This is a genomic window from Agrobacterium sp. (genome assembly GCF_059499945.1).
This window is the reverse complement of the sequence record NZ_JCABZP010000010.1, coordinates 112724-170394: the sequence shown is the minus strand read 5'-3', so window position 1 is coordinate 170394 and position 57671 is coordinate 112724. Positions and strand designations below refer to the sequence as shown.

The window sequence follows — 57671 nt, the reverse complement described above, 5'->3', positions numbered from 1 at the left end:
TGACGAGCGCACGCGCCCTGCGACGCTTGAGGCCGTCTGGCGCGCATTCGGCGGCAATTTCTCGATCTCGGATTTCGAGCCGGAGTATCGTCTGCCGAAGGAACTGCTGCGCACCAGCCAGTACATGACGCATCCGATCTTCCACATGAACCGTGCCGAAAGCGAGATGACCCGTTACATCCGCCGTCTTTCGGACCGTGATCTGGCGCTCGACCGCTCGATGATCCCGCTCGGTTCCTGCACCATGAAGCTGAACGCAACTGCGGAGATGCTGCCGATCACCTGGCCGGAATTTTCCGACATCCATCCCTTCGTGCCGGCCAATCAGGCGCTCGGCTACAAGGAGATGATCGATGACCTCTCGGAAAAGCTGTGCTCGGTCACCGGTTACGACGCCTTCTCCATGCAGCCGAATTCCGGCGCGCAAGGGGAATATGCGGGGCTCCTGACCATCCGCAACTACCACATCGCCAATGGCGGCGCACATCGCGACGTTTGCCTCATTCCAACCTCGGCGCATGGCACCAATCCAGCCTCCGCGCAGATGGTCGGCATGAAAGTGGTGCCGGTGAAAGTGCGGGAAAATGGCGATATTGATATCGACGATTTCCGAGCAAAAGCAGAGCAGTATGCGGAAAACCTCTCGTGCTGCATGATCACCTATCCGTCCACCCATGGCGTGTTTGAGGAGACGGTTCGCGAGATTTGCGAGATCACCCATAAACACGGTGGTCAGGTCTATCTCGACGGCGCCAACATGAACGCCATGGTCGGTCTTGCCCGTCCCGGCGATATCGGTTCCGACGTCAGCCACCTCAACCTGCACAAGACCTTCTGCATCCCGCATGGCGGCGGCGGTCCGGGCATGGGGCCGATCGGCGTCAAGGCGCATCTTGCTCCCTATCTTCCCGGCCATCCGACGACGGACGGTCGTGAAGGTGCGGTTTCGGCTGCCCCCTTCGGCTCGCCGTCGATCCTGCCGATTTCCTGGAGCTACTGCCTGATGATGGGCGGCGAAGGGCTGACGCAGGCGACCAAGGTTGCGATCCTCAACGCCAACTACATCGCCGAACGGCTGAAGGGCGCTTACGACGTGCTCTACAAGTCCGAAACGGGACGTGTGGCGCATGAGTGCATCATCGACACCCGCCCGCTGGCAGACAGCTGCGGCGTGACGGTGGACGACGTTGCAAAGCGTCTCGTCGACTGCGGTTTCCATGCGCCGACCATGAGCTGGCCGGTTGCCGGCACGCTGATGATCGAGCCGACGGAATCCGAGACCAAGGCGGAAATCGACCGTTTCTGCGATGCCATGCTGGCGATCCGCGAGGAAGCCCGCGACATCGAGGAAGGCCGTGCGGACAAGACCAACAATCCGCTGAAGAACGCGCCGCACACGGTGGAAGATCTCGTCGGCGAGTGGGATCGTCCCTACAGCCGCGAACAGGGTTGCTTCCCGCCCGGCGCCTTCCGCATCGACAAATACTGGTCGCCGGTCAACCGCATTGACAATGTCTATGGCGACCGCAACCTCATCTGCACCTGCCCGCCGATGGAGGCTTATGCCGAGGCCGCCGAATAAAGGCATCGGTACGAACGAACTTATGAAGGCCCGGAGCGATCCGGGCCTTTTTCGTTCCGGACACAAGCCCCAAGACTGCGCTACCACGTCACATGCGATTGATCGTAACCCGTTCCATGCTAAACCGGATGCTGCAATTTAAGCGGTGATGGAGTTTGAATGCGTTTGATTTGCCTGAATGGTTGGGGCGGAAAGCTCCATGACGAGCTTGTTCCCTATATCTCCGCGTCCGATCCCGACATTCTATGTTTGCAGGAAGTGGTGCATACACCGGCAGCCGAAGAGGACTGGCTGAGCTATCGCGATGACGGTAGGGACCTGCCACAAAGGGCGAACTTCCTTCGCGATGTCGAAGAAGCCCTACCCGATCATCTTGCAATCTTTTGCCCGGCGGCACAGGGTGACCTCTGGCACGGGGAGACACGATATCCCTCACAATGGGGGCTGGCGACTTTCGTGCGTAAATCCATCGCGATTGTTGCGCAGGCTCAAGGTTTTGTGCACGGCTGCTTTTCTGCGAATGGATACGGAGATCACCCGCGTTCGCGCACGGGCCATGCTGTCAGGGTTTTCGACTTCACGACCGGCCAGCCAGCCGTCATCGCCCATATGCATGGGCTGCGTGACCCCAACGGTAAACAGGATATTCCCGCCCGTCTGATGCAGGCAAAACGCCTCGTGAAACTCGTCAAAGACATCGCGGAGGATGGTGACCGGATCATCGTCTGCGGCGATTTTAATGTTCTGCCTGAGAGCGACACCTTCACGGTATTGAAGGAACTGGATCTCATCGAACTCGTCACAACACGTGGTTTCACAGACACGCGCACCTCGCACTATGCCAAACAAAACCGTTTTGCAGATTACATGCTGGTCAATCCGGTTGTGCAGGTCGATCACTTTGATGTGGTGAGACAGCCAGAAGTCTCGGATCATTGCCCCTTGCTGCTCGAATTCAGCTAGAGGCTTAAGCCGCCTTATCGGTCGTTGCCTCACGTCGCGGCTGGGTCAGCGCACCAGCCGGATATCGCTCGTCACCACCGTCTTGCCGCTCCTGCCGTCCTTGTCGGTCGTGCGAAGCCGCAGGCCGTTTTGCCCGACTTTTTCGATTGTCATGGCTGCGACGCGGTCACCGTTGATGTCGCGGTGCCAGCGAACCGTCAGATTGATTGCATTTCCCTGTCGCGTACCGGAAAGGGCAGACGGTCGGCCGGAGGGTCCGGTGTAAGCGCCGCTGTAACGTCCACCTTTCTCCGACAGGTCGGCCGCAATTGCGCGCCTGACCACCAGAAGGCCACGGCATGTGCCGGACATATTGAGCGACGAGGTCCCCGCTTTGGAATTCAGCGTACAATTGACGTTGATTGGCGGCGTGCCAATCCGGGTGATCACGGTTCCCTTCCCCGCCCATGTGCCTTTCAGCGACGAGAGGAATTCGCGTTCGTCCGCTAATGCCGGCTGCACACCGAGCAGCCCTGCAAAAAATAAACTCGTGATAGCCTTCGTTTTCATGGCGCGTATCCAATTTTTCACGAAGACTAACTCGCTTGCGCCGTCAAACGTTCCTCCGGTTTATTTAGCAACTGTCAAAAAATTCGAGAGGCTCATGTTTCTGTCGTGCCGATGCAACCAAATGCAGGCATAGATGTTTCTCGCCAGCGTCGATCAATTTCTGATCACCTACCGCATATTTTTCGGAGCATATTTCATGACGACGATCGGCGTTTTGGCACCGCGCGGCAGCCTCCCCTCCGGCGGTCTGCCTCGCAGCGGTGGTATGTCAGACCGCACGCTTTTTGCCCTTGCGGCGCTTAATTTCTTTCTGGCCGATGCCCGCGACGGGCTAGGTCCGTTCCTGGACGCATTTTTGGCGACACAGGGCTGGTCATCGCTTTCGCTGGGGATGATCGCCACGGTCGGCGGCCTCGTCGGTCTGCTTGCCACACCGCTCTGCGGCGCGTTGGTGGACGGCACGACGTGGAAAAGAACGTTGATTGCCATCCCCGTCGTTCTCGTGACCGTCGGAGCGCTGATTACGCTGATTTTTCCCGATGCGTGGATCGTCTGGACCGGCCAGATCATGACTGCGGTTGTCGGCGCCGTCGTGGGACCGGCTCTGGCCGGACTGACGCTTGGTCTGGTCGGTGAACGCCTGTTCTCCCGTCAGATATCGCAAAACGAATTCTGGAACCATGGCGGCAATTTCGCATCGCTCTTCGCCACTTACGTTGCCGTTTCCTTCTTCGGCCTGCATGGCGTCATCGGACTGATGCTTCTGACGGCTGCCGGCGCACTTGTTGCCGCCGCCGCCATCGACCCCGACAGGATCGACCACAAGGTGGCGCGAGGCCTTGGCGAAGACAAGGGCGAACCGGGGCCCTCAGGCATCAACGTGCTGCTTCACGAACGCGGTCTGATATTCCTCGCGATCATTCTTCTCATCTTCCACTTCGGCAACGCGCCGATGGGGCGGCTTATCGCGCAGAATTTTGCCATCGAACTGCAGACACCATTCCGCACGACAGCGATCATTACTGGCGTCGCGCAATTTGCCATGATCTTCGTTGCGGCCCTGGCGCCGTGGCTTATCCGTCGCTTCGGTCTTGCGACGGTGTTCCTGATCGCGCTTGCGGCCCTGCCGATCCGCGGTCTGCTGGCTTCCGCCTTCACCGATTTCTGGGTAATCTTTCCGGTACAGTTGCTTGATGGTATCGGTGCCGGCCTTCTGGGCATCGTGACGCCTGTGGCCGCCGAACGCATTCTCAAGGGAACCGGCCGGTTCAATGTCGGCCTTGCAAGCGTCATGATGGTGCAAGGCATTGGTGCGTCCCTCAGCAACGTCGTTGCCGGCTGGCTGGTCACCAAAGGCGGTTACGCCCTTTCGCACTTGGTCGGCGGCGGCATATCGGCCATCGCTATCGCCCTCTTCTTCATCTACCGAAACGAGATCGCCCCGAAGCAGGCCGACGAAGCACTGCCTCAGTAAAACCGTACAAATAAAAAAGGAGGCCTCACGGCCTCCTTAATCCAACCCGTGCAAATTTCGGTTTTACCCGACGAAAGCGCGCTCGATGACGAACTCGGCAGGCTTGTTATTCGCACCTTCGTTAAGGCCGGCCTTTTCAAGAAGCTCCTTCGTGTCCTTCAGCATGGCCGAAGAACCGCAGATCATGCCGCGATCGATCGCGGGATCGAGTGCGGGAACACCCAGATCCGCAAACAGCTTGCCGTTCTCAATCAGCGAGGTGATGCGGCCCTTGAAGGGATAATCCTCGCGCGTGACAGTCGCATAGTGCTTGAGCTTGTCGCCGACGATCTCGTTCAGGAATTCATGGTTCCTGATTTCCTCGACCAGGTCGAAACCGTATTTCAATTCGGCCACATCGCGGCAGGTATGGGTGAGGATGACCTCTTCAAACTTTTCATAGGTCTCCGGATCGCGGATCAGGCTTGCGAAAGGTGCGATGCCGGTGCCGGTCGAGAACATATAGAGCCGTCTGCCTGGTGTCAGCGCATCCAGAACCAGAGTGCCTGTCGGCTTCTTGCGCATAAGCACGGTGTCGCCGGGCTTGATCGCCTGAAGATGCGAGGTCAACGGGCCATCCGGAACCTTGATCGAGAAGAATTCAAGTTCCTCGTCCCAGGCAGGGCTGGCGATGGAATAGGCGCGGTAGATCGGCTTTTCGCCGACCATCAGGCCGATCATGGCGAATTCGCCGGAGCGGAAGCGGAAGCCGGCCGGACGCGTCATGCGGAAGCGGAACAGGTGATCCGTATAGTGTTCCACCGACAAAACTGTCTCGGCGTAAACACCATCGGGTATCTTGATCGCGAAATCTTCCGTCTTGGCTGGCGCGTTCATTTCAGGTTCCGTCCATTCATTCGATAAGCGACATTCTTCGACCGGGCAATTATACCATTTTTGCCGCGGTTTGAAGGCATGAGAATATCAATACTGCCATGCGCGCAGAAAATATGCATCTAAAACTCATATTTCCGCGCAACGCGTCATTGGGCCGCACGGCGGCGCCAGCTATAGGCCTCTCCACCGTTGGCCGGAAGGGCCGCCGGCTGGTAATAGACCGGGATTTCCGGCAGGCGATTTTCGGACAGGCGGCGGATCGCCGTCTCGTTCGTGACCGCAAAGCTGGTGAAGCCGGTGCGCAGCATCAGCGGCACCTGGTCGATCAAAACATCGCCAACCGCCCTCACCTCGCCGGCAAAATCAAGACGGCTGCGCAGCAACGAGGCATGGCTGAAACCCCGCCCGTCATTGAAGGCCGGGAAGCTGACGGCGACAAGGTCGATGCGGTCGAGATAGGGCTCGAGCCGGGTGACATCGTCGGCAGGCGCAATCAGAACGCCGAGGCCGACATCATTGCTTTCGGCCGCCCGGACAAGGAAATCAGCGAGCGGCAGCACCGGTTTCTGCTCGGCAGTTGCGTTCACTTCTTCCGTTTCGATCACCCAGGGATCGTTTTCCACGAAGCCGTCGCGGTTCCAGATTTTCGTCATGGCAATCTCCTCAGGCGGCTTCAGCGGCGGAACCGTAGAGCGCATCCTTGAACGGCTGCGGTCCGACGCGGCGATAGGCTTCGAGGAAGGTTTCTTCCTTCGAAAGACGCAAGCCCAGATAGGTGTCGACGATGGTTTCCACCGCGTCGGTGACTTTTTCCGGCTCGAAACCGCGGCCAATAATCTCACCAATCGAGGTGTTTTCATCACCCGATCCGCCAAGCGTGATCTGGTAGAGTTCCGCACCCTTCTTCTCAACACCCAGAAGGCCGATATGGCCGACATGGTGGTGGCCGCAGGCATTGATGCAGCCGGAAATCTTGATCTTAAGCTCGCCGATTTCCGCCTGACGTTCCGGCGCGCCAAAACGGGTAGAGATTTCCTGCGCCACCGGAATGGAGCGCGCATTGGCAAGCGCGCAATAGTCCAGCCCAGGACAGGCAATGATATCGGTGATCAGCCCGGCATTGGCAGTCGCCAGTCCGGCTCCTACAAGTGCGCGATAGACCGGCTCGAGATCGGCCAGCGCCACATGCGGCAGGATGATGTTCTGCTCGTGGCTGATGCGGATTTCGTCAAACGCGTATTCGGCGGCGATATCGGCGACGAGTTCCATCTGCTCGTCGGTCGCATCGCCGGGAATGCCGCCAATCGGCTTCAGGGAAATCGTCACCATGCCGTAGTCCGGATGCTTATGCGGCTGGACGTTCTGCTCGACAAAACGGGCAAAACCTTCATCCGCCCGCTTCCAGCGCGCCAGGCTCTCCCAGCCTTCAGGGCGGTCCTTCAGTGCTGGCGGTGCAAAATAGGCGGTGATGGCTGCAATATCGGCATCCGGCAGCTTCAATTCCGTGTTTTTCAGCTCCGCGAATTCAACCTCAACCTGGCGGGCCAGTTCTTCTGCGCCGGTTTCATGCACGAGGATCTTGATACGCGCCTTGTATTTGTTGTCGCGGCGGCCGTGCAGGTTGTAAACGCGCATGACGGCCGTGGTATAGGACAGCAGGTCTTCTTCCGGCAGGAAGTCGCGGATCTTCTTGGCGATCATCGGCGTACGGCCCTGCCCGCCGCCGACATAGACGGCAAAACCAATCTCGCCCTTGTCGTTCTTTTTCAGATGCAGGCCGATATCGTGAACCTGAATCGCGGCGCGGTCGCGCTCGGCGCCCGTTACAGCGATTTTGAACTTGCGCGGCAGGAACGAGAACTCCGGATGCACGGAAGACCATTGACGCAGGATTTCCGCATAAGGACGCGGATCGGCGACCTCGTCTGCGGCGGCGCCCGCGAAATGGTCGGCGGTCACGTTGCGAATGCAGTTACCCGAGGTCTGCAGCGCATGCATTTCCACGCTTGCCAGTTCGGAGAGGATATCGGGCGTGTCGGACAGGCGCGGCCAGTTGTACTGAATGTTCTGGCGGGTGGTGAAGTGGCCGTAACCCCGGTCATATTTGCGGGCGATATGGGCCAGCATCCGCATCTGCTGCGAATTCAGCGTGCCGTAGGGAATGGCGACGCGCAGCATATAGGCATGGAGCTGGAGATAGACACCGTTCATAAGGCGCAGCGGCTTGAACGCGTCCTCGGCAAGCTCGCCGGACAACCGGCGCTCGACCTGATCGCGAAACTGTGCCACGCGGCCTTCAACAAATGCGTGATCGAACTCGTCGTAACGGTACATATTCTTCCTCAGACTGCGATGAATGCTGCATCGGCCGGCTTGAAGCCGTTGGCATAGTGCATGGTCGGGCCAGCGGCGCGAATACGCTCACGAAGCCGCGTCGGCCAAAGCTTGCCATTCTCCTCCACCACGTCGATGACATTCACGTCAACGACCTTGTTGGCGGAAAAATCCCGCTTGCCGATTTCCTCGAACGAAGCGACGGCCTCTGCGTGGCGGGCGACGATTGCGTCCTGCAGGTTCTCCGTCCATTCGCCATTGGCATCGAGCCATACAGCGATCCCATCGCCCAGGCGGTTGGCGGTCAAAACCTTGTCAGCCATTTGCATACTCCCTTTTAAGGTTCGCTGGCCGCGCAACAAGCGCGAGCGCCTCGGACCTGTCAAAATTGGCGCCCGCCACCGCATCGCCGATGATGACCATGACCGGACCGGTCAGTTCGTCGCGATGTTCGAGGTCGGGCAGATCGTTCAAAGTGCCATGCAGCAGGCGGCGATCCGCGCGGCTGGCATTTTCGATGACGGCCACCGTCGTTTCCACGCCGAGACCTGCCTCGATCAGCCTTGTCGCGACCGAAGCGGCAACGCTGCGGCCCATATAGACGGCAATCGTCGCACCAGAGACGGCAAGACGCGCCCAATCGGGCAGGACATCGCCGGTCAGATCGTGGCCGGTGGTGAAAATCAGCGACGAGGCGACACCGCGCAGCGTCAGCGGCAATTCGAAATCCGCAGCGGCGGCAAAGGCCGAAGTGATGCCGGGCACGATCTCGTAACCGATGCCAGCGTCACGCAACGCCGCCATCTCCTCGCCCGCCCGGCCATAAACCAGCGGATCACCGGATTTGAGGCGAACGACGCGCTTGCCATCCTTGCCGAGACGCACCAGCAGGTGGTTGATCTCATCCTGCGACTTCGTATGGCAGCCCTTGCGCTTGCCGACAGACAGTCTTTCGGCATCGCGGCGACCCATATCGACGATCGCCTGCGGTACCAGCGCATCATAAACGATGACGTCGGCCTCCATCAACACGCGCTGCGCGCGCAGCGTCAACAGGTCTTCCGCACCGGGGCCAGCGCCGACAAGCCAGACGCGGCCTTCACTGCGTTCGGGCGATTGCAACAGACGGTTGGCGGCATCGCGGGCGGAAAGCGTATCGCCGAGAGCGACGGCATCTGCGACAGCACCGGAAAAGAACCGCCGCCAGAAATTGCGTCTCAATGCTCCCTTGGGCACGTTTTTTTCCGCCGCATCACGATACTGCACCGCAAGGCGGGCAAGCTTGCCAAGCGACGGTGACAGCATCTGGTCGATACGCACGCGGATCATCTGGGCGAGAACCGGCCCTGCCCCTTCGGTGCCAATGGCGATGGCGACGGGCGCGCGGGCGACAAGCGCCGGGGTGAAGAAATCGCAAAATTCCGGCTGGTCCACCGCATTGGCGGGGATTTTCTTAGCGCGCGCAGCCGTAACTATCTCGCGGTCCAGCGCCTCGTCCCCGGTGGCGGCAAAAACCAGCGTCGCGCCTTCGATCAACTGGCTGGAGAAACCCAAAGCCCGATGATCAATGCCGTTCTCGCGGAGATAGCGCACAAAATCCGCTTCCGGCTTGTTGGCATAGGCAATGATATGCGCATTGGTATTGGCGAGAAGCCTCACCTTCGCGAACGCTTCATCACCATTACCGAACACAGCGACCTGCCGTCCCTCAACCCGGAAGAAGGCGGGGAAGGTAGAAAGGCGGTCGCCAGCAGCGGAAAAATCATGTTCGTTGTGCATTGGACATATATCTCGCATTGCGGTGCAAGATTGAAGAAACAGAAATTCAAGCCTTTCCGACACCTGGATTTTTATTTCTCGAAGACCCCGGTTTTGGAGGAAAACAAACCGGTAGCCCTTTTTCGCGCCTGCGCGAGGCCTGAGAATCCACTCAGAATCCCTTGACAAAGCGGGTACCCGCGCCGAACAAGGAGCAACGATTACCAGTCGATTTCTCCATGCGAAGACCGCTTTTCCTTGAGGCGGCACGAAGGATCAGACCCTTGACCAGCCACACCCTCGCCAACCGCCTTCTTGATGTCATCGAACACGATATTCTGCCCTTGACGGCGCGCGGCGTCAGCCTCGGCAACAAGGTCTTCGGTGCGGCTATCCTGCGCAAATCCGATCTGTCGCTGGTGATAGCGGAGACCAACAACGAGCTGGAAAATCCGCTCTGGCATGGCGAGGTGCACACGCTGAAGCGGTTTTACGAACTCGGCGAAAAACCGAACACCAAGGACCTGATTTTTCTTTCCACCCATGAACCCTGCACCATGTGCATGTCCGCCATCACCTGGGCCGGTTTCGACAATTTCTATTCCTTTTTCAGCCATGAGGATTCCCGCGACGCTTTCGCGATCCCGCACGATCTGAAAATCCTGAAGGAAATTTTTGGGCTGGAGCCGGGCGGATATCGCCGCAGTAACGCCTTCTGGAACTCTTTCTTCATCGCCGATCTGGTGGAGGGCGAAGATGATCCGCTCAAAACCACGCTGAAGGCGCAGACGGCCCGTATCAAGGCCGCTTATGACGATCTTTCCACCAGCTATCAGTCGTCAAAAAGCGGTAACGACATTCCGTTGAATTAGAGCCCTTCCAGGCGGTTTTCCGTCAGGATAATGCGCAAAAAAGCGAAGAACGAAGGTTTGAGACATATGGAAGCCTCGAAGGATATTTCCCGCCTGATCGAGATCATGGAAGCCCTGCGCCGGCCGGAAACCGGTTGCCCGTGGGATGTTGTGCAAACCTTCGAGACGATCAAGCCCTATACCATTGAAGAAGCTTATGAAGTCGCCGACGCCATCGAGCGCAAGGACATGGACGATCTTTGCGAGGAACTGGGCGACCTTCTCTTGCAGGTGGTTTTCCACGCCCGCATTGCCGAGGAACGGGGTGAATTCGCCTTTGGCGACGTGGTTGAGGCCGTCACCTCGAAGATGATCCGCCGCCATCCGCATGTCTTTGCCGTTTCCGAGGCCGATACACCTGACAGCGTCAAGCTGCAATGGGACCGGATCAAGGCCGAGGAAAAGCGCGAACGGGCTGAGCGCCGCGCGCGGCGGGGCATCACCGAGGATTTCAAGGCCGGGTTTCTGGGCGGCGTGCAGCGCAGCCAGCCGGCGCTCACCGAGGCCCTGAAGCTGCAGGAACAGGCCGCGCGCGCCGGTTTCGACTGGTCAGATCCCGCTCCCATTCTCGACAAGATCGAGGAGGAAATCGCCGAATTGCGTGAGGCGCTGGCGGAGGGGAAACCGGAGAAAGTTTCGGACGAACTCGGCGATCTGATCTTTGCCCTCGTCAATATTGGCCGGCATGTCAAAGCCGATCCGGAAGATGCGCTGCGCGGCACCAATACGAAATTCCGTAGGCGTTTCAATCACATCGAAACGTCGCTCACCGAAAATGGCGAGACGCTGGAAGAAGCGAGCCTTGAGCGGATGGAAGACCTGTGGCAGGCGGCAAAACGCATCGAGCGCTCGCTCGATACCGTTTCGTCCTAATCACCGGATATGCCCGAAAAATAGGAGCGCCCGGCGCTCCCGAGACTGGTGACGTGAGGGAAGCTCCGCCATCGTTCTCGAAGCCCTCAGCGCTCCCAGTCCTCGCGTTCGCGGATGGTAACTTTACCAAGCTTGCGCTCCAGCTCGGCGGCCTGCGTTTCCGACAGGCGCACATCGAGCGCCACCGATCCGTCCTCATGGTCTTCACGGGCATCCACGATGGAATTGCTGTAGACCCAGGAAATCAGCGACAGCTGCTCAACGGAAAGCACGACGGTCGTTTCCGTCAGCACACCGGAGAGGCGCTTTGAAATCTCGTCCATCAGGGCATCGACGCCCTCACCCGTGATTGCCGAAACGGCGCGAATATCCGAGCGGCCTTCGGCGCGCTGCATGATGGCGTCATGCGCTTCCGGCTCGAGACGGTCGACCTTGTTCCAGACCTCGATGATGCGCTTTTCGGCCTCCTTCTCGTCAATGCCGAGATCGCCGAGAATACGTAGCACATCCGCAGACTGTGCGGCATTATCCGGATCGGACATGTCGCGCACATGCAGAACGAGATCGGCTTCAAGCACTTCTTCCAGCGTTGCACGGAAGGCGGCGACGAGATGCGTCGGCAGGTCGGAAATGAAGCCCACCGTGTCGGACAGGATGACGGTGCGGCCATGCGGCAGCTTCATCCGGCGCAGCGTCGGATCGAGCGTCGCGAACAGCATGTCCTCCGCCAGAACGCCCGCGCCGGTGATACGGTTGAACAGCGTGGATTTACCGGCATTGGTGTAACCGACCAGCGCCACGATCGGATGCGGCACCTTGCGGCGCTTGGCGCGGTGAAGCTGGCGGGTGCGCACCACCTGCTCCAGTTCCTTCTCGAGCTTGACGATGCGATCCTGCAGCAATCGTCTGTCGGCCTCGATCTGAGTTTCACCCGGACCACCCATGAAGCCCGCACCACCGCGCTGGCGCTCAAGGTGGGTCCAGCTCCTGACGAGGCGGCCCTTCTGGTAGTTCAGATGCGCGAGATCAACCTGCAACGTGCCCTCCTTGGTGGAGGCGCGGCGGCCGAAGATTTCAAGGATGAGACCCGTGCGGTCGATGACCTTGGCATTCCACTGCTTTTCGAGATTTCGCTGCTGCACCGGGGTCAGCGGATGATCGACGATCACCAGGCCGGAATCCGTCTCATCGAGCAGATGGCCAATTTCCTCGATCTTGCCGGTGCCGAACAATGTCGCCGGGCGCGGCTGGTTCACCGAAACGATGAGACCCTGCGTCACCTCCAGATCGATGGCGAGCGCCAGACCCTTGGCTTCCTCAAGCTTGGCTTCAACGGAACGGCCGGGAGCGACGGGGCCTGCCGCCGCATCGCGATTTTCGCGCTGCTGCTTGAGGACGGGCACGAGGACAACCGCGCGCATGTCGTCGCGGCGCTTTTCCTGCTCCGGAATGATCGATTCGTTCGAAGTGTCGCGCGTCGAAATGGGCTCAGCCTTATCCAGAAAGAAGATTGCGGCCGACCGCATCCGCGCGGGCGGCCATGGGAATTAACCTGACGGAACGGGAAATGTTCCCGGTCCGGGTCAGTCTATATCGAATATCCGTCGAGGGAGCCGATCAGGCCGCGCCTTCTTCGCTTTCGAACATCTGCATCGGCTGGCCCGGCATGATGGTGGAGATCGCATGCTTGTAGACCAGCTGCGAATGACCGTCACGGCGCAAAAGCACGCAGAAATTGTCGAAGGAGGTGACAACGCCCGTCAGCTTGACGCCGTTGATCAGGAAAATCGTGAGCGAAATCTTCTGCTTACGAACGGTATTGAGGAAGAGATCCTGAAGGTTTTGAGAACGTTCCGCCATAGCGCCGCTTCTTTCTTTTTTGCCGGCAGGGATACCGGAAAATAATCAATCAATAATAAGCCGGCCAAGTCTTGTCCCCCGCTTGGCTGACCTCAAACTCTGGTATCAAATCATGTTCCGTTCCGCAACGGTCAAAACAGCCTGACGGGTACGAGTATTGACCCGCATTTTCGATTCGGGACAGTCAAAAATATTGTATCGAAACACGGAAAAGTTGTTCCACGTCGCGCACCGCATCGGCGGATGCAAAGAGCACGACACGGTCCTTCGCCTTGATTTTCGTGCTGCCGTCAGGACGGATCACCACACCGTCGCGATAGATCGCGCCGATGCGCACGCCTTCGGGCATATCGATGTCGCGGAAGGATTGGCCGACCAGCGGCGATGTCTCCAGCGCCTCCGCCTCGATTACCTCCGCCGAACCGCGCTGGACGGCGTAGACAGAGCGGATGCGACCCTTGCGCACGTGCTGAAGCACACGGGAGATCGTCACGGCCCTGGGGTTGATATAGGCATCGAGCCCCAGAGAACGGGCGACATCGTGGAATGACGTGCTGTTCAAGAGCGCCAGATTCGATTTGCAGCCGAGCTGCTTTGCAATGACGGCGGCCAGAATATTGGTCTGGTCATTGTTGGTGAGCGTTACAATCAGGTCGGCGTCCTGAATATCGGCCTGCATCAGGATTTTCTGATCGAGCGCCGAACCATGCATGACGATGGTGTGGCTCAACTGCTCAGATGCGGCAACCGCCCTGTCGCGGTCCGACTCGATGATCTTCACCCGCGTCTTCGGCTGCATCTCCTCGATCTTGTGCGCGACGAAATGGCCGATATTACCGGCACCCGCAATCACGATGCGCTGCGCTTCCTGCTCCTCGTGACCGAAGAGGCTTAAGGTACGGCGGGCGTGCTGGCGCTGGCAGATGACATAGGCAAGGTCGCCCACCCGCAACTGTTCCGAAGAATGCGCCACCTTCAGAATACCATCCCGGTAAACGCCAACCACTGTGGCGATAAGGTCGGGAAAGAGGCTGGAGAGTTGCTGCAGCGGTGTGTTGATGACAGGGCAATCTTCCATGCACTCGATGGCCAGCATGTAGATCGTATCTTCCGCGAACCGCACAACGTCGGTTGCGCCCGGAAAAGCGATACGCCGCAGTACCATCTTGCCGACTTCAACTTCCGGAGAAATCGTCACATCGATGGACATGTTCTCGCGGCTGAAGAGATCGGCATATTCCGGCTTCAGATAGCTCTGGTCGCGGATGCGGGCGATCTTGGTCGGCACGCTGAAGAGCGCATGCGCCACCTCACAGGCGACGATATTGATCTCGTCATGCAGCGTAACGGCGATGATCATGTCGGCCTGGTCGGCACCGGCCTTGGCCAGCATGTCGGGATGGGCGCCATGGCCGACATAACCGCGCACGTCCAGCGTCTCGGTTATGGCGGTAATAAGCGGCGCAGCGGTATCGATGACCGATACCTCATTATCCTCCCGTGACAATTGTTCGGCGATGCCGTAACCCACCTGCCCTGCGCCGCAAATGATGACTTTCATGCTGTCTCTCTGACGGAATAATCGGTTACGGCAAAGCGCCTAGATTCCTTATACGCCGAGAGATTTCAGTTTGCGATGCAGCGCCGACCGTTCCATGCCGACAAATTCCGCCGTGCGCGAAATATTGCCGCCGAAGCGGTTGATCTGGGCCATCAGGTAGTCCCGCTCGAACATTTCACGCGCTTCGCGCAGCGGCAGGGTCATGATGTGCTGATCGCCCTGCGCCGAAATCTTCGGCAGCATGTCGCCAATATCCGCCGGCAGCATGTCGGCCGAGATCGGCGCTTCGCCGCCTTCGGGCCGCGCCAGAATCATCAGCCGCTCGATATTGTTGCGGAGCTGGCGGATGTTGCCCGGCCAGTCATGGGTCTGGAGAACGGCCATGGCGTCATCCCCGATCTTGCGCGGGCGAATGCCAGCCTGTTCGGAAATCTGCCGCATGAACATGTCGACGAGGAAGGGGATATCTTCGCGGCGCTCGGAAAGCGCCGGCACCTTCACCGGCACCACCGCGAGGCGATGATAGAGGTCCTCGCGGAACTGGCCTTCGGCGATCAGGCTTTCGAGATGGTGGGCGGTCGAGGAAATGATGCGCACATCCACCTTCACCCGCTTGCCGCCGCCGACACGCTCGAATTGCTGGTCGACCAGCACGCGCAGGATTTTGTTCTGCGTCTCGCGCGGCATTTCGCCGACTTCATCGAGATAAAGAACGCCGCGATGGGCTTCTTCCAAGGCGCCTACCTTGCGTGGCTGTCCGGGCAGGCCTTCCGTGCCGAAAAGCGCGATTTCCATGCGGTCGGGCGTGATCGTCGCGGCATTGAGCGCCACGAAAGGTCCTGTAGCGCGCGAGGATTTCTTGTGCACCATGCGCGCCACCAGCTCCTTGCCGGAGCCGGAGGGGCCGAGGATCATGATGCGGCTGTTGGTGGGGGCCACCCTGTCAATGGTCTGGCGAAGCTGCGACACGGCAAGTGACGCACCAACGAGTTCAACCGCGTCACCGGTGCGTTTCTTGAGTTCCTGAACCTCGCGCTTCAGCTTGGAGTTTTCCAGCGCCCGCTCGGCGATCAGGATCAGCCGGTCGGCCTTGAACGGCTTTTCGATAAAGTCGAAAGCGCCACGCTTGATGGCGTTGACGGCGGTTTCGATATTGCCGTGACCGGAAATCATGACGACAGGAATTTCGGGATGGCGGCTCTTGATTTCGTCCAGCAGCGCCAGACCGTCGAGCTTCGAACCCTGCATCCAGATATCGAGAAAGATCAGGCGCGGCACCCGTTCCGAAATGGCGGCCAGCGCGCTGTCGCTGTCGAACGCCATGCGGGTCTCGTGTCCCTCGTCGGAAAGAATGCCCGCTACGATTTCGCGAATGTCCGCCTCGTCATCCACGACCAGAATATCAGACGCCATATGCTGCTTCCTTGTTATTTTCGCTGCCGACCGCCTCGATATAGGGCAGCAGCACTCGGATCATGGCGCCATGGCCATGGTCGAATTCGGCCGGGGCATCATGGAGCTCCAGATACCCGCCATGTTCTTCGATGATTTTCTTGACGATGGCGAGGCCGAGGCCTGTGCCCTTGTCCCGCATCGTCATATAGGGTTCGAGAATGCGGTGACGGTTCTCGACGGGAAGGCCGCGGCCATTGTCGATGATGTCAGCCACGAAACGGGAATTGGCTTCGTCGAAGGATGCACGCACCAGGATTTTACCCGGACGCTTGTCGCCTTCCACCGCCTCGATGGCTTCCGTCGCATTCTTGATGAGATTGCCGAACGCCTGTCCCAGCATGCGGGCATCGAACATGCCCTCCAGCGGGATGTCGCCCAGTTCCGTTGAGAATTTCGTGTCGGCGGCGCTGATTTCGCGCAGGAACGCCGCGTCCTTCAAAATCGAACGCAGGTCCGATTTTTCCTTCGTTGGTTTGGGCATACGCGCAAAAGCGGAGAATTCATCCACCATCCGGCCGATATCACCGACCTGCCGGACGATGGTGTCCGTACACTGGTCGAAAATGGCGCGGTCACTCTCATCGATCTGCTTGCCGAAACGGCGCTTGATGCGCTCGGCAGAAAGCTGGATCGGCGTCAGCGGGTTCTTGATTTCATGAGCGATGCGCCGCGCCACATCCGACCATGCGGTGGAGCGTTGGGCGATGACGAGATCGGTGATGTCGTCGAGCGTGATGACATAGCTGTCGCGGCTGTCGCGGGCGTCCTCGCGGGTCACCTGCACATTGAGGGTACGCTCCTTGCCGCGCCGCATGATATTGATCTGCTTGCGGAAGTTGCCGCGCGACCAGGTGTTGGCCTCGGTCACGACCTCTTCGATTTCAGGCGCAATCTCCGACAGTTGCGCACCGATAAGCTGCTCGGAGGTCTGCGCCAAGAACTCTTCGCCCGAGGGATTGACGATGGTGATCTTGCGGTTCTCGTCAACGCCGATAACAGCGGCGGTAACGCCCGACAGCACCGCCTCGATGAAGCGGCGGCGATCGTCGATATCGTCTTTCGCCTCGATGATCTGTTCCTGCTGGCTGCGCAGTTCCGAGACCATCTTGTTGAAGGTGCGCGACAGACGCCCGACGTCGCCATCAACGGCGCGAACGGGCACCAGCACATGCATGTTGCCGGTGGCGACACTGTCTGCGGCGCTGATGAGAAGCCGGATCGGGCGCACGATACGGTCGGCGACTGCGATCGCCGTCCAGATCGCCGCCAGAAGCACGATCAGCGCAAAACCGAGATAGAGGATCGCAAAGGCGATCTGCAGCGGCGCACGGCCTGCCTCCATCGCCTTGTATTCGGCGCGGTTCTCTTCCATCAGCCGCATTGCGCCCATGACCTTGGGATCGACGGCGCGTACCGTGTAAAGGAAGGTTCCGCTAATGCCTTCGAGCTTGATAATCGCGCCAACGAGGTTGGTGATGCCAGGCGGGATCAGCGTCGGCTGACCGGCGGCGGCCTTTTCAAGCGCGTCATGCGGAATGGCGGGAAGCGGTTTTTCCGTCTTGATATCGGCCTGCGCGACGGCGTCGCCGTCTTCCTGCACCAGAAACGCGCCAAGCAGGCCGCGTCCCTTGGCCTGACGGGTCATGAGATCAACGAAGCCGGTGCGGTCTAGATAAAAAAGCGCGCGGTTGCGGTCGAGGTCGGTGGCCATCGACAGGGTCTGACCCTGAAGATAACCGGCATTTTCCATCATATAAGCTTGGGCGATGTTGCTCGACGAATCGACGATCGACTGCGTGCGCAGCGAAAACCAGCGGTCGAGACCGACATTCAGCGTCAGGCTGGCGAAGATGGCGACAAGCACGGCGGGCGTGATCGCCACGATGGAGAAAAGCACGACGATGCGCACGTGCAGACGCGCTGCCGCCCTGCCCTTTTTCCGGGCTTTTAGCAGGCGGTTGATTTCGCGGCCGATCAGAAAGATCAGGCCGATCACGAAGATCGAATTGATGACGACGGAAGCGATGACGACGTTGGATGTCGGCGCAATCGGGGTCACGCCGAGCAGCACGAAGAGGGTAATGATGGCGCAGACGAGGGCGACGCCGGCGAGCACCAGCCCCGGCAGAGCGAAAGACATCCTGCGATCGGCAACCACCATGCCCGCGGCTTCGTCAGCAACGGCGTTTTCGGCGGCGGGTTTCCGCATCAACTACTCCCAATCGCTGGCCAGCCAGCACCACATTCCTGAAGTCAGGCAAGATTCACCGCAGTTCGGCGAATCTCCCTCCCTCCTAGTGTTTTCCAAGCAACACAATGTGGCGAAAATGCAACGACAGATGCGGCCTTGTCAACATTCTCAGCTGGGGCGGGAGCTGCGATACACGGAAACTCCAAGCTCGCGGATTTTCTTGCGTAGCGTATTGCGGTTGAGGCCAAGAAGATCAGCAGCCTTGATCTGGTTGCCGCGTGTCGCCGTCAAGGCGGCGAGAATCAGCGGATATTCCAGTTCGCGCAGCACGCGGTCGTAAAGACCCGGCGGCGGCAAGCCATCACCAAAGCTTGAGAAATAATCCCGCATGTTTTCCTCGACCGCCTGCGAAATGGTGAGCGAGCCGGTACGGACCGCCATCTTGTCGAGCGGGCTGTCCGGGACATCCGACTGCAATTCCTGCTCGATGATTTCGCGGGTGATGACTTCCTGCGGATAAAGCGCCATCAGGCGGCGGATCAGGTTTTCCAGTTCACGCACGTTGCCCGGCCAGGCATAGGCCTTCATGACTTCCAGCGCCTCGGTCTCGAAACGCTTGCCTTCCAGACCTTCCTTTTCACCCTGCTGGATGAAATGGCGCACGAGATCGGGAATATCCTCGGCGCGGTCACGCAGCGGCGGCAGCCGAAGCGGCACGACGTTGAGGCGATAATAGAGGTCCTCGCGGAAGAGGCCCTGATTGATTGACTGCTTCAGATCCTTGTTGGTGGCGGCAACGATGCGGACATCGGTGCGGATCGGCGTGCGCCCACCCACCGTCGTATATTCGCCCTGCTGCAACACGCGCAGCAGGCGTGTCTGGGCATCCATCGGCATATCGCCGATTTCATCGAGGAACAGCGTACCACCTTCGGCCTGTTCAAAACGGCCGGTCGAGCGGTTCTGCGCACCAGTGAAGGCGCCCTTTTCATGGCCGAAAAGTTCGGATTCGATCAGGTCGCGCGGGATTGCCGCCATGTTGATGGCAACGAAGGGGCCGTTGCGGCGCTTGCCGTAATCATGCAGCGCCCGCGCCACCAGCTCCTTGCCGGTGCCGGATTCGCCGGTGATCATCAGCGTCAGGTCGGTCTGCATCAGGCGGGCGAGAACGCGGTAGATTTCCTGCATCGCCGCGGAACGGCCAACGAGCGGCATGCCGTCCTGCATGTCGTCATCAAGCTTGGCCGGCTTGCGCTTCGGCTCCGACAGGGCGCGGCCGATGATGGCGATCAGTTCCGTCAGGTCGAAGGGCTTCGGCAGATAGTCGTAAGCGCCTTTTTCCGAGGCCTTGATGGCGGTCATGAAGGTGTTCTGCGCGCTCATGACAAGAACCGGCAGGTCTGGACGGGCCTTCTTGATGCGCGGCAGAAGGTCGAAGGCGTTTTCATCCGGCATCACGACATCGGTCACGACAAGATCGCCCTCGCCCGCCGAAACCCAGCGCCAGAGCGTTGCGGCATTGGAGGTGATGCGCACGTCGTAACCGGCGCGGCTCAGCGCCTGGTTCAGAACGGTGCGGATTGCGGCATCATCATCGGCGACGAGGATCGTAGCTGTCATAGGTCATTTCCTGTCGTGTTCGGCAAGGTGATGTCGTCGAGCGCCACTTCCGGCGAGACGGGCATCAATACGCGGAAAGTCGTGCGATGGTTCTGGCTGTCGCATTCGACGATGCCGCCATGGGCGCCGATCAGCTTGGCGACAAGCGCTAGGCCCAGGCCCGAACCATTCGTCTTGGTGGTGATGAAGGGATCGAAGAGATGCGGTAAGAGATCGGCCGGAACGCCCGGGCCATTGTCATGCACGCAGAATTCAAGCGGCAGCGAAATGCGCTCGCGGCTGCCGGCGACGGAAAGCCGCATGCCGGGACGGTAGGCGGTGGTCAGCAATATCTCGCCATCCGACTGGTTGCCCACGGCTTCCGCCGCATTCTTCACCAGATTGAGGAAGACCTGAACCAGCTGGTCGCGATTGGCATAGACCGGCGGCAGCGACGGGTCATAGTTCTCGGAAATCTTGATATTGCGGGCAAAACCGGCCTTGGCGATTGCCTTCACATGATCGAGCACGGAATGGATGTTGACCGGTACGCGATCTACCGGCCGCTCGTCGGAAAACACCTCCATGCGGTCGACCAGCGAAACGATGCGGTCGGTCTCATCGCAGATCAGCCGCGTCAGCGCCCGGTCCTCATCGGCAACCGATGTCTCCAGAAGCTGGGCAGCGCCGCGAATGCCTGACAGCGGGTTCTTGATCTCATGCGCGAGCATCGAGGCAAGGCCGGTTACGGAACGGGCAGCCGCGCGATGGGTCAATTGCCGGTCGATCTTGTCGGCCATCGACCGCTCCTGAAAGACGACAACAACCGAACCCGGCTCGCTGACAACGGGCGCCACATAGAGATCGACGAGCTTGTCCTGTCCAAGCCGTGGCGAACTCAGATCGACGCGATATTCATTGACCGGCGCGCGGCGCTCCCGCACCTGATCGATCAGCGCCAGAAGCGGGCTGCCGAAGGGAATGAAGGTGGAAACGCGGTAGCGGGCGAGATGGGAGGCGCTTGCCCCGAAAAAGGCTTCGGCTTCCCAATTGGCAAACGCGATGAAACCTTCGGCATCCACCAGAATGACGGGGTTCTGCACCGCGTTCAGAACCGCCATGGCGAGCGGGTTTGCATCTGCCGGGCTGTGTTTGTCAGCGCTCATGCGGCCTTCCTTGCGGCTTCGCCCGCATTTTTGCAAAGGGCGGAGCGCAGCAGATCGGCCACCTCCACCGTGTCACGCGATGTCATGATTTGAGCCTTGTCGGGCGTGGCGATCTCTGGCGCGAAACGGTCGAGATACCAGCCCAGATGTTTGCGGGCATGCCGGAGACCGGCTTCCCTTCCGTAAAATTCCAGCATCATCTCGTAATGCTCGATGGCAATGGCGGGAATATCGTCGCGGTGCGGCGCTGCATGTCCGGCGAGCACTGCCGGCAGCCAGGGTTGTCCCTGTGCGCCGCGCCCGACCATGACGGCATCCGCACCCGAACGGCGCAAGATTTCGCGCGCATCTTCGGCCGTCTCCACATCTCCATTGGCGATGAGAGGCACGGAAATCACCTCGCGCACGGCGCGGATGGCGTTCCAGTCCGCTCGTCCCTCGTAAAACTGCATGCGGGTGCGCCCATGAATGGTGATGAGCTGAACACCTGCCGCCTCGGCGCGGCGGGCGATATCAGGCGCATTGATGGTGTTTTCGTCCCAGCCGAGCCGCATCTTCAGCGTCACAGGCACGTCGACCGCATTGACCGTCGCCTCGATCAGCGAGAGCGCATGATCGGGATCGCGCATCAGCGCCGAGCCGGAATAACCGCCCGTTACCTTCTTGGCCGGGCATCCCATATTGATATCGATGATGCCGGCGCCGTTATCGGCCGCGATCTTCGCCGCCTCGGCCATGAAATGCGCCTCACGCCCGGCAAGCTGCACCATATGCGGAACCATGCCGGCATTTTTCAGCCGCGCCCAGGATTCTCCCCTGTTAGCGACAAGTTCGCGGCTCGCCACCATTTCCGTCACGACGAGACCCGCACCATAACGCCAGGCAAGCTGCCGAAACGGCAGATCCGTCACGCCCGACATGGGCGCCAGCACGGCACGATTACGGATCGTAACTGAGCCGATGCTGAACGGTTCTGACAACTCCGGAAGATGCAATTGATGATCTTTCATGCAGAAGGGTTATTTGCATTATTTTTAGACAGTGTTTGCGCGGTTGCCAAGCACTTTTAGAGGGTTGCACCTTTTATTTGCTGGGCGACTGCCTGCCTGTTTTGCTGTCGGCAGCAATTTGTGCAGGTTCAAAGGCCAATGATGATCGATCCTGCGTCATGCAGGGGCGAATGCGCGTCTTATCGGGCTGGCCATCCGGGTTTTGAAACGCTAGAGCAGGACTGTCAACCGCTAAGGGTTGCGCGCAAAGCATATGACCAATGCAGGAAAGTACTATGAAACTCGGCATCGTCATCGTCGCCGCGGGACGCGGTGAAAGGGCAGGCTCGCCCGAGGAAGGGCCGAAGCAATATCGCCCGATCGGCGGCAGGGCCGTGATCGAGCATACATTGGCGACGTTCCTCGGCTGGAATGGCGCCTCCCCCATCGTGGTCGTCAGCCATGCCGACGATACAGCACTGCTGTCACCAATTCTGCAGCGACTGGATGCGGGTGAGCGGATTGTCACCGTAACAGGCGGCGCGACGCGCCAGCAATCGGTGCTGGCCGGGCTGGAGGCGCTCGCCTCGGAAGAGCTGACGCATGTTATGATCCATGACGCCGTGCGGCCTTTCGTCGCCGTGGACATGCTGGAACGCATCATCGCCCTGCATCAGGCTGGCGCCACCGGCGTTCTGCCTGCCCTGCCCGTCACCGATACACTGAAGCGCGGCTCTGACGACCTCGTCGTACTACAGACAGTTTCCCGGCAGGGTCTTTATGCGGCGCAGACACCGCAGAGCTTCAATTACGGTGATATTCTTCGCGCGCATCGCGCTGCTGCTGCTTCCGGCAAAACGGATTTCACCGATGACGCATCCATCGCCGAATGGGCCGGGCTGACGGTGACGCTGACCGAAGGTTCGGTCGACAACGTAAAACTCACTCTCAAGCGGGATATCGCCATGGCCGATGAAAAGCTTTCTCACGGATTGCCCGACGTGCGCACCGGCAATGGTTACGACGTGCATCAGCTGGAGGCCGGGGATGGCGTCACCCTCTGCGGCATCTTCATCGAGCATGACCAGAGACTGAAAGGTCATTCGGATGCCGATGTGGCGCTGCATGCGCTGACCGATGCGCTGCTCGCCACCTGCGGCGCCGGCGATATCGGCGACCATTTCCCGCCCTCGGATCCGCAATGGAAGGGTGCGGCCTCCCGTATCTTCCTCGAACACGCGGCCAAGGTGGTGCGTGACAATGGCGGCACGATCATGAATGCCGACGTTTCGCTGATCGCCGAAGCGCCACGCATCGGTCCGCACCGCCAGGCCATGCGGGAAGCGCTTTCGGACATGCTCGGCATCGCGCTGGAGCGCTGCTCGGTGAAAGCGACGACCAACGAGACGATTGGCTTCGTCGGCCGCCGGGAGGGCATTGCGGCGATCGCCACCGCCACCGTTGTCTACCGGGGCAGACCGCTATGAGCCTTTTTCCCGCTGACATAGAAGAACTGGCGCGGCGGATCATCACCGATTTCACCGCCCGCGGTTTCATGGTCTCGACAGCCGAGAGCTGCACGGGCGGCCTGATCGCCGGCGCGCTGACGGAGATTGCCGGCTCCTCCGCCGTCGTCGATCGTGGTTTCGTCACCTATACCAATGAAGCCAAGATGGACATGCTGGGGGTTGGCGTCGGGACACTGGCGAATTTCGGCGCGGTATCCCGGCAGACGGCGCTGCAGATGGCGCATGGCGCGCTGTTCCGTTCACGGGCGGATTTTGCCGTGGCCGTAACCGGCATTGCAGGCCCGGGCGGCGGCTCTTCGGAAAAACCGGTGGGACTGGTGCATCTGGCGGCCAAGGCGCGCAACGGCCACAGCCTGCATAAGGAGATGCATTACGGCGATATCGGTCGCACCGAAATCCGTCTTGCGACGGTTAAGACAGCGCTCGAGATGCTGACTGCACTTAATCAGGCCGGGTCGGCATAAATCTTGTCGGCGCGGGTCTCGAAAGCTTCCGCGAACATGCGGAACGCCCGGTCGAACATCGATCCCATGACCGCGCCGAGCAGTCGGTTCTTGAATTCATAGTCGATGAAGAAATGAATGGCTGAGCCGTCCTCGTCCGAGGCCTCGAAACGCCAGCGATTTTCGAGATATTTGAACGGTCCGTCGATATATTTCACATCAATGGCGCGCTCCGCAGGGTTCAGCAGCACCTGGGTGGTGAAGGTCTCACGAATGGCCTTGTAACCAACCGTCATATCCGCCACCAGCAGTATCTTGCCGTCGCGTTCCTTGCGCGAGCGGACGGTGAGCGCCTCGCAAAGGGGAAGAAACTGCGGATATTTCTCCACATCGGCGACGAGGTCGTACATGCGGTCGGGCGAGTGTTTGACAAGGCGATGCGTTTCGAACTGTGGCATGAGCGGCAGTTAATCCTCGATAACGAGAAGATCAAGAAGGCGGCGAAACTGTTTTCGGCTTTTCAGCTGGAATACCGGCACATCAGGACCATAAAGCGCGAAATTCTGCTCAAAAATCGGGGCGTGGCGGCGTTCGAAATTCCAGATATAGCGCAGGAAATCGATGTCTATCCTTTCGGGACATCCCTCCGCCATTTCGGGCCGCGCCTTGCCGTAACCCTTGATCGCCCGGGTGACGGCACCCCACAGGCAGAGCCAGCGCGGCATGCGCACCCAGAGAACGATGTGGGACCTCGGCAGGCGCATATCGAAAGACGACGGGTTGCTGCCGTCCATCAGCCAGCGCTCTTCGGTGATGATGGCGGCTATCCTCTGCCGCTGCTCATGGCGGGCGCGCGCCTGCCAGCCGGGCAGCCAGAAAATCTCCCGATCCATGGAGATATAACGAAGCCCGAAATTGCCCGCGAGCTTCTGCGAAAGCGTCGACTTGCCGCCGCCGGAACAGCCAACGACCAATATGCGCTGCGCGCCGGCGATAATCGCGGCAGCATCTTCTACCCTGTGAAGATAGTTCGGCATTTGATAGACCTCATCCAACCGCTGGATATATTTCTGCCACCCGGTCATAACCCTTGAGCGATATCGTTACCGCGCATGGCAGTTACGGAAAATTGACTATTGTAACTCCGTCGCAGGGATTGCTATTTATTTGCGACTAATATTACACCCATTGGATGCAACGGCGCTGGAAGCTCCCAATTTCACCCAGCGTATTCATCCTTGGGTTCAGACCCGATACATAACCGCTTTGAGCCACTGAGTGAGCCGATGGACGATTTTTCCAACATCATCAACCTTCTCGAATCCGCAAAACAACTCGCATCGATGAACGGCATGCCGGTGCTTGCCTATCTTATCGATGTCGCGAAATGCGAGGCGAGAGAAAACAAGCCGGTTCTGCGCAAGCGCAAACGCGGCGAATCGACCGCCAAGGAAGACTGTTAATTGCCGGCGCGCAGAGCCGACGGATAAAGCCGACTGGCCCAATCTTCAAGACGATGTCATAATCAAACAATGAAACCGGCCGCTTTTTCGAGGCGGCCATTTCTTTGCACAATGGAAACGACAGCGTCATGACAGCCGCATCCGCCGATATCAGAACCTACAGGGAAGAAAGACCGAAGGAACGGCATGGCTTCGTTCAGATCGTTCTTCCGGTCTCCGGGCGTCTGCTGATCGATGTAGCCGGACGGCAGGATGAATTGTCGACCGGGCGCGGCGTCTTCATCCATCGCGACACACCGCATACCCAGGAAGCGACAGCGAGCAATCACTCACTGGTGGTCGATATCGATGAAAGCGCCCTTCCCGCGCAAACCCTCGAAAAATTCGCCCGTTCGCCGTTTCTCGACATAGCGCAGGATACCCGGCAATTGATCGCCTATATGCGCGGCATCATCGGAGCGGATGGGCGGCGCGACGATATTGCCGGTCTGTGGGCGCCGCTGCTGATCGACAGCCTGGCCGACGAACGAACCGATATCCGCCAACGCCTGCACAGGCTCGCCGCGGTCGTCAGGGCGGAACCGTTCTTCCCCTGGACCATCGGGATGCTTGCCTCCTGCGTGACGATCAGCGACAGCCGTCTGCATGCTCTGTTTCTCGAAGAATTCGGCCTCCCGCCTCACCGCTGGCTGGCCGGGCTGCGCATGGACAAGGTCTTTGCATTGCTCGACGATTCCGCCCTGCCAATTGCCGAGATTGCCCTACGGGCCGGCTTTTCCGACCAGACGGCACTGACGCGCGCCATGCGCAATGCGGTGGGTGAAACGCCCGCTGCCTATCGCCGAAACCGCGGCATTCATTAGAACCGTCTACACGGTCATCAGGAGTTTTTGTCAAGACAGCCGGAAGGGGCTGTGGCACATCGCAGGCAAATGCGAATGCGGATGTGACAGGACATGAACAGGACAGGTCTCGGTGTTTTTTATGGCATGCTGGCGGGAGCGATGTGGGGAGGCATCTTTCTCGCCCCCAAACTCGTGCCGGATTTTTCCGCCCTACAACTGTCGACGGCGCGTTACCTCACCTACGGGCTGATTTCCCTCATCATCATCGGACCGCGCATCAGGCGGGTTTCCGCCCGTTTTGGCGTGCGGGAATGGTTTGCGCTCGGCTGGCTGAGCATGATCGGCAATATCGCCTATTATGTCTTCATATCGACAGCCGTTAAACTCAGCGGTGTCGCTTTCACCTCCATCATCATCGGTTTCCTGCCCGTCGCCGTCACCATCATCGGCAGTCGCGACCACGGCGCGGTATCGCTCCGGCGGCTATGGCCGTCGCTTGTTTTCGGCGCAATCGGCATTGTCGGCATTTCCTGGCAATCGCTGGTGCAAGGCGATGGTGGGCTCGATTTTTCACGCGTCATCGGCCTTGCCTGCGCGCTCGGGGCACTGGCCTCCTGGACGGCCTTTGCCGTCGGCAACGCCCGCTGGCTTTCCCGCCTCCACGATGTCAGCGCCGATGACTGGAACATGATGACGGGTGTGGTGACCGGCGCACTGGCGCTGGCGCTGGCAATTCCGGCTTTCGGCTTTGGTGGCGCAAGCCACGCTTCCGGGGATTGGCTGCATTTCGCCGCCGTTGCCGCAGGCCTCGGCGTCACCGCCTCCATTATCGGCAATGCGCTATGGAACCGCATGAGCCGACTTCTGCCGCTCACCATGGTCGGACAGATGATCCTGTTCGAAACGCTGTTTGCGCTGCTTTACGGTTTTCTCTGGGAGGGACGTGGCCCGACGCTGGTTGAGGTCGTCGCGATCTGCTCAGTAGTGCTGAGCGTGGTGCTGTGCATGCGGGCGCATCGCCCGAAGAAGGTTGTGGCGTAATTAGCTTAAGGGCCGAAGACAGGCGATTGAGCCATTTCGTAAGGATCGCCTCCAGCTCAACGTCATCCTCGGGCCCGTCCCGAGAATCCAATCACGTATCGTAAAGTACAGAGGTTGCAGATGCTCGGGACAAGCCCGAGCATGAGAGCGTGCAAAACGTGCGATGACACGTCGTTTTGCCCAGCCTTTCCGCCCCTGATTACTCAGCAGCAGCCAGCAGCTTCTTCTCGCGGGCAGCACGCAGGCGCTCGAAATCGTCGCCGGCATGGTGCGAGGAGCGGGTCAGCGGGCTCGACGACACCATCAGGAAGCCCTTGGTATAGGCCACCGTCTCGTAGGACTTGAATTCCTCCGGCGTCACGAAGGCCTCGACCTTGTGGTGCTTGCGGGTCGGCTGCAGATATTGGCCGATGGTCAGGAAGTCCACGTCGGCGCTGCGCAGGTCGTCCATCAGCTGCAGCACTTCGTTGCGCTCTTCGCCAAGGCCGACCATGATGCCCGACTTGGTGAACATGGTGGGATCGAGTTCCTTCACCCGCTGCAGGAGGCGCACGGAGTGGAAATAGCGCGCGCCGGGGCGAACCGTCAGATAGTTGCCAGGAACGGTTTCCATATTGTGGTTGAAGACATCGGGCTTGGCGGCAACAACACGTTCCAGCGCGCCCGGCTTCTTCAGGAAGTCAGGCGTGAGGATTTCGATGGTCGTCGTCGGAGACGCGGCGCGGATCGCCCAGATCACCTTCTCGAAATGTTCAGCGCCGCCATCGGCGAGGTCATCGCGGTCGACCGAGGTGATGACGACGTGCGACAGGCCCATCTGCTTGACGGCCTTGGCGACGTTCTCGGGCTCATCCATGTCAAGCGGATTGGGTTTGCCGGTCGCGACGTTGCAGAAGGCGCAGGCGCGGGTGCAGATTTCACCCATGATCATGAAGGTCGCGTGCTTCTTGTCCCAGCACTCGCCGATATTCGGACAGCCGGCTTCCTCGCACACCGTGACCAGCTTGTGCGAACGCACCAGTTCGCGCGTCTCGTGATAGCCCTTGGAGGTCGGCGCCTTGACGCGGATCCATTCCGGCTTGCGCATGACCTCGGTATCGGGCTTATGCGCCTTTTCCGGGTGGCGAATACGCTTTTCTTCGGACGAAGTCCTGTCGAGAATAGTGACCATTTAAAACCTGCTTCCATCGCCTTTAGCGATCTAAACATCTGTTGGCCGGATGCTTTAGAACAATTCCAGAAAAAGCGTAAGCCCCTTCCGGTCACGAAGCCTTGTCAGCGCCGCACCAGCTTCGCCAGGAACAGCAGCAGGCTGGCGCCGAGGAAAGACGTGACAAAGTAGCCGAGCCTGCTGTCCTGCACGAAAACATCGAAGGTTCTCAGCACCGCAACAGCCACCACCGAACCGACGATGCCGAGGACGATGTTCATGAAAACGCCGAAGCGCATGTCCATGAGCTTGCCCGCAAGCCAGCCGGCGAGACCGCCGATGATGATTGCTGCAATCCAGCCTACACTTTCCATTCCACGCTCCCTGAAAGAACCGGCCCCTTGAGCAGCCTGCATCGAGACATATGGGACACCCGGCAGGGTTAGACAATGCCGGGTATCACGGAGCACTTATGCATTCAGAACACGCCCATAGGCGTCGAGCACGCTTTCCTTCATCGACTCCGAAATCGTCGGATGCGGGAAGATCGTGTGCATCAGGTCTTCTTCCGTCGTCTCGAGATTCATGGCGACAACGAAGCCCTGAATGAGCTCGGTCACTTCCGCACCGACCATATGCGCGCCGAGCAGTTCACCGGTCTTTTTATCGAAGATAGTCTTGACCATACCCTGATCTTCGCCGAGTGCCACGGCCTTGCCGTTCGCAGCAAAGGAGAAGCGACCGACGCGGATATCGCGGCCCTGTTCCTTCGCCTTGGCTTCGGTGAGGCCGACAGAAGCGACCTGCGGGTTGCAATAGGTGCAGCCGGGAATCTTGAGCTTGTCCATCGGATGGACATTCGGCAGACCTGCAATCTTTTCGACGCAGATGACGGCCTCATGCTCCGCCTTGTGGGCGAGCAGCGGCGGGCCAGCAACATCGCCGATGGCGTAGATACCAGGTACATTGGTCTTGCCGTAACCGTCGATGACGATGAAGCCGCGATCGGTCTTCACGCCGGCAGCCTCAAGCCCGATACCTTCGATATTGGCGACGACGCCGACGGCGGAAATCATGCGGTCGGCCGTGATCTTTTCGGAAGAACCATCCTTCTTCTCAAGCGTCGCGGTGATGGAGTTCGCGCCCTTCTCGACCTTGGAAACCTTGGTCTCCAGATGGATTTTCATGCCCTGCTTTTCGAGCTGCTTCTTGGCGAAGGTGGAGATTTCCGCGTCTTCAACCGGCATGACCTGGCTCATGATTTCGACGACGGTGACGTCGACGCCCATGGTGCGGTAGAAGCTGGCGAATTCGATGCCGATGGCGCCCGACCCCATGACGAGCAGCGACTTCGGCAGTTCTTCCGGCTTCATCGCCTCGAAATAGGTCCAGATCAGCTTGCCATCCGGCTCGATGCCCGGAAGCGCGCGCGGGCGTGCGCCGGTGGCGACGATGATGTGCTTGGTGGTATAGGTGCCCTCGCCCAGCGTGTTTTTCGGCACGGGACCCTGCGGCTGAACCACCGGCTTGGTGGACTTTCCGACAACGATTTCGCCCGGCTTGGTGATCTTGGCTTCACCCCAGATGATATCGACCTTGTTCTTCTTGAACAGGAAACCGACGCCATTGTTCATGCGCGCAGCAATGCCGCGCGAGCGCGCCACAATCGCCTTGACGTCAGGCTTGATCGAGCCTTCCAGCGTCAGACCGTAATCCTTGGCGTGGGTGGCGGTGTGCATGACATCGGCGGTGCGCAGCAGCGCCTTGGTGGGAATGCAGCCCCAGTTGGAGCAGATGCCGGCCAGATGCTCGCGCTCCACGACCGCAACCTTCATGCCGAGCTGGGCTGCGCGGATCGCGGCAATGTAACCGCCTGGTCCCGAACCGATGATGATGACGTCATAAGATTGAGCCATTGGAAATCCTGCCTTGTCTTATTCGGGTGACGGCAAACCGCCCCGAAACGAGAATGAGTGTCAAAGTCCGAGCATCATGCGGACGACAGGCTCCAGCCCGCGCCCGATGGCCCGCGTGTTTTCAGCGTCGAGATGGACGCCGTCCACCGGCGTCGTGCGGGCGACAGACCCGGCATCGAAAAATCCGCAGTCGAGGTCGTCGGCAAGGTCCCGGTAAACGGAAGCCAGCATCGCCGACTCATCGATTGCATCGCGAAAGATCGCGCCCATGACAGGGTTTGCCGTCTCACTGAGTTGCGGTGGCGCGACGATCAGCACGTCAGGCGCTTCCCAGTCCGTAACTTGCCAGACATGGTTGCGCGTGAGCTTCACCAGCCGCTCGATACCCTTCATGGCGACAATCGCCGAGCCGTGGATCGACGGTTTCATGTCGTTGGTGCCGAGCATGATGATGACGAGATCAAGCGGCGCATGGCTGTGCAGCAGCGTCGGCAGAAGCCGCGCGCCGTTGCGGTCGCAATCGGCCGTCAGGTCGTCATAGGCGGTGGTGCGGCCGCCAAGACCCTCATGGATCACATGCACGTCGGAACCGAGCGCCTTCTGCAAGACGCTCGGCCAAAGATCGTCATGGCTGTGCCGGCCACCCGTTTCCGCATCAGATCCCCAGGTCAGGGAATCGCCAAAGCAGAGGACCGACTTCACCATGTTATTCTCCGATCAAACCAGCATGCCCATCGGGTTTTCGATGTAGCGCTTGAAGGCGCCGATCAGTTCGGCTCCGAGCGCGCCATCGACGCAGCGGTGGTCGGTGGAAAGCGTGACCGTCATGACATTGGCGATCTTGATCTCGCCCTTCTTCACGATAGCCCGCTCCTCACCCGCGCCGACCGCCAGAATGGTGGCATGCGGCGGGTTGATGACGGCGGAGAAGCTCTTGACGCCCATCATGCCCATGTTGGACACGGCCGTCGTACCGCCCTGATACTCCTCGGGCTTCAGCTTGCGCTCTTTCGCGCGCTTGCCGTAGTCCTTCATCTCATTGGAGATGGTGGAGAGCGACTTCTCTTCCGCCTTGCGGATGATCGGCGTGATCAGGCCACCCGGAATGGAAACGGCAACGCCGACATCCGAATGCTTGTGCTTGACCATGTTGCTTTCCGTCCAGGAGACGTTGGCGTCAGGCACGTCGCGTAGCGCCAGAGCCAGCGCCTTGATGACCATGTCGTTGACCGAAAGCTTGTAGGCCGGCTTGCCGTCCTTTTCGGGTGCTGCAGCATTGAGCTGGGCGCGCAACGCCAGAAGCGTATCCAGTTCGCAATCCACGGAAACGTAGAAATGCGGAACGGTCTGCTTGGATTCGACCAGACGCTTGGCGATGACCTTGCGCATGCCGTCGTGCGGCACCAGCTCGTAGGAACCCGGCTCGAACAGCTTGAGAACGGCTTCGTCGGACGGACCCTTGGCAAGTGCCGGAGCCGGTGCGCCTGCGGATGCTGCGGCGGCAGGAGCTGCCTTCGCACCACCGGAAGCGGCAGCCTTTTCCACGTCGGTCTTGACGATGCGGCCATGCGGGCCGGACCCGGAGACGGCCGTGAGGTCGAGACCGGCTTCCTTGGCAAGACGACGGGCAAGCGGCGAAGCGAAAATGCGCTCGCCGGACTTTGCAACCGGGGCCGGGGTGGAAGGTGCGGAGGCTTGGTCGGCAGCTGGCTTTTCAGCCTTGGCCGGGGCAGCTTCTTCCTTTGGCGCTTCAGCCTTTGCAGCTTCCTGCTTCGGTGCCTCGGCTTTGGCCTGAGACGGAGCAGGAGCGGCATTGCCGCCCTTTGCCGCCTCGGCCACATCTTCGCCTTCTGCGGCAAGGATGGCGATCAGGGCGTTGACCTTGACCGCTTCAGTGCCGGCGGGAACGACCAGCTTGGCGACCGTGCCCTCATCGACGGCTTCCACTTCCATGGTTGCCTTGTCGGTCTCGATCTCGGCGATCACGTCACCGGGTGCGACCTTGTCGCCTTCCTTGACCAGCCACTTGGCCAGATTGCCCTCTTCCATGGTAGGAGAAAGGGCAGGCATGGTGATGTTTATCGGCATCGAAACGCCTCCCCTTACTTGTAGCAGACGGTTTTGACGGCCTGAACGACTTCATCGACGTTCGGCAGAGCCAGCTTTTCGAGGTTTGCCGCGTAAGGCATCGGAACATCCTTGCCGGCGATCGTCAGGATCGGCGCATCGAGATAGTCGAAAGCGGCGCGCATGACCTGGTTGGCGATGAAGTCACCGACCGATGACTGCGGGAAACCTTCCTCGACCGTGACCAGACGACCGGTCTTCTTGACCGATTCGATGACGGTGGGCAGATCCATCGGACGGATGGTGCGCAGATCGATCAGTTCGACGTCGATGCCGAGCTTTTCGAGTTCCGCAACCGCCTTGATCGCGTAGGTCATGCCGATGCCGAAGGAAACGATGGTCGCGTCCGTGCCCTTGCGATGAATGCGCGCCTTGCCGATTGGCAGCACGAAATCATCGAGCTTCGGTACTTCGAAGCTCTGGCCGTAGAGAATTTCGTTCTCAAGGAAGATGACCGGGTTCGGATCGCGGATAGCCGCCTTCAGAAGACCCTTCGCGTCCGCTGCCGTGTAAGGCATGACGACCTTGAGGCCCGGAATATGGCTGTACCAGGCGGCATAACACTGCGAATGCTGAGCGCCAACGCGGGCGGCAGCACCCGAAGGACCGCGGAACACCATCGGCGCACCCATCTGGCCACCCGACATGTAAAGTGTCTTCGCTGCCGAGTTGACGATCTGGTCGATCGCCTGCATGGCAAAGTTGAAGGTCATGAATTCGACGATAGGCCGCAGGCCCGTCATTGCCGCACCAACGCCGATACCGGCAAAACCGTGCTCGGTGATCGGGGTGTCGATGACGCGGCGTTCACCGAATTCCTGCAACAGGCCTTGGGTGATCTTGTAGGCGCCCTGATATTCGGCGACTTCCTCACCCATGACAAAAACTTTTTCGTCGGCGCGCATTTCTTCGGCCATGGCGTCACGCAGCGCTTCACGCACCGTCGTCATCACCATTTCAGTACCGGCAGGAATATCCGGATCGGCAGCAACTTCGATCTTGGGTGCTGCCGGAACCTTGGCGGCTTCCTTTGCAGTGCTCGGCTCTTCGGATGCTTCGCGGGTCTTGCCGCCTGCGGCGTCCGAACCGGAATTTGCGGCCTCTGCCTTCGGCTCTTCCTTCCTGGCGGAGGAAGAGATGTCGGCGGCGCTTTCGCCTTCCTGAATGAGAACGGCGATCGGCGTGTTGACCTTGACGCCTTCGGTGCCGGCATCGATCAGCAGCTTGCCGATGACGCCTTCATCCACGGCTTCCACTTCCATGGTCGCCTTGTCGGTCTCGATCTCGGCAATCACGTCGCCGGAGGTGACCTTGTCGCCTTCCTTTTTAAGCCATTTGGAAAGCGTGCCTTCCTCCATGGTCGGGGAAAGGGCGGGCATAAGAATTTCTACTGGCATGGGTTTCCCTTTCCCGATCAGAGCAGAATGTCGGTGTAGAGCTCGGATACATCCGGCTCGGGGTCGTTCTGGGCGAAGTCAGCGCTGTCGGCAACGATGTCACGGACATCCTTGTCGATGGCCTTCAGTTCGTCCTCGCTTGCCCAGCCATGGTCGATGAGCCGTGCCTTGACCTGCTCGATCGGGTCGTGTTCGGAGCGCATCTTCTGCACTTCGTCTTTCGAACGGTATTTTGCCGGGTCGGACATGGAGTGACCACGGTAACGGTAGGTCAGCATCTCCAGAATGATCGGACCCTTGCCGGAGCGGCAATGTTCCAGTGCCTGATCGGCAGCCGCCTTGACGGCGCGCACATCCATGCCATCCACCTGAATGCCGGGAATGCCGAAGGACTGGCCGCGCAGCGAATAGTTCGACTGGGCGGTGGCGCGGGCGGTCGAGGTGCCCATGGCGTAACGGTTGTTTTCGACGATATAGATGATCGGCAGCTTCCAGAGAGCAGCCATGTTGAAGCTCTCGTAGACCTGACCCTGGTTGGCCGCGCCGTCACCGAAATAAGTCACGGAAACATTGTCGTTGCCGCGATAACGGTTGGCGAAGGCAAGACCGGTTCCAAGCGAAACCTGCGCACCGACGATGCCGTGACCGCCGTAGAAATGCTTCTCCTTGGAGAACATGTGCATGGAGCCGCCCTTGCCTTTCGACAAGCCGCCCCTGCGGCCGGTCAACTCGGCCATGACGCCACGCGCGCTCATGCCCAGAGCGAGCATGTGGCCGTGGTCACGGTAAGCGGTGATGACCTGATCGCCTTCCTTCTGCGACATCTGCATGCCAACAACAACGGCTTCCTGACCGATGTAGAGGTGACAGAAACCGCCGATGAAGCCCATACCATAAAGCTGGCCGGCCTTTTCTTCGAAACGGCGGATAAGAAGCATTTCACGATAAGCGTGAAGCTCTTCTTCCTTCGAGAAGTCCGGGCTGTTCTTGCCGGTAAATTCGGTTGCAGCCTTTGCCGTTGTCTTGCGGCCGGATACGGTCGCTGGTTTTCGCGGCGCCATTCATCCCTCCCTGAGTTGCCGTTTGAATGGATAGAGTGGCGCGTACCATATGCAAGAAAATGCCATGCAGCAATGCTTTAAACGCATGGCACATATTCACGCTAAAGCGCTGTGAATAAATCACAAATGATTAATTAACTTGATTTAGGTTAATCAGAAATAGGTGTTCATGATGACGATTTCGTCCGTGCGGGACATATTGAGCTGATAGCGCGAAATCTCGTCGATCATGTCCCGCTCAAGCGAGCCGTCGCTCATCAATTCCACCTGCCGCTCAAGCGCCACACGCGCCTGCGTGAGCTTTGCGAGCTCCGCGGTGCGGGTAATGCGCTGCCGCTCCAGCCGCTCCGTCGCCTGCAGGCCGAAGTCGCCATGAATGGAATGATACCCGAAATAGGAAAGAAAAGCGATCGTGATGGCCGGAACGATCAAACGGCCGAATCGTCTCTTTTTATGATGTCTGGTCCACATGCCGGAGAGAAGCCTTAAAACGCACAACGTGATTCTGAGACTAAGCCGGATTGTTTAACTATCCGTTGACCTTAAATTCCTGTCGGCTGACGGACGCAAAAAAGCCCGCCGGAAGGCGGGCTACGTTTGCAAAGAGAGTTCTCCTCTCAACTTCGTCATCCTCGCCCTTGGGACGAGGATCTATAAGTGGTTTGGAAGGTGGATCCTCGGGTCAGGCCCGAGGACGACGTCTCATGCGTGGACACGTCTTTCACCAACCTCAGCCCGCCAAGCGGCGGGCCACGTCGCCAAACCTGAACGCGAATTATCCGCGCAGGATCGAACGGCCGGCGTAAGCGGCCTGCGGGCCCAGCATTTCCTCGATACGGATCAGCTGGTTGTACTTCGCGAGCCGGTCGGAACGGGCAAGCGAACCGGTCTTGATCTGACCGCAATTGGTGGCAACCGCGAGATCGGCGATGGTGGAATCTTCCGTTTCGCCCGAGCGGTGCGACATGACGGCGGTGTAACCGGCCTTGTGCGCCGTTTCGACCGCATCCAGCGTCTCGGAAAGCGAACCGATCTGGTTGACCTTGACGAGGATGGAGTTGGCAACCCCCATCTTGATGCCGTCGCGAAGACGTGCGGAGTTGGTGACGAAAAGATCGTCGCCCACCAGCTGGCACTTGTTGCCGACGAGATCGGTCAGCGTCTTCCAGCCTTCCCAGTCGTCTTCAGCCATGCCGTCTTCGATGGAGATGATCGGATACTTGCCGACCAGATCGGCGAGATATTCAGCCATCGCGCCCGGCTCCAGCGTGCGGCCTTCGCCTTCGAGAACGTATTTTCCGTCCTTGAAGAATTCGGTCGATGCACAGTCAAGACCAACGAACATGTCGTCGCCCGGACGGTAACCGGCCTTTTCAATCGACTTCATGATGAAATCGAGCGCAGCCGGCGCACTTTCGAGGCCCGGTGCAAAACCGCCCTCGTCGCCGACGTTGGTGTTGTGGCCCTGCGCCGACAGTTCTTTTTTCAGCGTATGGAACACTTCCGAACCCATGCGCACGGCTTCGCGGATGTTTTCCGCGCCGACCGGCAGGATCATGAATTCCTGGAAATCGATCGGGTTGTCTGCATGCGCGCCGCCATTGATGATGTTCATCATCGGAACCGGCAGCAGATGTGCGTTCGGGCCGCCGACATAACGGTAAAGCGGCAGGCCGGAAGCTTCAGCGGCAGCCTTGGCGACTGCAAGCGATACGCCGAGGATGGCGTTCGCGCCAATGCGCGACTTGTTCGGCGTGCCGTCAAGCGCGATCATCATCTGGTCGATCTGAATCTGGTTTTCGGCATCAAAACCGCCGATGGCGTCGAAGATTTCCGTATTGACGGCTTCGACCGCCTTTTCCACGCCCTTGCCGAGATAACGCTTGCCGCCATCGCGCAGCTCAACCGCCTCATGCGCGCCGGTGGAGGCGCCGGAGGGAACGGCGGCACGGCCCATGGAGCCGTCTTCGAGATAAACGTCGACTTCAACGGTCGGGTTGCCGCGGCTGTCGAGGATTTCGCGCGCGATGATATCGGTAATGGCAGTCATGGTCTCTCCCTTGGGAATGGAACAGATATTTTCCGTCGCCTGTCTTAGACGATGGCGAAGAAATTACAATGACGGTGGGCAGCGGAAACGGCCCGCCCGCCATTAAAATCGATTGGCACAAACGGCGCCCGCCGCAGCGGCCAGCCCTCAGGCTTTGGTGATGGCGTCGAAAGCCAGAAGCTTTTCGAGCAGTTTCGGCATGTCCTTCAGGTGCACCATGTTGGGGCCGTCAGACGGCGCATTATCAGGGTCCTCATGGGTCTCGATGAAGAGGCCGGCCACGCCGACGGCGACCGCCGCGCGTGCCAAGGTCTCGACGAATTCGCGCTGGCCGCCCGTGGAGCCACCCTGCCCGCCCGGCTGCTGCACCGAGTGGGTGGCGTCAAACACGACCGGCGCGCCAAGCGATGCCATGATCGGCAGGGAGCGCATGTCGGAGACCAGCGTATTGTAACCGAAGGAAGCGCCGCGCTCGCACAGAAGCACATTCGGGTTGCCGCTCTCATTAAGCTTGGCGAGCACGTTCTTCATGTCCCAGGGCGCCAGGAACTGGCCCTTCTTGACGTTGATGACACGGCCGGTTTTGGCGGCGGCGACGAGAAGATCGGTCTGGCGGCTGAGGAAAGCCGGAATCTGCAGCACATCCACCACCTCGGAAACGATGGCGCATTGCTCCTCGGTGTGAATGTCGGTCAGAACAGGAAAGCCGAATTCCTTCTTGAGATCAGCGAAAACCTGCATCGCACTGTCAAGGCCGATGCCGCGCTTGCCGGAAAGCGAGGTGCGGTTCGCCTTGTCGAAGGAGGACTTATAAACGAGCCCGATCCCCAGCTTGTCGCAAAGCTCCTTCAGGATGCCAGCGATCATGAAAGCATGTTCCCGGCTTTCCATCTGGCAGGGGCCGGCGATCAGCGAAAAACGCTCGGTATTGGAAAAGGAAACCTTGCTGGCGCCGTCGCCGGCGGTGACTTTGAGATTGTTCGTAACGCTCATCATTTTTCCTCGAAGGCGAAGGCAACGCCCTGACCAGGTGCTGCGGGCACCACCAGGCGACCGCCCGCTTTTGCGCAGGACACGCCATTAGCAGCAAGCGCCGCCTCTGTCACGGCAAGATCGTGTGACGAAAAGACGATGCCCGCACCGCGCAATCCGCCGCCTCTCCAATCAGGAGTATTCGGAGCCTGTCCGCTGAAATCAGGTTTTCCGGTCAATCTGATGCGCGCATTGCCAGTCGCGAAAACCATATCACCATCCGGAGATATTCTGCCCTCACAACCAAACACCGTTTCGATCAAGCGCGCCGCGTTCGGATCATCACCGGAGAACAGAACGATTTCACTGAGGCCGGAGACACCGTTGGCATGGCGCTCCAGCACTGTTCGATCGCCCGGCAGGGCCTGCAGCCGCTGACAACTAAACAGAAAGAAATCCGCCGCCCCGCTTGCCGCAAAAGCCAGCCGGAACGCCGCCTCGCTTTCCGATCCATCCGGCATCCGCACAGGCCGCGAAAACTGGAACACATCGCCCGCTGACACGCCAGACGTCAGAAACCTGTCATGGTCGGCAAGGGCATCTTCGGTTTTGGCGACAAGAGCCGAAAAACCCTCCCGCCCGTCACGTTGCCGGAAGGCCCTGTCCCTGCCCGTGAACACATCTCCCCTGTCTGCCGACGCATTATATTTAGCCGGATCAGCAATTACGAGCGGCTCCAGATAGGTCCCGTCGGTAAAAAAAACACAGGCATTTCGGGTGCCGAAAGGATGCAAAGCCTCCGGTGAGACCGTAAATCCAAGGCTGGCGAGACGTTTCGCGGCAACGCCGATATCCTGCACCGGCAGAACGAGATGATCGACGCTATGGGATTTCATCATGACCTGTTTCCTGCGCTGGCACTCCGCCCGGACATGCCTGGACGATTTGGGCCGCAGAAAAGCACAATCGTAGGCCAAGAAGCAAATCATCAAAACAACAGATAGCAGCTTCACGAAATTTTAGGGGATTGCGGAACACATATGGAACATATAGTGTTCGTTCTGTATTTGTTTCGCGACTTCCACTACGATTCTAAAGGGTGTTTTCCTCATGCTCACGCGCAAACAGCAGGAATTGCTTCTCTTCATTCATGAACGAATGAAAGAGTCCGGCGTGCCGCCATCCTTCGATGAAATGAAGGACGCACTCGATCTTGCCTCGAAATCTGGCATCCACCGCCTGATCACCGCCCTCGAAGAGCGCGGGTTTATTCGCCGGCTACCAAATAGAGCGCGAGCGCTGGAAGTCATCAAGCTGCCTGAGGCCTATACGCCGGGTGCAAGGCCGCAGCGCGGCTTTTCGCCGAGCGTCATCGAAGGCAGCCTTGGCAAGGCCAAGGCGCCGGAAGCGGCCCCTGCCCCCAAGACGCCGGCCAATGATCTCGTCGGGGCCGTCACCGTGCCGGTCATGGGCCGCATTGCCGCCGGTGTGCCGATTTCCGCCATCCAGAACAATACCCACGATGTGGCCGTGCCTGTTGATATGCTCGGTTCGGGCGAACATTACGCTCTTGAGGTCAAGGGCGACTCGATGATCGAGGCCGGCATTTTTGATGGCGATACCGTCATCATCCGCAATGGCAATACGGCGAATCCGGGTGATATCGTCGTAGCGCTGGTGGATGATGAGGAAGCCACCCTGAAGCGTTTCCGTCGCAAGGGCGCCTCCATTGCGCTCGAGGCGGCAAACCCAGCCTATGAAACGCGTATTTTTGGACCGGACCGGGTGAAAATCCAGGGCAAGCTGGTAGGGCTGATCCGCCGTTACCATTGATTCAAGGCATGGGGCCGCAATTCCTTTTGCTGCGGGCACCATCAAGATTATGGCGCTCCCCTTATGGAGCATTGCAGCTTGCTCCTTGGAACGATGCGGCTCTGCATAAGTGAGAAACGACATCGTCTGGCAGGTCCGCACATCTTTTATCGCGAAGGCCAGCAGGCAGCGGTAAGAAACAGATGATTGAAAATGAGCATCCTTAATTTCGTTGAGAAAGGATGCAGGTCATCAGTCTCGTCGCGGTGTGTTTCGTCGTCATCTCCGAATGGTGACGTGCAGGTGCTTCTTTTCTTCCTGCCCCACTCATCAATGCGGCTTATGGGAGCCATGGATTATTTGCAATATTCCTGGGCCCATCCGCCGGTATAGAAATGCGCATCATATCGGGGAACACGCCATGTACGATCTTTATATCGCCAACAAGAACTATTCCTCATGGTCACTGCGGCCATGGGTATTGATGCGCACGCTCGGCATTGCTTTCGATGAAAAACTCGTTCCCTTCGGCGAAGGCGTTTCCTTCTCCACCTTTTCGCCAACCGGCAAGGTGCCTTGCCTCGTTGATGAAGGCGTGACGGTTTGGGAATCGTTGTCGATCGCCGAATATCTGGCGGAGCGACATCAGGGCGTCTGGGCGAGCGACAAGCAGGCAAGAGCCTGGTCGCGTTCGGCTGCGAGCGAAATGCATGCGGGCTTTTTCTCGCTGCGCAATCTCTACCCCATGTCGGTCGGCATTCGCGTAAAACCGAAGGGTGGTGATACCGGGCTAGCGGCCGACATAAAGCGCGTTGATGCGCTGTGGAGCGAAGGCCTGGCAAAATTTGGCGGGCCCTTTCTTGCCGGCCAGAAATTTACGGCGGTCGATGCCTTCTTCTGCCCGGTGGCTTTCCGTTTCCAGACCTATGGCGCGGAACTTTCGCCCGCAGCGAAAGCCTATTGTGACCGGCTGCTCGCCCTGCCCGCCATGCGCGAATGGTACGAGGCCGGACTGAAGGAAACCTGGCGCGACGCGGCGCATGAAGAGGAAATCGGCGGGATCGGCGAATTGACGACGGATCTGCGCATCAAGGCCTGACGATCCAGGCTGGCGGCCCTCATTGTGGTGCCGCCAGCAACCGCGTGACGGCATCAGGGACCTCATGGTCAAAACGGCCGCTTTTCCAGTCGTAATAGCGATGTTCGCTCCAGGGCCTGTCCATGCCGGCTATCGCGGCGCGCAACCTGCCGACTACCGCTACCTGATCGCTGCCGGCAAAGTCTATTTCCAGTGAACCGATCCGCCGCAGGATATCGCGGTTAAGCAAGAGTGCGCCCGAGCGGCATTGGGAGAAGGATGTTCTGCGGGAAACGACGACAATATCGGCGATATCACAAGCCTTTCCGGCAAATCGACCATCTTCCAGAACGATGATCCATTCGCCGCTTCCCGCGCGTGCGGCACACCATATGCCTTTGCTGCAGGTGAAAATACCGGGCTCCGCGTCTCTCAGGGCCACCGTCATCTGCCGTGTAACCGCCCTCATCTTTTCCGGATCAAGCTTCGCCTTGGTCAAAGCCACGGTGGTTGCCGCAGCCTCGCTCTTGAGAAAGACCGGCGGAACTGGCTGTTCCGGCAGCAGCAGTGCCCTTTGCCACTGGTCATAAACGAAACCCTGCGGCCGTGTTTTCGTCGTGTAGGCTTTGCCATCCTCCAGCAGCGCCACCAGCATGCCATCCTCATGAACAAGCAGATGAGGCGGATTGCGATAGGCCGTGGCCGCCGACAGGCCAAAGGCGAGGACCAGAAACGGCAAACCAAGAAGCGCCAGCCGGCTGCGTAACAATGCCAGCAGCAGAAAACCAACGGAGGCAAGCCCCAGGAACCAGCCATGTGGCCGCCCCGTCGCAGCGCTTCCTCCCCAGGAGGCCACCTCCCGGGAAACTTCGATCACGAGAGCCATACCGTAACCCATGACCTTGAGGAACGGAGCATCAAGCCCGAAAGGCATCAGCAGCATGGCGACAAGGCCGAAAGGCATGACGATCAGCGACATGAGCGGCATGGCGGCCAGATTGGCAAAAAGTCCATAGGTGGTGACACGCTGAAAATGCTCGGCGGAATAGATCGCAGTCGAAAGACCGCCGATCAACGAGGTCGTGATGACGCCGCCGATGATGGCGCCCGCCGTTTGCGCCACCGTCATCCATGCCGGTTTGCGCCCGATGAACAGCCGCTCGCGATCAACACGCCAGCGGCTCCAGGCGGCATAGGAGGCGACGAGCGCGATGGTTGCGGCAAAGGACATCTGGAAGCTCGGGCCCATGATTTCCGAGGGCGACAAGGCAAGAATGACCAGAGCGGAAAGCGCAACATTCCTGAGACTGAGCGAGGGTTGATCGAAGAGAACAGCGATCAGCATCACCGACATCATCAGCCAGGCGCGTTCGGCGGAGACGGCGAAACCGGAAATCAGATAATAGGCAAGCGTCATCAGGAGTGCGGCGAAAGCCGAGATTTTCTTGACGGGCCAGCGCTGCGCAAAGGCCGGAAAAAGGCTGAAGGCAAGCCTCAGCCCCACAAAGAATATGCCTGACGCCAGCGCCATGTTGAGCCCGGATATGGCAACGATATGGGCAAGGCCGGAAAGCCGCAGCGCTTCCATCGTCCCGGCGGATATGGCCTGTCTCTCATCGGTGACGATGGAGGCGGCAAAGGCTCCGGCATCACCGCCGATGGTGTTGCGGATGCGTTCGGCAATGGCGGTGCGCAGGCCGTAAAGCCGCATATCGGCCCATTCCAGCCAGTCCGTTCCGGCCCTGACGTCATCTTCGGGTGATATGACCGTCTGTGGCGGCTTATAAAAGAAGCCCGTCGCGCCTATGCCCCTGAAATAGGAGGCAAAGGCGAAATCGTTGAGCCCCGGCAAAGCCGGGCCGGATGGTGGCGAAAGCCGCGCCTTGCCACGAATGGTCGCGCCCAGTGCGACAGGTTCACCTCCCCCGCGTGAGAGAAGCGAGACCTTTTCCGGCGGGCGTGACAATGCCGGCGCCTCCGTAGCGGCAAGCCGCACCACATATCGCCAATCCCCGCGTGCATCGACCTCCCGGCGCGTCACCGTGCCTGTAATGGTGGTGGTGACGGGTGTATCCAGCACCACGGTTCCCACCCGCCGCGTTTCTACCTCGGCGAAAAGCATGCCCAGCAAGAACAGCGCGAAAAAGCCGCAGGCCGTCGCTGCCAGGCCCGAACGATATTTCGTGAAGGATGCCAGACCCGCGGCAATGAGACATGTGATCGCCAGAACAGGGAATGAAGGCGAGGTGTCGAGGGAAAACCAGAAGATCGCACCACAACCGATAAAGACCGGAACGAAAAGAAAATCGTGGCCGAATGAGCGCTCCTCGGCGAAGCACGCGGCGATTTTTTGAGGGGCGATAGCTCGCAGTTTTGGCCTGCTGACAAGGGCGGGCGTATCATATGTCGCGACATCCCCGGTTCTGCGTAGCGGAAACAGAATCTCCGCCGTGCCGGGCAAGCCGCCCTGCATCGTTTCCGCATATCCGAAATGCTTTTTTTCCCCTTGACCAAGCACTCTGCGCCGCGCCCCTGCCGCACCGGAAACAGGTTTGCAGGCGGATGCGAGGGATTGCAATGCTTTCCTTTAACCCTGCGTTGACCGAGATCGAATTGCTATGATGATAAAGCGAAAAGCAACGCAATTGCGTATGCCGCAATGCACAATTTGACCTTTGGATAGCTTGGCATCGGCGCAAGGATCATATAGCTAATCGGTAGACGCTTAACCGCGGGGCGTGTCTCAACGCCCCCACCCGCATGTTTTCGGAGGATCAGTATGACGGAAAAAAGCGCTACAGTGACACTTGGCGAAAAACAGGTCGAACTCCCGGTCAGGGAAGGCACGATTGGACCAAGCGTCGTCGATATCGCCACGCTGTACAAGCACACGGGCTCCTTCACCTACGACCCGGGCTTCACGTCGACGGCCTCCTGCGAATCCAAGATCACCTATATCGATGGTGACGAAGGCGTTCTCCTTCACCGCGGCTTCCCGATCGAGCAGCTTGCCGAACAGGGCGATTTCCTGGAAACCTGCTACCTGCTGCTCTACGGCGAACTGCCGACGGCTGCGCAGAAGAAGGATTTCGACACCCGCGTCACGCGTCACACCATGGTGCATGAGCAGATGAGCCGCTTCTTCACCGGCTACCGTCGCGACGCGCATCCGATGGCCGTCATGTGCGGCACGGTCGGCGCTCTCTCGGCCTTCTATCACGACTCGACCGACATTACCGATCCGCACCAGCGCATGGTCGCTTCGCTGCGTATGATCGCAAAAATGCCGACGATCGCCGCCATGGCCTACAAGTACCATATCGGCCAGCCTTTCGTTTACCCGAAGAACGATCTCGATTACGCCTCCAACTTCCTGCATATGTGCTTTGCCGTACCGTGCGAGGACTACAAGGTTGATCCGGTTCTGGCCCGCGCCATGGACCGTATCTTCATCCTGCATGCCGATCACGAGCAAAACGCCTCCACTTCCACGGTGCGTCTTGCCGGTTCTTCGGGCGCCAACCCGTTCGCCTGTATTGCGGCTGGCATTGCCTGCCTCTGGGGCCCGGCTCATGGCGGCGCCAACGAAGCGGCGCTCAACATGCTCAACGAGATCGGCACGGTTGACCGTATTCCGGAATATATCGCCCGCGCCAAGGACAAGAACGATCCGTTCCGCCTGATGGGCTTTGGCCACCGCGTCTACAAGAACTACGACCCGCGCGCCAAGATCATGCAGAAGACGATGTACGAAGTGCTGGAAGCCACTGGCAACTCCGACGATCCAATCATGCAGGTTGCTCTGGAACTGGAAAAGATCGCCCTTTCCGACCCTTATTTCGTCGAGAAGAAGCTCTACCCGAATGTCGACTTCTATTCGGGCATCACGCTGAAGGCGCTCGGCTTCCCCACGACCATGTTCACCGTTCTCTTCGCTCTCGCCCGCACCGTCGGCTGGATCGCACAGTGGAACGAAATGATCGAAGATCCGCAGCAGCGCATCGGTCGTCCGCGCCAGCTCTACACGGGCGCCGGCAAGCGCGACTACGTTCCGGTTTCCAAGCGCTAAGCCGCGAAACCATTTGAGATCAAAGGCCGGCAGGTTTTCACCCGCCGGCCTTTTTTTTGTTGGGCGTCTGAGTGGTTCTTAGTGGCGCGCCGCAACGCCCAGGAACTGCTTGAGTTCGGGGGTTTCGGGATTGGCGAACACCTCTTCCGGCGGGCCAATTTCATGCACCCTGCCCTCATGCATGAAGACGACGCGAGAGCAGACGTCGCGCGCGAACTTCATTTCATGCGTCACCATCAAGAGCGTCATGCCTTCGGCGGCGAGTTCCCGCACCACGGCAAGCACTTCCGCAACCAGTTCGGGATCGAGCGCCGAGGTGATCTCATCGCAGAGCAAAGCGATCGGCTGCATGGCGAGGGCGCGGGCAATGGCGACGCGCTGTTGCTGGCCACCTGACAACTCATCGGGATAGGCATCGAATTTATGCGCTAGGCCAACCCGTTCCAGCATCTTGCGGGCAACGGCTTCCGCCTCCGGTTTCGACGTCTTCTTGACCACCATCTGTGACAGCATGACATTGCCGCCGACGGTCTGGTGCGGGAAGAGATTGAACTGCTGGAAGATCATGCCGACCTTCAATCGAAGTGCCTTGAGATGGAGATCGTCTTCGAGAAGCTGTGCGCCGGCGACCGATATGGAACCGGCCGAAATCGTCTCCAGCCCGTTGATGCAACGAAGCAGGGTCGATTTTCCCGATCCGCTCTTGCCGATGATGGCGATGACCTCGCCCGGCTCGACATCGAGATTGATGCCCTTCAGAACCTCGTTGCTGCCATAGCTTTTGCGGACTTCAGTGATTTCGATGAGCGACATTGAGCTTCCTTTCGAGGATCTGGCTGCTCTTCGACAGAGGCCAGCACAGCGCGAAATAGATGAGGGCCACGAGGCCATAAACGGTGAAGGGCTGGAAGGTGGCGTTGGTGACGACCGTGCCGGCCTTGGACAGTTCCACGAAGCCTATGATCGAGGTCACCGCCGTTCCCTTGATGACCTGCACGAAAAAACCGACGGTCGGCGGAATGGCGACCCGCATGGCCTGCGGCAGGATGACGTAACGCATCTGCTGCAGGCGGCCCATGGCAAGGCTTGCCGACGCCTCCCATTGCCCCTTGGCGACAGATTCGACGCAGCCACGCCAGATTTCGGTCAGGAAGGCTGCTGCCCACAGGATCAGCGTCAGACCCGCCGCGAGCCAGGCCGGCACATCGATACCGAAGAGACCAAGGCCGAAAAAGGCGATGAAGAGCTGCATCAGCAGCGGCGTTCCCTGAAAAAGCTCGACATAATAGCGCGCGAAAACCCGCATCGATTTTTTCCGGGAAATGCGCATGAAGAGCAGAAGCAGCGCCACCAAGCCGCCGCCCGCAAAGGAGACGAGCGAGAGCAGCACGGTCCAGCGCGTGGCGAGCAGCAGGTTTCTGAGAATATCCCAGGTGGAGAACTCGATCATCGGACACTCCTGCGCGGAAAAATGAGGTTGCCGCCCGTCAGCAGCACCTGCCGGAGAAGAATGGCCAGCACGAGATAGATGACGGTGGAGACCATGTAGGCTTCGAAGGCGCGGAAGGTGCGCGACTGGATGAAATTGGCCGCGAAGGTCAGGTCCTCGGCGGCGATCTGCGACACGACCGACGAACCGAGCATGACGATTACCACCTGCGAGGAGAGCGCCGGCCATATTCGTTGCAGGGAGGGAACCAGCACCACGTGGCGGAAGGTTTCGAAACGGGTCATGGCAAGGCTTGCGCCGGCCTCGAACTGCCCCTTCGGCGTCGCCTGAATGCCGGCGCGGATGATCTCGCAGCTATAGGCCCCGAGATTGACCACCATGGCGATATTGGCAGCGCTCAGTTCCGACAGTTGCAGGCCAAGCGAGGGCAGGCCGAAAAAGATAAAAAACAATTGTATGAGAAACGGCGTATTGCGAATGAGTTCCACATAGGTCGCGACCGGCGGCCGCAGCCATTTCGGGCCAAGCGCGCGCACCCAGGCACAGAATATGCCGAGCGCGATGCCGAGAACGCCGCCGACGGCGATCAATTCAAGCGTGACGGCGATACCCTTGGCGATCTGCGGATAATATTCGAGGAGCCATCCAAAATCGAATGTGTATTTCACCCGATGTTTCCTTCGGAAGAGGACAAACCATGCGCCGGGCCGGGATCAAACGGGACCGGCGCATGTGTTTGCCGGGTTGGTCACAGATCCTTCGGAAGATCGGTTTTCAGCCACTTCTGCGCGATGGTGTTCAGCGAACCGTCGGTCTTTGCGGTGGCGATGATGGCGTTGACCTTCTCCAGCAGCGCCGGCTGCTCCTTGTTCAGGCCGATATAGCAGGGAGAATTTTTGATCAGGAACTTAAGCTCGGGGCGCTTCGGTGGGTTCTTCGCGAGAATGGCGGCGGCCACGACATTGCCCGTGGCGACGGCTTCCACCTGACCGGCGAGGAAGGCAGAGATAGTGCCGTTATTGTCCTCGTAGCGCTTGATGGTCGTATCAGCGGGAGCGACCTTGGTCAGTTCCAGATCCTCGACGGCGCCACGGGTAACGCCGATGGTCTTGCCGGCCAAATCTTCCGCCTTGGTGACAGCAAGCGAGTCCGGAGCGAACACACCGTTGAAGAAAGGCGCATAGGCAGTGGAGAAGTCGATGACCTTTTCACGGTCCGGGTTCTTGCCGAGGCTCGAAATGACGAGATCGACCTTGTTGGTCTGCAGATAGGGAACGCGGTTGGCGCTGGTGACCGGCACCAGCTCGACCTTCACCCCGAGCTTCTCGCCGATCAGGTTGGCGACGTCGATATCGTAACCCTGCGGCGCCATATCGGTGCCAACGCTGCCGAACGGCGGAAAATCCTGCGGGACGGCGACGCGGATCGTGCCTCGGGAAGTGATATCGCCGAGCGCGTCGGCAAAGGCTGCGGGCGAAAAACCAAGTGTTGCGGAAATCGCGGCAATGGCAAGCAATGAACGTCTGGAAAACATTGGGAATTACTCCTTGGGGCTTGAGGAAAGAGGCTGCAGTGAAAGCGAATTGCGAAGCTCGTAGAGCGGGTCCGGCCTGCGGGTGAGATCGAGACCGGTTTCGACTTCGTCGAGATGGCGGATGGCGAGTTCGGCGGCGCCGTGAAAATCAGCCGCCTTGATCGCCTCGAAGATGCGGCAGTGCCCGTCATGCGATTGCTGCGCATGGAAATCGGACTGATAGAGCATGGAGATGAGGATGGTTCTGGCCGTCAGGTCGCGCAGCGTTTCGACGATGATGTCATTTCCGGCGATTTCGGCGATGCGGATGTGGAAATCGCCCATCAGGCAGGTCAGGCGCTGGCGGTCGCCTTTGACAATCGCCGCCTTTTCTTCATCGAGATGATTGGCAAGGATCGTTATGCCTTCCGCGCTGATGGCGGAAAGGTTGCGCAAAAGTCCATATTCGATGATGCGCCGTGCCTCATAGACCTTGATGGATTCTTCGGCGGAAGGCTCCACCACGAACCAGCCGCGGCGCGGGCTGACGGTGACGATGCCGCGCGTCTCCAGCCGCATCATCGCCTCGCGGATGCGCGTGCGCGACACGCTGAAAAGGCTGGCGAGCTGGTTCTCGCTGAGGCGGGTGCCCGGGCGGATCCGCGCGGAAAGAATGCCTGAGATGATGGCGTCTTCTACCGCGCTCTGGGCGCTTTCTGATGTATGGCTATCTTGCATACAAGATTGAAAGCAAGAGGTGTGCCAGACGTAAATTCGCGGGCCGCGGACCCTATAAAAGCCTGGGGATTGCCGCCCTAACGATCAAATGCGTTAAAACCAACCCCTCGCCTGCCTGCATTGGCGGCAAGGCGGCAGCTGGCTTAACCTTGTCGGAAAACCGCTATTTCCGCCGCCTGAGGACAGGATGGCTGCGATTATACCGAGGAGCTATTCTTGTTTTTGAGGACATCGAGAAGAATGCGCGCGCCGGTTTCGCCCGGCGGTACATCCGTGTGCAAACGCCGCTGCACCAGCGCATAACCTTCGAGCATCGCCCGCCGCTCGGTGGTATCGGACGACAGACGCTCGGCCCAGCGCAGCATCGAGCCTGCCCTGACGACCTCGTTGAAATATTCCGGAATGATGGCGTAATCGGCGATCAGGTTCGGCAGGGCGCCGGTCCAGGTTTTCACCCGCTTGCTCAGCATGGTGAAAATCCAGTCGGTCTTGTAGACCGAGATGGTCGGTACGCCCGCGAGTGCGAGTTCCAGAATGACCGTGCCGGAAGCGGCGATGGCCGCATCGGCTTCAGCAAACGCGTTCCATTTGAAGGCGGAATCGATGCCGATTTCGGGCCTTATATCCTCCGGCCATGATGCCGCCAGTTCGTGGATGCGTTTTTCCTGACGTGGCACAGTGGGCAAAAGAAACCGCGTCGGACCGTTGCGCTCTACAAAAGCTCTCGCTGCCACCTGAAAAGGCTCCATCAGCCGCGTCGTTTCAGTGGAGCGCGAGCCCGGCAGGAGGAGGATGGTTTTCGGCTGGCCATCTGCCGGCAGAGAGCGTTCCGCCCGCTTCTGCCGCACAGAGAGCACATCGGCATCGACGCTGAGCCGATGGCCGACAAAGGTCGTCGGGGGACCGCCGAGACGGCGCATCGCTTCCGGCTCGAAGGGCAGCAGGGCCAGAACATGATCGACATAGGACAGCATCGCGGTGGCGCGATATTCCTTCCACGCCCAGACGCTGGGGCAGACATAATTGACAACAGGCAGATGCGGTAATTGCCGGCGAACTTTTTTCGCCACGCGATGGGTGAAATCCGGACTGTCGATGATCAGCAGAATATCGGGCTTTGCAGCGGCGATTGCCTGGGCGGTCTGGTTGATCCGCGCAATGAGCTTCGGCAGCTTTTTCAGAACCTGCGTGAAGCCCATGATCGAGAGTTCGGAATAGTCGAACAGGGAAACCAGACCCTGTGCTTCCAGCGCATCGCCGCCGACACCCACCAGCTCGACGGGGCCCGCATATCGGGCCTTGAGCGACCGGATCAGATCCGCACCCAGAAGATCACCGGATACCTCTCCGGCAATGACCGCCACTTTTAATGCCGCCGTCATCCGATCAACTCTCCTCCATCATGTCTCCGCCGAGTGACGTATCGATGCCGCAGACGAATATGCCCGCCTCATCGGCCGCCTTCAACATCGCCTCGCGATCAAGCACCAGCGCCCGTCCGGCTTCGACGGCGATGCCGGCCAATCCCGCCTTGCGTGCATTCTCCACCGTTTCCACACCGATTGTCGGCAGGTCGGCGCGCACATCCTGCTGCGGCTTGCACAGCTTTACGAGTACACCCTTGCGGCGCGGGGATATACGTCCTTTGGCGCGCAATGCCGCGACGCGCGCCAGCATGGCATCCGTGCCCTCAACGCCTTCCAGCGCGACGATACGGCCACCCACGGCGACTGCTCCCTGCCCCACATCCAGCTTACCGAGTGCAAGTGCCGCCTCAGCCGCCTTGCGTATGTCACGCAGATCTTCCTCGGCGGGCTTTTGTGCACCGAAAGGGCCTGTCGCAGCCAGCAGGCCGGGCGCGATCTCGTGCGCGCCGATGACTTTTGCGCCAAGTGTGCCAATGATCTTGATGACCATCTGCAAAACGGCGTCATCGCCGCTCGACAGCAGAGTCCTGACAATGGACGGCAGTTTGAGCAGGATGCCGACCGTGGGGCGGATCTCCCGCCATTCCGGCCGTCGCGCCACGCCGCCGGAAAGCACGACACGGTCTACCTGATTTTCACGCAGCAGACGGCCCAGCCCGGCGACATCACCGACACTGATGACGGCATTGTCGAAACCGCTCCAGTCGAAACGGGAATCGTCGCGCAAGCGCACGATGAAAGGGTTCTCGCCCATCTCACGGGCGGCGGCCGCCACATAAAGCGGCAGCTGGCCGCTGCCGGCCACGATGGCGAGACGCCCGCCGCCTGTCACGGCTCACTTGCCCCGGTTGGGCGAAGAGATCGCGCGGTCGCTATCCGCGCCGATGAAATCGAGGATTTCAAGCGCCTGCGGGCAGTCCAGATAGTCGTTGCGGTCGAGGGCTGCGGCATTGCCGCGGATCGTGCCTTCGGCCTCGAAAATCGCCTTGTAGACGCGTCTGACCTTGTGGATATCCGCACGCTCGATGCCTGCACGTGTCATGCCGACAACGTTCAGCCCGCCTAGAATGCCGGGATTGCCATTCAGCATGCCATAGGGAATGACGTCGTAATTGACCGCCGACAGCCCGCCGATGAAAGCCTGGCGGCCGATACGGGTGAACTGGTGCACGGCGCAGCCACCGCCCAGAATAGCGCGGTCCTCGATGGTAACATGGCCCGCCAGCATCACATTGTTGGACAGGATGATGTGGCTGCCGAGGCGGCAATCATGCGCCACATGCGAATTGGCGAGGAAGAGATTGTCATCACCGATAATGGTCTTGCCGCTGCCATCGGAACTGCCGGCGTTCATCGTTACGCCTTCACGCATGACGCAGCGCTCACCGATCTCAAGCGTCGTTTCCGAACCGTCATGGCGAACCGCCTGCGGTGTGCCGCCGATGACCGCCATGGGATGGACGACCGAACCGCGGCCGATGACGGTCCGGCCGGAAACAACGGCGTGATTATGCAGCCAGACACCGTCATGCAGCGTGACTTTCGCGCCGACATAGCTCAGCGCGCCGATGACGACGTTTTCACCGATCACCGCGCCGTCTTCGATGACGGCCGTCGGGTGAATTCTGGCCGAGGCGGCAATCGTGCTCATTGCTGGTCCTCGGGGATCATCATGGCGCCGACATCGGCTTCCGCCACCAGCGCGCCGTCCACCTTCGCCTCGCAATGGAATTTAAAAACATTGCCGCGCTGGCGCTGCTTGACCACGTGGATTTCCAGACGATCACCGGGAACGACGGGTCTACGGAAGCGCGCATTGTCGATGGTCATGAAATAGACGAGGTAACCGCCCTCACCCTGGCTACGGGCGCAGATCGCGCCTGCCGTCTGCGCCATGGCTTCGACGATCAGAACGCCCGGCATGATCGGGCGATCCGGGAAATGGCCGGTGAAATGCGGTTCGTTGACCGTGACGTTCTTGATGCCGATCGCCGAGTTGTTACCATCGATCTCGATGATCTTGTCGATCAGCAGGAATGGGTAACGATGCGGCAGAAGCTTCATGACTTCCAGAATGTCAGCCGCGCCGAGCGTCGTCTTCGTTTCTTCAGTCATTGTTTTTCTCTCCTGTTTTTTTATCACGCCCTTCAGCGCGTGCCAGAATTTCGGCCATGTCGCGCAGGAAATATTTCATTGGACGCGCAGGCGTTCCGCCATAACGGGCGCCTGCCGGTACGTCCGCTACAACACCGCTCATCGCCGCAATCTGCACGCCGTCGCCAATGTTGATATGGCCATTGATGCCGGCCGCGCCGCCAATCATCACACCGTCGCCGATGCGGGTGCTGCCCGCAATGCCAACCTTGCTGACGATGCCGCAATGGCGGCCGATACGAACGTTGTGGCCAATCTGGACCTGATTGTCGATCTTGGTGCCTTCGCCAATGACCGTGTCATCCATGGTGCCGCGATCGATCGTGGTGTTGGCGCCAATCTCGACATTGTCCTGAATGATGACACGACCGATCTGCACGATCTTCAGCATGCCGCGTGGACCGGGGGCATAACCGAAACCGTCCTGACCGATGCGCGCGCCGTTGTGGATAATCACATTATTACCGATGAGCGCGGCAAGAACGCTTGCGCCGCCCGCAATGGTGCAATCACGCCCTATCTGCACATCCTGCCCGATGATGACGCCGGGGCCAATCCGCGTGCCAGCGCCAATATGGGCGCCGGCTCCGATCACGGCAAGCGCCTCGACAATGACGCCCGCTTCCAGTTTCGCGGATGGATCGACATGGGCAGCATGGGAAATTTCGGCGTCCATCCGCGCGATCGGACCGGGTCGCATGGCGGAAGGATGCAACAATGCACCGACCTGCGCAAAAAGGGTGTGGGGGTTTTTCGATATCAGCGCGGGGGTGTGAGACAGAAGCATGTCTACAAGCGCTGCATCACAAATGACGGCGCCAGCTTCGCAGGTCTGCAACTCATCGCGGCTCTTGCGCGAAAGAATATAGCAGAGCTGATCGGGCTTTGCCCTATAGACCGGCGAAACGGACCTGATAATCCGTTCTCCCGCCGCATCGTCAGACAGTTCCGCCCCAAAATTATCTGCGATATCTTTCAATCGCAGTCCCTCGTGGGGCGGAAAAAAGGCATTGTATTCCATCAGCCGGAAACTCCAGAACGTTCAAAGTTGCAGTTCTGGACTGCCGATATCAGAAAGTGTTGGACATGCCAAACCGGAAACGCTGTTCCTCGTCGTAGTCTTCCTTGGCGATCGGTACCGCGTAGTCGACTCGGATCGGACCAAAGGGCGACGCCCACATCACGCCGATACCAGCGGATGCACGGATGGAGTTGTCGTCCTTCACACCTGCGCTGTTGGCAACCTTGTTGCCATAGAGCGTGCCGGCATCAACGAAGCCTGCGAGGCGCAGACCGAAATCTTCCGGAACGCCAGGCATCGGAGCCGTGACTTCAGCAGACGCGGCGAAATAGGTCGTGCCGCCGATGGAGTCGGAGCCGATACGCGGACCGATACCGTCGTTCTTGAAGCCGCGAACCTGACGGCCGCCGAACTTGAACTGATCGAAGACCAGCAGATTGTCGCCCGTCGGCACTACGTGACCGGCCTGACCCGTGAGCGAGCCGATGACATCGTATTCGTCAGACAGCGTATAGAAGAAACGAGCCTTGGCGTAGATCTTGTAATATTCGGAATCGCCGCCGAGGCCTGCAAATTCGTTCGTCAGAGCAGCCTGCCAGCCTTCACGCGGCATGTTGCGGTCGTCGAGCGTATTGTAGTTCAGCGTGTTCGAAATGATGGACTGCGTCCAGTCACCGCCACGGATCAGGTCTTTATAAGGCGCTGCAAGGTTGCTGCCGGTTTCCCAGTCGCCTTCGCCATCATAGTTGAGCTGCTTGTAGGTGTACTTGAACGTTGTCGAGAGGTCCTCGGTGATCGGCGCGGTTACACGCAGCGCGAAACCCTGCTCGTCGTAGTCGTAATAATCTTCGCTGCGGCTCTGGCTCTTGAACAGGTCGAAACCTGCGGCAAGACGATAGCCGAGGAAGTAAGGCTCGGTGAAGGACAGCGTGTAGCTACGTGCATCGTCTTCACCCGCACCAGCGGCGAGACGAATGTACTGGCCACGACCGAGGAAGTTCTTTTCTTCGATGGAGGCTTCGAGCAGAACGCCGTCGTTCTGCGAGTAACCTGCACCGATACCGAACGAACCCGTCGACTGGTCTTCCACATCGACAACAATCACGACGCGGTCAGGCGCGCTGCCGCCGGCGGTCGAGATATTGACCTTCGAGAAATAGCCGAGCGCCTCGAGACGGCGCTTTGCAGCCGTGATGACCGTCTGGTTGAACGCGTCGCCTTCGGAGATATCGAACTCGCGACGAATGACGTAGTCACGCGTACGGGTGTTGCCACGGATTTCGATGCGCTCGACATAGGCGCGCTCGCCCTGATCGACGATATAGGTTACGCCGATGGTGTTGCCAGCCATGTCACGGTCGCCGCGCGGCGTTACGCGGGCAAAGGGATAACCTTCGCCGGCCACGCGCTTGGAAATCGCTTCCATGCTCTGCTGAACTTCCTTGGCGCTGTAGCTGCCACCCTGACGGGTTTCCACGAGGCCCTGAAGTTCGGAACCATCGACGCCCGGAACGGTCGATTCGACCGCAACGTTGCCGAAGTTATAACGCTGACCTTCATCGACCGTGATGGAGACGGTGTATTCGTTCTTGGACTCGTCCAGCACCGCCTCGGAGGACACGACCCGGAAGTCGGCGTAACCGCGGTTGTAATAGAACTGGCGCAGCGCCTCTTCGTCGGCGCGCAGCTTGTCCTCGTTATAAACGTCCTTACGCGTCAGGAACGACAGCATGTTGGACTTCTTGGTATTGATGACAGCGGCCAGACGACCATCGCTGTAGGCATTGTTGCCGACGAAATCGATACGGCCGATCTTCGTGCGCTCGCCTTCATTGATGACGAAAGCAATGTTCACACGGCCCTGACCGACGGAAACGGTCTGCGTGGTGATTTCGACGTCACTACGGCCGATCGCGGCATAGGCTTCCTTGATGCGGGCGATATCCGCCGTCACGATAGCCTGATTGAAGGGGCCAAGCGCCTGTGTCTGTACGACGCCGGCGAGCTTGTCGTCCTTGATCTTGCGGTTACCGTTGAAGACCACCTGGTTGACCAGCTGGTTCTCGTTAACAGTGACGACCAGCGTGCTGCCGGAAACGCGCATGGAGACATTCGAGAAGTAACCGGTGGCGTAAAGACGCTTCACCGATTCATCGATATCCGAATTGGAAAAGTTCTTACCCGGCGCAATGGTGATGTTGGAGCGCACGGAGTCCGCACCGGACCTCTCGGCCCCGCGAACATCGATCTTGCTGATGACGGCTGCATTCGCAACACCAGCAGAGGCAAGCACGCCAAGGCCCGCAACCGAAGAAACACCAGCAGACAGCGCAACCGCCGACACCGCGTTCAAAAATCTTGAACCAGCCTTCATTTCAATTCTTACCTTTTTACGTTGTCCCTCAGCGGGCGGAACCCGACTCCGGCCATGTGCGTCGTTTTACCTGCTTTTCCCCTACAAGCAAGTCAGAACGTTAAATTCTGTTTACTTCGTGATCCAGAGTGGCGCATTCGCCACTTCGGCATAAAAACAAGGTAAACAAACAACTAACAAAACCGTTAAAACACAATCCTCAGCCGATCAAGCTGCTGATATCATTCCATGTTGCAAAAACCATAAGACCCAAAATCATCATCATGCCGATACGGAACGCGACTTCCTGCGCGCCCGCGCCGAGCGGCCTGCCGCGAATGGCCTCGATCGCGTAAAACACCAGATGGCCGCCGTCCAGAACCGGGACGGGCATCAGGTTCAGCAGACCGATCGAAACGGAAAGGACTGCGGCAAGCTGGATAACGGCGGAAATGCCGAGCGTCGCCATCTGGCCGGATGCCTGCGCGACACGCACCGGACCGCCCAGCTGATCGGCATTCATGCGGCCGGTCACGAGGTTGCCGATATAGTTGAAGGTGCCGGTAATGACGTGGCCCGTTTCGCGCACGCCTTCAACCAGCGCCTCGGTCGGCGAATATTCGATGTGGCGGAAATTGCCGCTGGTCTGGTCGGTGACGATGCCGATAATGCCCATTTCCAGCTTGTTGCCGAACTGGTCAGTGGTTTCCGTGCGCGTCGGAACCATCGGCAGCTTCAGCTCCTCGCCTGCCCTTTCGACAGTTACGGTGATCGGCGTGCCCGGGCGGATGCCGACGTAACGACGGACATCCTCGAAAGTCATCACCTTTTCGCCATCGATCGCGACCAGTCGGTCGCCGGGCCGCACGCCAGCTGCGGCGGCAGCGCTGTTTTCGCGCACTTCCGCCACGACTGGATCGGCAATCATCCGACCATAAATGCCGAAAAGCACCGCGAAGATGAGAATGGCGAGAATGAAATTTGCGATCGGGCCCGCAGCAACCGTGGCCGCTCTTTTCCACAGCTTTGCGCCGGAAAGCGTCTGCGCCCTCTCCTCCAGCGACATATGCGACAGGCCGGAACTATCCGGTTTGCTGGCGGCATCCTCATCACCGAAGAACTTGACGTAACCGCCGAGCGGGATCGCGGAAATCTTCCATCTCGTGCCGCGCTTGTCGGTGAAACCGATCAGCTCCGGGCCGAAGCCGATGGAAAATGCCGTGGAACGGATGCCGCACCAGCGCCCGACCAGATAGTGGCCCATTTCATGGACAAAAACGAGCAGGGACAGCACCAGGATGAAGGGCACGATATAGCCGGTCAGAAAGCCGGTCGCCGCCATTACTGTGTTCATGACAATCTGCCCTTTATGTCGTGACCTTTCGCGCCGCTCAGAAACCCGGCAACAGACCGCCGCCCGATCCGGGCACGTCGCCGGTTGCCGCCGCATGCACGAAAGCAATGAGGAATACCGTAAAGCAGGCGAAAACAAGACCGTCAACACGGTCCATGAAGCCGCCATGGCCCGGAATGAGATGGCTGGAATCCTTGACCTGGAAACGTCGTTTCACGAAGGATTCAAAGAGATCACCTATCTGGCTGAATACCGACAGGATGAACGCGAGCCCCAGCACCAGCAGGCTGATTCTGCCGTGATAGGCCATGGACACCGCGCCGCCGCCGATCACAGCCGCCGCTGCCCCGCCGATCGCACCCGACCAGGTCTTGCCGGGCGAAATCGAAGGCGCAAGCTTCGGCCCGCCAATGGCGCGTCCAACGAAATAGGCGAGAATATCCGTCGACCAGACAACGGCGAAGATGAAAAGGATGGACACGAAGCCCGTCAGCTCATCACCGCGAATGGCCGCCAGCGATATGCCGCTCAGACCCGCATAAAAAATGCCACCCACCAGCCACCAGT

The 57671-nt window shown here is 59.4% G+C and carries 54 protein-coding genes (2 of these 54 running past the window's edge); 13 read left to right on the top strand and 41 right to left on the bottom strand.

All coding sequences use genetic code 11. The annotated features are described in order from the left end of the window. Positions 1–1582: the 3' portion of an aminomethyl-transferring glycine dehydrogenase gene (gene gcvP / locus AC5I5B_RS07370; protein ID WP_111834350.1), read on the top strand. The gene continues 1283 nt to the left of window position 1, outside the view; the window shows 1582 of its 2865 coding nt (coding positions 1284–2865); its start codon lies off the left edge, out of view; its stop codon occupies positions 1580–1582. 159 nt (positions 1583–1741) lie between these two features. Beyond that, a complete protein-coding gene (locus AC5I5B_RS07365; RefSeq protein WP_111834349.1) occupies positions 1742–2545 on the top strand; it encodes an endonuclease/exonuclease/phosphatase family protein in 804 nt (267 codons plus the stop codon). A 45-nt stretch (positions 2546–2590) separates the two neighbouring features. Here AC5I5B_RS07365 and AC5I5B_RS07360 read toward each other — a convergent pair whose 3' ends face one another. After that, positions 2591–3094 (bottom strand): hypothetical protein, encoded by a 504-nt coding sequence (locus AC5I5B_RS07360; RefSeq protein WP_111834348.1) that lies wholly within the window; start codon positions 3092–3094, stop codon positions 2591–2593. A gap of 133 nt (positions 3095–3227) precedes the next feature. Between AC5I5B_RS07360 and AC5I5B_RS07355 the strand changes: the two genes are divergently transcribed. After that, positions 3228–4568 (top strand): MFS transporter, encoded by a 1341-nt coding sequence (locus tag AC5I5B_RS07355; protein ID WP_162695521.1) that lies wholly within the window; start codon positions 3228–3230, stop codon positions 4566–4568. A gap of 63 nt (positions 4569–4631) precedes the next feature. Here AC5I5B_RS07355 and AC5I5B_RS07350 read toward each other — a convergent pair whose 3' ends face one another. The 5 genes from AC5I5B_RS07350 to cysG all read right to left on the bottom strand — a co-directional run bounded on the left by AC5I5B_RS07350 (position 4632) and on the right by cysG (position 9557). Then, complete coding sequence (locus AC5I5B_RS07350) at positions 4632–5444, bottom strand: ferredoxin--NADP reductase (RefSeq protein ID WP_003512938.1); 813 nt, start codon at positions 5442–5444, stop codon at positions 4632–4634. Positions 5445–5590: 146 nt separating this feature from the next. Next, positions 5591–6097 carry a DUF934 domain-containing protein gene (locus AC5I5B_RS07345; protein ID WP_111834528.1) on the bottom strand — a complete coding sequence of 169 codons (507 nt, stop codon included), beginning with the start codon at positions 6095–6097 and terminating at the stop codon, positions 5591–5593. Between the two features lie 10 nt (positions 6098–6107). Beyond that, positions 6108–7778 (bottom strand): nitrite/sulfite reductase, encoded by a 1671-nt coding sequence (locus tag AC5I5B_RS07340; RefSeq protein WP_003512935.1) that lies wholly within the window; start codon positions 7776–7778, stop codon positions 6108–6110. Positions 7779–7786: 8 nt separating this feature from the next. Then, positions 7787–8101 (bottom strand): DUF2849 domain-containing protein, encoded by a 315-nt coding sequence (locus AC5I5B_RS07335; RefSeq protein WP_003512933.1) that lies wholly within the window; start codon positions 8099–8101, stop codon positions 7787–7789. Then, positions 8094–9557: a siroheme synthase CysG gene (cysG, locus tag AC5I5B_RS07330; protein ID WP_111834347.1), complete on the bottom strand. Its 1464-nt coding sequence runs from the start codon at positions 9555–9557 to the stop codon at positions 8094–8096. Before cysG ends, AC5I5B_RS07335 begins: the two co-directional genes overlap by 8 nt. Before the next feature lie 218 nt (positions 9558–9775). On the opposite strand from cysG, the gene AC5I5B_RS07325 reads away from it, so the two are divergent. Next, the gene (locus AC5I5B_RS07325) at positions 9776–10408 is read left to right on the top strand and encodes a deaminase (RefSeq protein WP_410468966.1); all 633 of its coding nucleotides are present in this window, start codon (positions 9776–9778) and stop codon (positions 10406–10408) included. A 66-nt stretch (positions 10409–10474) separates the two neighbouring features. After that, positions 10475–11320 carry a nucleoside triphosphate pyrophosphohydrolase gene (gene mazG / locus AC5I5B_RS07320; protein WP_111834527.1) on the top strand — a complete coding sequence of 282 codons (846 nt, stop codon included), beginning with the start codon at positions 10475–10477 and terminating at the stop codon, positions 11318–11320. An 86-nt stretch (positions 11321–11406) separates the two neighbouring features. Here mazG and hflX read toward each other — a convergent pair whose 3' ends face one another. From hflX to dusB, 8 genes are all read right to left on the bottom strand, one after another. After that, on the bottom strand, positions 11407–12846 hold the full coding sequence (gene hflX, locus AC5I5B_RS07315) for a GTPase HflX (protein ID WP_170318977.1): 1440 nt from the start codon (positions 12844–12846) through the stop codon (positions 11407–11409). Between the two features lie 91 nt (positions 12847–12937). Further along, positions 12938–13180, bottom strand: a complete 243-nt coding sequence (gene hfq / locus AC5I5B_RS07310) for an RNA chaperone Hfq (RefSeq protein ID WP_003496145.1) — start codon at positions 13178–13180, stop codon at positions 12938–12940. Positions 13181–13364: 184 nt separating this feature from the next. Continuing rightward, a complete protein-coding gene (gene trkA, locus AC5I5B_RS07305) occupies positions 13365–14741 on the bottom strand; it encodes a Trk system potassium transporter TrkA (protein WP_003502654.1) in 1377 nt (458 codons plus the stop codon). 48 nt (positions 14742–14789) lie between these two features. Further along, on the bottom strand, positions 14790–16154 hold the full coding sequence (gene ntrX, locus AC5I5B_RS07300) for a nitrogen assimilation response regulator NtrX (protein WP_003502628.1): 1365 nt from the start codon (positions 16152–16154) through the stop codon (positions 14790–14792). Beyond that, the gene (locus AC5I5B_RS07295; protein ID WP_111834345.1) at positions 16144–18405 is read right to left on the bottom strand and encodes a sensor histidine kinase NtrY-like; all 2262 of its coding nucleotides are present in this window, start codon (positions 18403–18405) and stop codon (positions 16144–16146) included. The genes ntrX and AC5I5B_RS07295 overlap by 11 nt, the downstream gene beginning before the upstream one ends. A 150-nt stretch (positions 18406–18555) precedes the next feature. Beyond that, entirely contained in the window at positions 18556–20007 is a 1452-nt protein-coding gene (gene ntrC / locus AC5I5B_RS07290) for a nitrogen regulation protein NR(I) (RefSeq protein WP_003502624.1), read from the bottom strand. Beyond that, entirely contained in the window at positions 20004–21152 is a 1149-nt protein-coding gene (locus AC5I5B_RS07285) for a two-component system sensor histidine kinase NtrB (RefSeq protein ID WP_003502622.1), read from the bottom strand. Before AC5I5B_RS07285 ends, ntrC begins: the two co-directional genes overlap by 4 nt. Next, complete coding sequence (dusB, locus tag AC5I5B_RS07280) at positions 21149–22162, bottom strand: tRNA dihydrouridine synthase DusB (protein ID WP_111834344.1); 1014 nt, start codon at positions 22160–22162, stop codon at positions 21149–21151. The genes AC5I5B_RS07285 and dusB overlap by 4 nt, the downstream gene beginning before the upstream one ends. 275 nt (positions 22163–22437) lie before the next feature. Between dusB and AC5I5B_RS07275 the strand changes: the two genes are divergently transcribed. Next, positions 22438–23628 carry a bifunctional 2-C-methyl-D-erythritol 4-phosphate cytidylyltransferase/2-C-methyl-D-erythritol 2,4-cyclodiphosphate synthase gene (locus tag AC5I5B_RS07275; protein WP_111834343.1) on the top strand — a complete coding sequence of 397 codons (1191 nt, stop codon included), beginning with the start codon at positions 22438–22440 and terminating at the stop codon, positions 23626–23628. Further along, entirely contained in the window at positions 23625–24134 is a 510-nt protein-coding gene (locus AC5I5B_RS07270) for a CinA family protein (protein WP_099085433.1), read from the top strand. The genes AC5I5B_RS07275 and AC5I5B_RS07270 overlap by 4 nt, the downstream gene beginning before the upstream one ends. Here AC5I5B_RS07270 and AC5I5B_RS07265 read toward each other — a convergent pair. Then, a complete protein-coding gene (locus AC5I5B_RS07265) occupies positions 24116–24571 on the bottom strand; it encodes a type II toxin-antitoxin system RatA family toxin (RefSeq protein ID WP_060724154.1) in 456 nt (151 codons plus the stop codon). The two genes, AC5I5B_RS07270 and AC5I5B_RS07265, sit on opposite strands and share 19 nt — an antisense overlap. Positions 24572–24580: 9 nt before the next feature. Further along, the gene (locus tag AC5I5B_RS07260; RefSeq protein ID WP_111834526.1) at positions 24581–25150 is read right to left on the bottom strand and encodes a P-loop NTPase family protein; all 570 of its coding nucleotides are present in this window, start codon (positions 25148–25150) and stop codon (positions 24581–24583) included. A 249-nt stretch (positions 25151–25399) separates the two neighbouring features. On the opposite strand from AC5I5B_RS07260, the gene AC5I5B_RS07255 reads away from it, so the two are divergent. The 3 genes from AC5I5B_RS07255 (at position 25400) to AC5I5B_RS07245 (ending at position 27462) form a co-directional block, all read left to right on the top strand. Further along, the gene (locus AC5I5B_RS07255) at positions 25400–25576 is read left to right on the top strand and encodes a hypothetical protein (RefSeq protein WP_003496171.1); all 177 of its coding nucleotides are present in this window, start codon (positions 25400–25402) and stop codon (positions 25574–25576) included. Positions 25577–25704: 128 nt separating this feature from the next. Further along, on the top strand, positions 25705–26439 hold the full coding sequence (locus tag AC5I5B_RS07250) for a helix-turn-helix transcriptional regulator (RefSeq protein ID WP_060726183.1): 735 nt from the start codon (positions 25705–25707) through the stop codon (positions 26437–26439). A gap of 93 nt (positions 26440–26532) precedes the next feature. Next, positions 26533–27462, top strand: coding sequence for a DMT family transporter (locus AC5I5B_RS07245; protein ID WP_111834342.1), 930 nt, complete (start codon positions 26533–26535; stop codon positions 27460–27462). Between the two features lie 199 nt (positions 27463–27661). Here the strand turns inward: AC5I5B_RS07245 and lipA are convergent, their stop codons facing one another. The 11 genes from lipA to AC5I5B_RS07190 all read right to left on the bottom strand — a co-directional run bounded on the left by lipA (position 27662) and on the right by AC5I5B_RS07190 (position 39034). Then, the gene (gene lipA / locus AC5I5B_RS07240) at positions 27662–28633 is read right to left on the bottom strand and encodes a lipoyl synthase (protein ID WP_087743870.1); all 972 of its coding nucleotides are present in this window, start codon (positions 28631–28633) and stop codon (positions 27662–27664) included. A gap of 104 nt (positions 28634–28737) precedes the next feature. Then, a complete protein-coding gene (locus AC5I5B_RS07235) occupies positions 28738–28986 on the bottom strand; it encodes a GlsB/YeaQ/YmgE family stress response membrane protein (RefSeq protein ID WP_003502608.1) in 249 nt (82 codons plus the stop codon). A gap of 96 nt (positions 28987–29082) precedes the next feature. Continuing rightward, entirely contained in the window at positions 29083–30528 is a 1446-nt protein-coding gene (gene lpdA / locus AC5I5B_RS07230) for a dihydrolipoyl dehydrogenase (protein WP_111834341.1), read from the bottom strand. A 60-nt stretch (positions 30529–30588) separates the two neighbouring features. After that, entirely contained in the window at positions 30589–31233 is a 645-nt protein-coding gene (locus AC5I5B_RS07225; protein WP_003502606.1) for an SGNH/GDSL hydrolase family protein, read from the bottom strand. 12 nt (positions 31234–31245) lie between these two features. Beyond that, positions 31246–32616 carry a pyruvate dehydrogenase complex dihydrolipoamide acetyltransferase gene (locus AC5I5B_RS07220; RefSeq protein ID WP_111834340.1) on the bottom strand — a complete coding sequence of 457 codons (1371 nt, stop codon included), beginning with the start codon at positions 32614–32616 and terminating at the stop codon, positions 31246–31248. Positions 32617–32630: 14 nt separating this feature from the next. Beyond that, positions 32631–34052: a pyruvate dehydrogenase complex E1 component subunit beta gene (locus AC5I5B_RS07215; protein ID WP_111834339.1), complete on the bottom strand. Its 1422-nt coding sequence runs from the start codon at positions 34050–34052 to the stop codon at positions 32631–32633. A 17-nt stretch (positions 34053–34069) separates the two neighbouring features. Further along, a complete protein-coding gene (gene pdhA / locus AC5I5B_RS07210) occupies positions 34070–35113 on the bottom strand; it encodes a pyruvate dehydrogenase (acetyl-transferring) E1 component subunit alpha (RefSeq protein WP_020012450.1) in 1044 nt (347 codons plus the stop codon). Between the two features lie 153 nt (positions 35114–35266). Then, positions 35267–35584, bottom strand: a complete 318-nt coding sequence (locus AC5I5B_RS07205; protein ID WP_003502598.1) for an FtsB family cell division protein — start codon at positions 35582–35584, stop codon at positions 35267–35269. A 304-nt stretch (positions 35585–35888) separates the two neighbouring features. Continuing rightward, positions 35889–37163, bottom strand: coding sequence for a phosphopyruvate hydratase (gene eno, locus AC5I5B_RS07200; protein ID WP_003502596.1), 1275 nt, complete (start codon positions 37161–37163; stop codon positions 35889–35891). A gap of 147 nt (positions 37164–37310) precedes the next feature. Continuing rightward, positions 37311–38156: a 3-deoxy-8-phosphooctulonate synthase gene (gene kdsA / locus AC5I5B_RS07195; protein ID WP_003502594.1), complete on the bottom strand. Its 846-nt coding sequence runs from the start codon at positions 38154–38156 to the stop codon at positions 37311–37313. Further along, entirely contained in the window at positions 38156–39034 is an 879-nt protein-coding gene (locus tag AC5I5B_RS07190) for a VOC family protein (protein WP_111834338.1), read from the bottom strand. Before AC5I5B_RS07190 ends, kdsA begins: the two co-directional genes overlap by 1 nt. Before the next feature lie 211 nt (positions 39035–39245). Between AC5I5B_RS07190 and lexA the strand changes: the two genes are divergently transcribed. Then, entirely contained in the window at positions 39246–39968 is a 723-nt protein-coding gene (gene lexA, locus AC5I5B_RS07185) for a transcriptional repressor LexA (RefSeq protein ID WP_060724145.1), read from the top strand. Between the two features lie 400 nt (positions 39969–40368). Further along, entirely contained in the window at positions 40369–41046 is a 678-nt protein-coding gene (locus AC5I5B_RS07180; RefSeq protein WP_003502589.1) for a glutathione S-transferase family protein, read from the top strand. Positions 41047–41065: 19 nt separating this feature from the next. Here the strand turns inward: AC5I5B_RS07180 and AC5I5B_RS07175 are convergent, their stop codons facing one another. Next, positions 41066–43498, bottom strand: a complete 2433-nt coding sequence (locus AC5I5B_RS07175) for a ComEC/Rec2 family competence protein (protein WP_111834525.1) — start codon at positions 43496–43498, stop codon at positions 41066–41068. 306 nt (positions 43499–43804) lie between these two features. On the opposite strand from AC5I5B_RS07175, the gene gltA reads away from it, so the two are divergent. Beyond that, complete coding sequence (gene gltA, locus AC5I5B_RS07170) at positions 43805–45094, top strand: citrate synthase (RefSeq protein ID WP_003502585.1); 1290 nt, start codon at positions 43805–43807, stop codon at positions 45092–45094. Positions 45095–45172: 78 nt separating this feature from the next. On the opposite strand, the gene AC5I5B_RS07165 is transcribed toward gltA, so the two are convergent. The 13 genes from AC5I5B_RS07165 to AC5I5B_RS07105 all read right to left on the bottom strand — a co-directional run. Then, a complete protein-coding gene (locus AC5I5B_RS07165; protein WP_111834337.1) occupies positions 45173–45907 on the bottom strand; it encodes an amino acid ABC transporter ATP-binding protein in 735 nt (244 codons plus the stop codon). Beyond that, positions 45885–46544, bottom strand: coding sequence for an amino acid ABC transporter permease (locus tag AC5I5B_RS07160; RefSeq protein WP_003502581.1), 660 nt, complete (start codon positions 46542–46544; stop codon positions 45885–45887). Before AC5I5B_RS07160 ends, AC5I5B_RS07165 begins: the two co-directional genes overlap by 23 nt. Beyond that, positions 46541–47212, bottom strand: coding sequence for an amino acid ABC transporter permease (locus AC5I5B_RS07155; protein WP_111792759.1), 672 nt, complete (start codon positions 47210–47212; stop codon positions 46541–46543). The genes AC5I5B_RS07160 and AC5I5B_RS07155 overlap by 4 nt, the downstream gene beginning before the upstream one ends. 80 nt (positions 47213–47292) lie before the next feature. After that, positions 47293–48078, bottom strand: coding sequence for a transporter substrate-binding domain-containing protein (locus AC5I5B_RS07150; RefSeq protein ID WP_003502579.1), 786 nt, complete (start codon positions 48076–48078; stop codon positions 47293–47295). 6 nt (positions 48079–48084) lie between these two features. Beyond that, the gene (locus AC5I5B_RS07145) at positions 48085–48795 is read right to left on the bottom strand and encodes a GntR family transcriptional regulator (protein WP_003502578.1); all 711 of its coding nucleotides are present in this window, start codon (positions 48793–48795) and stop codon (positions 48085–48087) included. A 197-nt stretch (positions 48796–48992) separates the two neighbouring features. After that, positions 48993–50177: a lipid-A-disaccharide synthase gene (gene lpxB, locus AC5I5B_RS07140; RefSeq protein ID WP_003502577.1), complete on the bottom strand. Its 1185-nt coding sequence runs from the start codon at positions 50175–50177 to the stop codon at positions 48993–48995. Positions 50178–50181: 4 nt separating this feature from the next. Further along, a complete protein-coding gene (locus AC5I5B_RS07135; protein WP_003502576.1) occupies positions 50182–51054 on the bottom strand; it encodes an LpxI family protein in 873 nt (290 codons plus the stop codon). Between the two features lie 3 nt (positions 51055–51057). Then, positions 51058–51873, bottom strand: coding sequence for an acyl-ACP--UDP-N-acetylglucosamine O-acyltransferase (lpxA, locus tag AC5I5B_RS07130; RefSeq protein WP_003502575.1), 816 nt, complete (start codon positions 51871–51873; stop codon positions 51058–51060). Beyond that, positions 51870–52337, bottom strand: a complete 468-nt coding sequence (fabZ, locus tag AC5I5B_RS07125) for a 3-hydroxyacyl-ACP dehydratase FabZ (protein WP_003502572.1) — start codon at positions 52335–52337, stop codon at positions 51870–51872. Before fabZ ends, lpxA begins: the two co-directional genes overlap by 4 nt. Further along, positions 52330–53397: a UDP-3-O-(3-hydroxymyristoyl)glucosamine N-acyltransferase gene (lpxD, locus tag AC5I5B_RS07120; RefSeq protein ID WP_111834335.1), complete on the bottom strand. Its 1068-nt coding sequence runs from the start codon at positions 53395–53397 to the stop codon at positions 52330–52332. Before lpxD ends, fabZ begins: the two co-directional genes overlap by 8 nt. Positions 53398–53446: 49 nt before the next feature. Continuing rightward, positions 53447–55771 carry an outer membrane protein assembly factor BamA gene (bamA, locus tag AC5I5B_RS07115; protein WP_060724139.1) on the bottom strand — a complete coding sequence of 775 codons (2325 nt, stop codon included), beginning with the start codon at positions 55769–55771 and terminating at the stop codon, positions 53447–53449. 199 nt (positions 55772–55970) lie between these two features. Beyond that, positions 55971–57092, bottom strand: a complete 1122-nt coding sequence (gene rseP / locus AC5I5B_RS07110; protein WP_162687200.1) for an RIP metalloprotease RseP — start codon at positions 57090–57092, stop codon at positions 55971–55973. Between the two features lie 49 nt (positions 57093–57141). Further along, positions 57142–57671 carry the 3' portion of a phosphatidate cytidylyltransferase gene (locus AC5I5B_RS07105; protein ID WP_080866113.1) on the bottom strand. It continues 304 nt past the right edge of the window, so the window shows 530 of its 834 coding nt (coding positions 305–834); its start codon lies off the right edge, out of view; the stop codon is at positions 57142–57144.

Excerpts from the sequence above, each read along its gene's own strand:
- AC5I5B_RS07365 (WP_111834349.1), top strand. The coding sequence starts at position 1,742 with ATGCGTTTGATTTGCCTGAATGGTTGGGGCGGAAAGCTCCATGACGAG.
- AC5I5B_RS07360 (WP_111834348.1), bottom strand. The coding sequence starts at position 3,094 with ATGAAAACGAAGGCTATCACGAGTTTATTTTTTGCAGGGCTGCTCGGT.
- AC5I5B_RS07355 (WP_162695521.1), top strand. The coding sequence starts at position 3,228 with ATGTTTCTCGCCAGCGTCGATCAATTTCTGATCACCTACCGCATATTT.
- AC5I5B_RS07350 (WP_003512938.1), bottom strand. The coding sequence starts at position 5,444 with ATGAACGCGCCAGCCAAGACGGAAGATTTCGCGATCAAGATACCCGAT.
- AC5I5B_RS07345 (WP_111834528.1), bottom strand. The coding sequence starts at position 6,097 with ATGACGAAAATCTGGAACCGCGACGGCTTCGTGGAAAACGATCCCTGG.
- AC5I5B_RS07340 (WP_003512935.1), bottom strand. The coding sequence starts at position 7,778 with ATGTACCGTTACGACGAGTTCGATCACGCATTTGTTGAAGGCCGCGTG.
- AC5I5B_RS07335 (WP_003512933.1), bottom strand. The coding sequence starts at position 8,101 with ATGGCTGACAAGGTTTTGACCGCCAACCGCCTGGGCGATGGGATCGCT.
- cysG (WP_111834347.1), bottom strand. The coding sequence starts at position 9,557 with ATGCACAACGAACATGATTTTTCCGCTGCTGGCGACCGCCTTTCTACC.
- AC5I5B_RS07325 (WP_410468966.1), top strand. The coding sequence starts at position 9,776 with ATGCGAAGACCGCTTTTCCTTGAGGCGGCACGAAGGATCAGACCCTTG.
- mazG (WP_111834527.1), top strand. The coding sequence starts at position 10,475 with ATGGAAGCCTCGAAGGATATTTCCCGCCTGATCGAGATCATGGAAGCC.
- hflX (WP_170318977.1), bottom strand. The coding sequence starts at position 12,846 with ATGCGGTCGGCCGCAATCTTCTTTCTGGATAAGGCTGAGCCCATTTCG.
- hfq (WP_003496145.1), bottom strand. The coding sequence starts at position 13,180 with ATGGCGGAACGTTCTCAAAACCTTCAGGATCTCTTCCTCAATACCGTT.
- trkA (WP_003502654.1), bottom strand. The coding sequence starts at position 14,741 with ATGAAAGTCATCATTTGCGGCGCAGGGCAGGTGGGTTACGGCATCGCC.
- ntrX (WP_003502628.1), bottom strand. The coding sequence starts at position 16,154 with ATGGCGTCTGATATTCTGGTCGTGGATGACGAGGCGGACATTCGCGAA.
- AC5I5B_RS07295 (WP_111834345.1), bottom strand. The coding sequence starts at position 18,405 with ATGCGGAAACCCGCCGCCGAAAACGCCGTTGCTGACGAAGCCGCGGGC.
- ntrC (WP_003502624.1), bottom strand. The coding sequence starts at position 20,007 with ATGACAGCTACGATCCTCGTCGCCGATGATGATGCCGCAATCCGCACC.
- AC5I5B_RS07285 (WP_003502622.1), bottom strand. The coding sequence starts at position 21,152 with ATGAGCGCTGACAAACACAGCCCGGCAGATGCAAACCCGCTCGCCATG.
- dusB (WP_111834344.1), bottom strand. The coding sequence starts at position 22,162 with ATGAAAGATCATCAATTGCATCTTCCGGAGTTGTCAGAACCGTTCAGC.
- AC5I5B_RS07275 (WP_111834343.1), top strand. The coding sequence starts at position 22,438 with ATGAAACTCGGCATCGTCATCGTCGCCGCGGGACGCGGTGAAAGGGCA.
- AC5I5B_RS07270 (WP_099085433.1), top strand. The coding sequence starts at position 23,625 with ATGAGCCTTTTTCCCGCTGACATAGAAGAACTGGCGCGGCGGATCATC.
- AC5I5B_RS07265 (WP_060724154.1), bottom strand. The coding sequence starts at position 24,571 with ATGCCACAGTTCGAAACGCATCGCCTTGTCAAACACTCGCCCGACCGC.
- AC5I5B_RS07260 (WP_111834526.1), bottom strand. The coding sequence starts at position 25,150 with ATGCCGAACTATCTTCACAGGGTAGAAGATGCTGCCGCGATTATCGCC.
- AC5I5B_RS07255 (WP_003496171.1), top strand. The coding sequence starts at position 25,400 with ATGGACGATTTTTCCAACATCATCAACCTTCTCGAATCCGCAAAACAA.
- AC5I5B_RS07250 (WP_060726183.1), top strand. The coding sequence starts at position 25,705 with ATGACAGCCGCATCCGCCGATATCAGAACCTACAGGGAAGAAAGACCG.
- AC5I5B_RS07245 (WP_111834342.1), top strand. The coding sequence starts at position 26,533 with ATGAACAGGACAGGTCTCGGTGTTTTTTATGGCATGCTGGCGGGAGCG.
- lipA (WP_087743870.1), bottom strand. The coding sequence starts at position 28,633 with ATGGTCACTATTCTCGACAGGACTTCGTCCGAAGAAAAGCGTATTCGC.
- AC5I5B_RS07235 (WP_003502608.1), bottom strand. The coding sequence starts at position 28,986 with ATGGAAAGTGTAGGCTGGATTGCAGCAATCATCATCGGCGGTCTCGCC.
- lpdA (WP_111834341.1), bottom strand. The coding sequence starts at position 30,528 with ATGGCTCAATCTTATGACGTCATCATCATCGGTTCGGGACCAGGCGGT.
- AC5I5B_RS07225 (WP_003502606.1), bottom strand. The coding sequence starts at position 31,233 with ATGGTGAAGTCGGTCCTCTGCTTTGGCGATTCCCTGACCTGGGGATCT.
- AC5I5B_RS07220 (WP_111834340.1), bottom strand. The coding sequence starts at position 32,616 with ATGCCGATAAACATCACCATGCCTGCCCTTTCTCCTACCATGGAAGAG.
- AC5I5B_RS07215 (WP_111834339.1), bottom strand. The coding sequence starts at position 34,052 with ATGCCAGTAGAAATTCTTATGCCCGCCCTTTCCCCGACCATGGAGGAA.
- pdhA (WP_020012450.1), bottom strand. The coding sequence starts at position 35,113 with ATGGCGCCGCGAAAACCAGCGACCGTATCCGGCCGCAAGACAACGGCA.
- AC5I5B_RS07205 (WP_003502598.1), bottom strand. The coding sequence starts at position 35,584 with ATGTGGACCAGACATCATAAAAAGAGACGATTCGGCCGTTTGATCGTT.
- eno (WP_003502596.1), bottom strand. The coding sequence starts at position 37,163 with ATGACTGCCATTACCGATATCATCGCGCGCGAAATCCTCGACAGCCGC.
- kdsA (WP_003502594.1), bottom strand. The coding sequence starts at position 38,156 with ATGAGCGTTACGAACAATCTCAAAGTCACCGCCGGCGACGGCGCCAGC.
- AC5I5B_RS07190 (WP_111834338.1), bottom strand. The coding sequence starts at position 39,034 with ATGATGAAATCCCATAGCGTCGATCATCTCGTTCTGCCGGTGCAGGAT.
- lexA (WP_060724145.1), top strand. The coding sequence starts at position 39,246 with ATGCTCACGCGCAAACAGCAGGAATTGCTTCTCTTCATTCATGAACGA.
- AC5I5B_RS07180 (WP_003502589.1), top strand. The coding sequence starts at position 40,369 with ATGTACGATCTTTATATCGCCAACAAGAACTATTCCTCATGGTCACTG.
- AC5I5B_RS07175 (WP_111834525.1), bottom strand. The coding sequence starts at position 43,498 with ATGCAGGGCGGCTTGCCCGGCACGGCGGAGATTCTGTTTCCGCTACGC.
- gltA (WP_003502585.1), top strand. The coding sequence starts at position 43,805 with ATGACGGAAAAAAGCGCTACAGTGACACTTGGCGAAAAACAGGTCGAA.
- AC5I5B_RS07165 (WP_111834337.1), bottom strand. The coding sequence starts at position 45,907 with ATGTCGCTCATCGAAATCACTGAAGTCCGCAAAAGCTATGGCAGCAAC.
- AC5I5B_RS07160 (WP_003502581.1), bottom strand. The coding sequence starts at position 46,544 with ATGATCGAGTTCTCCACCTGGGATATTCTCAGAAACCTGCTGCTCGCC.
- AC5I5B_RS07150 (WP_003502579.1), bottom strand. The coding sequence starts at position 48,078 with ATGTTTTCCAGACGTTCATTGCTTGCCATTGCCGCGATTTCCGCAACA.
- AC5I5B_RS07145 (WP_003502578.1), bottom strand. The coding sequence starts at position 48,795 with ATGCAAGATAGCCATACATCAGAAAGCGCCCAGAGCGCGGTAGAAGAC.
- lpxB (WP_003502577.1), bottom strand. The coding sequence starts at position 50,177 with ATGACGGCGGCATTAAAAGTGGCGGTCATTGCCGGAGAGGTATCCGGT.
- lpxA (WP_003502575.1), bottom strand. The coding sequence starts at position 51,873 with ATGAGCACGATTGCCGCCTCGGCCAGAATTCACCCGACGGCCGTCATC.
- fabZ (WP_003502572.1), bottom strand. The coding sequence starts at position 52,337 with ATGACTGAAGAAACGAAGACGACGCTCGGCGCGGCTGACATTCTGGAA.
- lpxD (WP_111834335.1), bottom strand. The coding sequence starts at position 53,397 with ATGGAATACAATGCCTTTTTTCCGCCCCACGAGGGACTGCGATTGAAA.
- bamA (WP_060724139.1), bottom strand. The coding sequence starts at position 55,771 with ATGAAGGCTGGTTCAAGATTTTTGAACGCGGTGTCGGCGGTTGCGCTG.
- rseP (WP_162687200.1), bottom strand. The coding sequence starts at position 57,092 with ATGGCGGCGACCGGCTTTCTGACCGGCTATATCGTGCCCTTCATCCTG.